Source organism: Collinsella aerofaciens (assembly GCF_028209625.1).
GTDB lineage: Bacteria > Actinomycetota > Coriobacteriia > Coriobacteriales > Coriobacteriaceae > Collinsella > Collinsella aerofaciens_AM.
This window is the reverse complement of sequence record NZ_JAQLDU010000010.1, coordinates 1-57,671: the sequence shown is the minus strand read 5'-3', so window position 1 is coordinate 57,671 and position 57,671 is coordinate 1. Positions and strand designations below refer to the sequence as shown.

The following is a 57,671-nucleotide window of genomic DNA, read 5'->3' as shown; positions in this document are numbered from 1 at the left end:
AAGCCAGGTGCAAGCATTACACGTTCAGAATTCGAGTACATTTCATCCATAGTTCAATGGCTATCCCCGGGCTTTGAACTAGGTTCGAGTGAGTGAAACCCGTTTTCAGGCGGAGCCTTACGGCCCTGCCTGATTTGCATTTAGACGAACTCGCGGCTCATTGCGTTGATGTGGTGACGGATGAGCGCCCGGATTCGCCGATGACGAGTATGGACAGCTTATCGAAGCGGACTGTGCAATCGGAGCCATCGGGATTGGTCGCCAGGTATGCCAGAGTCATACGTTCAAGGAAGTCGCGGTCTATATCTTCATCGGAAAACGTGTTTCCGTCATGGTTCTTAATGTCGCAGCCTACGAAGGCAAGGTCACCGTCGTCGGATTTTGCGATGAAGTAGATCGAATCTAGCCGCTTCCATTAACAACCTCCACGCCGCTCCTAGGCGGCCTTCGTCCTCCGGTCTCAATTGTCTTCCTCGAACTCAGTGGGGCTCATGCAACGCAGCGTCGAATGGACCATCGTGCGGTCGTACACCACCTTGATATGCTCAAAGAGCTCACGTCGAAATTGTTGCGACTCCCCAACGTTCATGACTAACCCTCTGAAGCAGCGACCGCTCGGATGGGCTGAGCTGCGCCCCAAATCCTAAGCCAACAATTTGATATCCTCATCCGGTATAACGTTTCTTTTACATCAGAGGCACGTGCACATACACATAAGCACATTGAAAGGCCCGCTGTCCAAGAACTATCCACCCATAGCTTAAGAAGGGTTCAAATTGATAAAAGTACTGTTTATCTGCCACGGCAATATCTGCCGCTCGACGATGGCTGAATCGGTGTTTACCGAGTTGGTGCGCCGCGCCGGACGCGAGGGTGAGTTTGCCATCGACTCCGCCGCGACGTCGACCGAGGAGATCGGCAACCCGCCGCATCATGGCACCGTTGCCAAGCTGCGCGAGGTCGGGATTCCCGTCGTCGCGCATCGCGCTCGTCAGGTGCGCCGCGCGGAGTATGGCGACTGGGACCACATGGTCTATATGGATAACGAGAACACCCGCGGCTTGCAGCGCATCTTTAGCAAGGACCCCGAGGGCAAGATCTCTCGCCTGCTCGATTGGACCGATCGCCCCGGCGACGTGGCCGACCCTTGGTACACCGGCAATTTCGATGCCACCTACCGCGATGTGCTCGCCGGCTGCACCGCCATGCTCGAGCAGCTGTAGGTTCGCGAGTGCACGGGCCGCGCCATCGGTATACACCCAGCGTGGATCATCTCCCACTTTGAGCGTTTAAGCGCGCTTAAAACGGGAGAAAATCCACGCTCGGCGGGAGGGACTGTCCCTTTGTCGCATTCGGGACTGACCCTAGACAGGTTTGACCTCCAGTTTTATCCCCTCGGCACGGAAGTCGCCCAAAACATCCGGAAGGGTCCAAGTCGCATACAGAGGCAGATAGAGAACGCCCCCGTCACGCTCAACGTTGCCTCTCGAGAAAACAATCCCGCGCTTTACGCCATACTCGGCCGTTTCAAGCACATGGTTCAACGCGGCGTGCGCATGGTAATACGTCCCCGATTTAACCTCGATGGGCACAGCCGTCCCATCTGGGCCGTCAATCACGAAATCGACCTCGCCCCGTTTCTTGGTCTGGTAGTAATACAGCCCTCTTCCCTGGGCAGCCAGCTGCTGAGCCACCACGTTTTCGTACACGCCGCCGAGGTTGGGCTCCTTGCTGTCGAGGTACGCCGCCTGAGCGACCCCGATGGGATAACGGGCCATCAGCATCCCGGTATCGGACTGGTACAGTTTGAACTGGGACGGTCGCGCTGTCTTAAGCAGCGGGGACTTTGGCTCGGTTACGATATCGGCCTTGAGAGCAACGCCGGCATCGACGAGCCAGACAAAATCTCGCTGGTACTTGTCGTAATGCGCCTTGGGGTCAATGGAATTGAGCACGAAGCGTTTGTTTTCACCCTCGAGCATAATAGGGAGCTGATCGTAAATGCTCCGCACCTGAAGGGCTCGCCCGCTTGCATACTTGGAGATATCCCGCCGGTACTGTTCGTTGAGTTCTGACTGTAGCTGACGAACAGAGGCAAGGTCGCCCCGCGTGTCAAGGAAACGCTGCACGACCTCTGGCATTCCGCCGACAACGGTATAGGTCCTGAAGTTTGCCATCATCGCGTCATGAATGTAGTCAGGAATGGGCTTCTCGCTGATACACGCGTCGCGTATCGTTTGGCGAGCTCCCTCGCTCACCCCGATCGCCCAGCAAAACTCCTCAAAATCGAGCGGGAACATCCTAAGCTCGTGAACATATCCCACGGGATAGGACCTAACGCCCTTGAACTGGGTCCCGAGCATTGACCCCGAAAACGCCCAGCGACACCTCCCGTCCTCAACAAGGAACTTTGCCATCGTCATGATGTCGGGGGCCTCTTGGACCTCATCGATAAACACGAGCGTTTTGCCTGGCACTATCGGCTTTCCCGAAAGAAGCGTCACCCTGCTGATGAAATCATCGGCATCTCGCGCCTCGAGAAGAGCATCTTTTGCCTGGCGGTTTTCCATGAGGTTGAGTTCGATGTAGGTTGCATGGCTGGCTTTGCCAAATGCGCGAATCGAATAACTTTTGCCGATCTGGCGAGAACCCGTAATGAATAAGGCCTTTTGCTCGGCAGACTTCAGCCAACGCTCCAGCTCTGCCGCTATTTTCCTACGCAGCATAGGCTCTCCCCTCAGTGTCATCAAATGAAATGCAAAGTTTATATGCTTGATTATCGATGAAATGCAGAGTTTTTAGAACCTAATATCGGATGAAATGCAGAGATTTAGGATTATAGGCAAAAAAGAAGGAGCACCACCGGCGGATGCGACAAAGGGACCGCCCCTTTGTCGCATCCGGCTATTCGTCGACGATCTCGGCGAGCCAGACGTTTAACGTATCGACCTCGGGGCAGCAGAACTTTGCCGTACCAGGCTCGTTGCCAGGTACGGCTCCGCCATAGCGCAGGATATCGATATAGGGAAAGCCCACATGGCAGGCCATGGCGCACATCTTGCCGCGGTCTCGGTCAAAGTCAAAGACGTCGCCCGGCTTGTGACCATGGTGGCAGCGGCACGTCCCCAGCTGGTCCACGCAGCTCACGCGGATACGCGGCCGCTTGCCACGCGGCGCGCCGAGCGGCCTGTTCTCGCCCGCAGGCTTGACGCCGCCCTCGCCAGCGTTACTCATGGTCAATCACATCCAGGCAGGCCTCGATGGGAAGGCCGGCCGACTTGTCCTCTTGGTCGGCATTGCGCTCGATAAGCTCAGCCACCACACGCATGGCATCGGACGTCGCGCGCTGCAGACTCCAACCTGCCATAACGCGGCCCATGAGCACCGCCGAGAACGTGTCGCCCGTGCCCGGGAAATAGACCGGAATGAGCTCAAAGGGAATCGTGAAGTACTCCCCCGCCACATGGTCGTAACCGATAACCGCGTTCGTGCCATTTACCACGGCGCTCGTAATGACCACCGACTTGGCACCCAGCTCGCGCACGGCGTCCACAAGGGCGCGGGCCTCATCGGGCGTGATCTGCTCTGCAATAGGCGTATCGGCGAGCAGACAGGCCTCGGTGTAGTTGGGCACCGCGTAGTCTGCGCACTCCAGCAGGTGCCGCATAAGGCCAATCGTGGACTCGGGCACACCGGCATAGAGCTTGCCGTTGTCACCCATGATGGGATCGACGAACACCTTGGTGCCCTTTTGCGCACGGCGGTGGCAAAAGTCCGAGATGATACGCGTCTCTTCCTCGGTCACGATAAAGCCGGTCGAGATGGCGTCGAACTCAAAGCCGAGCTCCTCCCAGATGGCGAGGCTCTGGCGCACGTACTCGGTGGTGTCGTGGATGTAGAACTTGGGATAGTTGAGCGTATCGGACACAAGTGCCGTCGGCAGGTTATGGATACGGTAGCCCATGTGCGACAGCACCGGCAGCATGGCGGAAAGCGCGACCTTGCCGTAGCCGCACATATCGTTAATCAGCAGCAGCTGAGTATTCTTCATGAGGGTCTCCCTTGGTTCGGGCACGGCGCAGCAGCGCCACAGTGCGACTAAGTGTAGCGCAGGAGGCGTTGTGGGCGGGCGGTGGCGCCGTGGAGGTCAAATTGTTGCGGAAAGGTTTCGGAAATGGGGGCTGTTTGCTCCATAGCGGCCTAGTTGATGCTACTCATATAGCTCCATTTCAAAACTATGCCTATTTACTACGTTTAACCGCCCGCCTCCAACCACAGCGAATTTCTCTCCAACAAAACCGCAGGTAGATAGCTTGCGTTTTTTCAGAAACAGCTGTTGTGGTCAGCGATGCTGGATTCATCGTAGTAATTAGGCATAGTTTTTGGCAAGGCCGCTTCGAAAGGCATCATCGCAGCCCAAAACGATACCTTTTCCTTCGTCCCCAAGGGATCAGATTGCCGCTTAGGAGCGTTTGCAGCGTCGAGCGGTTACGGCGTTTGGTAAAACGCCGTAACTTAATAAGTTTGGTACCTTGACATTTATTTCTTGCACTCCTAAATTAGTTAGGCACAAAACAATTGCACTACCTAACTAAAGAAAGGAGCGACACCATGTGCGATGACCACATCGGCCTCTGCCCCCACACGCCGGGCGGCGACCCCCATGAACCCGCAGATGCGCCCGCGGCACAGTCCCAATCAGACGCGCTCGCCAAGCACATCCTAAACGGGCTGGGCTTCTGCGGCCACTTTCTGCACTTTCACGGCGGCGGCGCCTCGGGAAAGGCCCCCATCGTCTGCTTGCTCGCCAAGCAGCCAAACGGCGAGATGTCACAGCAGGAACTAGGCCTGCACTTTGATCTTAAGCCCGGTTCGCTTTCCGAGATTCTCTCCAAGATCGAATGCGCCGGCCTTATCGAGCGCAGCCGCAATCCCAAAGACCGGCGGCAGCTCACCATTCGCCTGACCGAAGCGGGATGGGAAAAGGCCCACGTAGAGCAGGCGGCCCGCATTCGCTTTAGAGAGCAGGCCTTTAGCGCGCTCACCCATGACGAGCGCGAGGACCTCGCCGAAATGCTCGATAAAATCCGCGTAACCTGGGAGGAACTGGATGATTAAAACCCTCATGGGAAGCATCCGCGACTATATGAAAGTCACCGTTGCCACGCCGTTGCTCGTGCTTGGCGAGGTGCTCTGCGAGATGCTGATTCCATTTATCACCGCCAACCTGATCGACGCCATCAAAGACGGCGCCGCCGTAGCCGAGATGCTTCCTACCGCGGGCCTTTTGGTGCTCATCGCGCTGACATCGCTTGCTTTTGGCGCCGCGGCCGGCGTCACCTGCAGCCATGCGAGCTGCGGGTTCGCCAAGAACCTGCGTCACGACCTGTTCTACAAGATCCAGACGTTCAGCTTTGCCAACATCGATGAGTTCTCGAGCTCCTCACTCGTCACGCGCCTGACCACCGATATCAACAACGTGCAGCAGGCCTTTATGATGATCATCCGTATTGCCGTGCGCGCGCCGCTGGTATTGATCTTCGCCTTTACCATGGCGTTTATCATGGGCGGCAGCGTCGCCATGGTCTACCTGGTCATCATTCCGCTGCTGGGCTTTGGACTGTTCTTTATCATCTTTAAGGTGCGCCCCATCTTCTCGCGCGTGTTCCACAAGTACGACGCCCTTAACGAGTCCGTTGAGGAAAACGTCACCGGCATGCGCGTGGTCAAGAGCTATGTGCGCGAAGACTTTGAGAAGGAGAAGTTCGCGACCGCCGCGCGCGACGTCCAGATGGACTTCACCCGCGCCGAGAAGCTGCTCGCCTTTAACAACCCCATGATGAACATCTGCGTCAACGGCGCGTTTGTCGTCATCATCTACCTGGGCTCCAAGCTCATCATCACGAGCCAGGGCACGCTGTTCGACGTGGGCCAGCTCTCCTCGACCTTTACCTATGGTTTCCAGATTCTCATGAGCCTGATGCAGCTGTCGATGATCTTTGTCATGGTGACCATGGCCGACGAATCGGCACACCGCATTGCCGAGGTGCTGGCCGCCGAGCCCACGATCGCCGGTCCCGCCGAGCCCGTGCTCGAGGTTGCCGACGGTTCCATCGACTTTGACCACGTGAGCTTTAAGTATTCCAAGCATGCGAAGCGCCAGGCGCTCGACGATATCGACCTGCACATTACGAGCGGCGAGACCATCGGCATCATCGGCGGCACCGGCTCGGCCAAGTCCACGCTCGTTAACCTCATCGCCCGCCTGTACGACACCACCGAAGGCGCTGTGCGCGTGGGCGGCGTGGACGTGCGCGACTACGACCTGGACGCGCTGCGTCACCAGGTCGCCATGGTGCTGCAGAAAAACGTGCTGTTTAGCGGCACCATCGCCGAGAACCTGCGTTGGGGCGACCCGAACGCCACCGACGAGGAAGTCCGCGAGGCAGCGCATCTGGCCTGCGCCGACGAGTTTGTCGACGGTTTCCCCAAGGGCTACGACACCTGGATCGAACAGGGCGGCTCCAACGTTTCCGGCGGTCAGAAGCAGCGCCTGTGCATTGCACGCGCCCTGCTGCGTCGCCCCAAGATCTTGATCCTGGACGACTCCACCAGCGCCGTCGACACCAAGACCGACGCCAAGATCCGCGCAGGGCTGGCAAGCTATCTGCCCAACACGACCAAGCTCATCATCGCCCAGCGCATCAGCTCCGTACAGGACGCAGACCGCATCATCGTCATGGAGGGCGGCCGTATCGCGCAGATCGGCAACCATGACGAGCTACTCAAGACGAGCGAGATCTACCGCGAGACCTTTACCTCGCAAAACAAGATGTCTGCCGAGGGCGAAGGGGCCGTCGAGGCCGACACCGAGGCATCCGCAACGCAAGCTCAGACCCAGGAAGGAGGCGAGGCACATGAGTAAGGCAACGACCGCCGAGCGCGCGCTCAACCGTAAGGGCGGCACCATGTCGCGCCTCATCAAGACGCTCTTTGGCTTCTATCCTGTGCTTTTGCCCCTCGTCGTCGCCGGCGTGGTGCTCTGTGCCATCATCAACTCCATCGGCGCGACCTTCCTGCAGAGCGCCCTGCAAATTATTAGCGAATCGTGGCAGTCGGGCGATTGGGAAGCCGCACAGCCCAAGATCGCACAGCTCGTGACCACCCTCGCCTGCATCTACGGCGTCGGCGTCCTGTCCTCGCTCTTCTGGAACCGCGCCATGGCTATTGTCACGCAGGGCTCGCTCGAGAAGCTGCGCGAGATGATGTTCAACCGCATGCAGGACCTGCCGATTCGCTACTTCGACACGCACCAGCGCGGCGACATCATGAGCCACTACACCAACGACATCGACACGCTGCGCCAGATGATCAGCCAGTCGCTGCCCAACCTGCTCATGACGATCATCATCATCGTCACGGTGTTCTTTATCATGCTGTACTACAGCGCGTGGATGTGCCTGGTCATCATCGCCGGCGTCGCCTTTATGACCTTTATGACCAAGCTGCTCGGATCCAACTCCGCGCGCTTCTTCATTGCGCAGCAGACCGAGCTTGGCGTGGTCGAGGGCCATATCGAGGAGGTCATGAACGGCCAGAAGGTCGTCAAGGCGTTCTGCCACGAGTCTGCCGCCGAGGCCGATTTTGACGAGCGCAACGAAAAGCTCTTCGAGGTCTCCCAGAAGGCCAACATGTACGCCAACATCCTCATGCCCATCCTTATGAACCTGGGCAACCTGCTCTACGTGCTGGTCGCACTGGCGGGCGGCATTTTCCTGGCGCTGGGCGTGCCCAACCTGAGTATCTCGGGCATGGCGCTGTCCATCGCCGTCGTGGTGCCGTTCCTCAACATGACCAAGCAGTTCTGCGGACAGATCGGCCAGATCTCGCAGCAGATCAACGCCGTGGTCATGGGCCTCGCCGGCGCCGACCGCATCTTTGAGCTCATCGACGAGAAGCCCGAGGCCGACGAAGGCTACGTGACGCTCGTCAACGCACAGGTGAACCCCGAGACTTGGGAGTTCGAGGAGGCTGACCACCACACCGGCATGTGGGCATGGAAACATCCGCACCGCGCAACCGGCGAGATCGAGTACGTGCCGCTGCGCGGCGATCTGGTTATGAACAACGTGGACTTTGGTTACACGCCCGACCACGAGGTGCTGCACGGCGTGTCTGTGTTTGCCAAGCCGGGCCAGAAGGTCGCGTTTGTCGGCGCAACCGGTGCCGGCAAGACGACCATCACCAACCTCATCAACCGCTTCTACGACATCGCCGACGGCAAGATCCGCTACGACGGCATCAACGTCAACAAGATCCGCAAGGCCGACCTGCGCCGAAGCCTGGGCGTCGTGCTGCAGGACGTGAACCTGTTCACCGGCACCGTGATGGATAACATCCGCTACGGCAACCTAGACGCCACCGACGAGGAGTGCATCGCGGCGGCAAAGCTCGCGGGCGCGGACGACTTTATCACCCGCCTACCCGACGGCTATGACACCATGCTCACCGGCAACGGCGCCCAGCTGTCGCAGGGCCAGCGCCAGCTGATTTCAATCGCGCGCGCCGCCGTCGCCGATCCGCCGGCAATGATTCTGGACGAAGCAACGAGTTCCATCGACACCCGCACCGAGGCCATCGTGCAGGCGGGCATGGACAAGCTCATGGAGGGCCGCACGACGTTTGTCATCGCGCACCGCTTGTCCACCGTGCGCAACTCCGACGCGATCATCTGTCTGGATCACGGCCGCATCATCGAGCGCGGCAACCACGACGAGCTGATCGCCAAGCGCGGGTATTACTACCAGCTGTACACGGGTGCGTTTGAGCTCGAGTAGGACCAGTTACTGACGGAGGGTGCCCCGGGGTCGGCGGGGTAATTCCTCCGTGCTCAAACATTCTCGCTGCACTGCGAAACTGCGCGCGGAGGAAATACCCCGCCGACCCCGGGGCACCCTCCTGCGCGCAATCAGTCCGTCGTTTGGAGCGGAATGAAAGTTAGTGAGGCCCTGGCCGTTTGGCCAGGGCCTCGTTTTGTGGGCTCAGCGGTCCTCGCGTTGCGGCCCAGCTGCCTCGGCTTTCTTTACGCGGTTCTTGTCGATGTACATGTTTTTGTCGGCCTGGGAAAAGAGCTCGCGCATCGTAGGCGGTTCATCATAATCACTAGAAAGCGCATAACCCACTGCATAGCTGATAGGCATGTCAGGGTGAGCCTCAGAATGCTCGTTCACATTCACGCGAATCCAAGCGAGACAGGACTCCACGGCGGCTCGATCGGCATCCCACAGCACCGCGATAAACTCATCGCCGCCGTCGCGGCCCACAAAGCAGGTCTCGGACGCCACGCGCCCCAGCTGATGGGCAAAAGAACGGATGTATTCGTCACCCTTCTCGTGGCCAAAGCGGTTATTGACCGTATGCAGATTGTTAAGATCGAAGACGCACAGCGCGACGGGCGCTTCGGCGGAAACGGGATGTCCCTGCCCCAAGATTTCCTCGCACTTGTTCTTGTTGGGCAGTCCCGTGGCTTCATCGAGATAGACTTTGTTCTGCAGCTCGCGATTGAGCGCGGCGGTGCGCACCGCGCGAGCAAGTTCGACCGCAAAGGTCGCCACCAAGCCAACGATGTCGATGATCACCAGGCCCTCAAGACGATTGAGCGCCGTCGCCTTCTCCTGGGAGCAGTCCTCCGCGAGCCTCGTAGCATCGTCACAAATGCCAAAGAATTCCTCGCTCATGGCGATGATGTCGGTGTTCTCGTAGCCGACTTCGCGCACACGGGCAACCTCGGTGCGAAGCTTGTCAAAATAGCTCGCGAGTTCGGTCATCTTTGCCTGATACTCATCGTCATCCAGGCGGACGAGATTGAGGTCGTCGCTTCCGTAGCGCAAACCATTAATGTATGAATCCACAGCCTTGAGCAGGTCATCTTGTGGCTGGCCCGCGTCCTCGAGCTTAACGATTCGCTGCGTGGTGCCGCGCACCAGACCGGCGTAGTTGACCACTCGTGCCGTGCCCTGGATGTCGGAGACGAGCAGCATAACGTTGATGAAGAAGAAGATGAGAACTGCCGTGAGCACCATCATGAGCAGTCGCACCGCCCGGCTGGCCTTCTTGGCGACAATAGTATTCACAAGCTCACTCCTCCAAACGGTAAAAGCGCAGATAGCGCGCAGTGTGCCGAAATTCACGTGAGGTCAACTCTACCAGATGATTTTTCTAGGACGGGGATTAAAGAATCATCGACACGGTAGCTATTTGAGAAGTTGGGCCATGGCGTTGACGAATTTTTGGACTTGGAGGGTGGGTTCGAGCGGGTAGTGCAAGTAGACCGGCACCTCACGACCGCACAAGAACGGCACGCCCATAAAAGCCGGGTGCACGCCCGACCACGCTCCGCAGGTGAGCACCGCGTCGCCCTTTTCCTCGGCATCGTTGAACAGCGCAAAGTCAAAGCTATCCACATCGATCACGTCCACGCCGCCGTCGGCCAAAAGATCGATGCGCAGGCTGTCCATGGCGTCGTTGCCGTGACGGAGCACGCGCAGGCGCATGCCCTCCAGGTCGGCAACCGTGATGCGCGTCTTGCGCGCGAGCCGGCTCGTGCGCGGCACGTCGATATAAAACGGCACGTTGACGATGAGGAGCTTTTGGCAGGCGTCGCCCCAGCGCGGGGTCGAAAAACTCGACTGCACCACATCCACCTCGCGCCCCAGGCTGCGCATAACGGATTCGCGCTCGTCATAGAGATCGCTCACCGGCACAATCTCAAAGCGCAACGACGGCTCCAGCTCGTGCACGTCCGTCCACATCGACAGCGTCTGGCGCCCCGGGCACATCATCGACACGCCCAAGCGCACCGCACCGCCATCGCCCGCCGCGCGCCGGGCACGACGCAGTGCGTCCTCGGACTGGCGCATGATCGAGCGCGCGTCGTCCACCAGTAGCGCACCAGCCGGCGTCACCTTAACGCCCGAGTGCGACCGCTCGAACAGCGTGATGCCGAACTCGGCCTCGAAGCCCGAAACCTGCTTGACGAGTGCCGGCGTCGACACGCGCAGCTTTGCCGCGGCACGCGAGAAGCTTCCCAGCTCCGCGGCGGCCGATATGGCCTCAAGTCGTCGATCGTACACGTCAATCTCCCGTTTCCAGACGTATGCCCATGCGCGGCCGCAGGGGGTTGTTTTGGCAGGTCACACACTCAATTACGGACAAATCGTCTTGTGAGCTATAAACCAGAGGTTTACGCCATTCTAACAAATATGCAATTCACCTGCGCAAATGCAAAGCATACGATAACCAGCGAAAACCACGTGGGTCGGTTAATGGGAGCGACCCACCGGGAGGCATAAGAAGGGAAGTTCCTATGAGCAATTGGCTTAAGCTCGAGGGCGATGTTTGCGCTGTGACTGGAGCGCTCGGCGGCATGGGCGTCGAGATTTGCCGCGAGTTCGCCCGCAATGGCGCTAACGTCGTCCTGCTCGACCTGGACGAGGAGAAGGTCAAGGCCGCTGCCGCCGACCTCGCTGCCGAGTTTGGCATCCACGCCGAGGGCTACAAGATGAACGCCACCGACGAGGCCGAGGTTCAGGCCGCCGTCGACGCCACCATCGCCAACTTCGGCCGCGTCGACGTTCTCGTCAACACCGCCGGCATCCTGCGCTTCGCAGCCATGGAGGACCTGCCGCTCTCCGACTGGAACGAGGTCATCAACGTCAACCTCACCGGCTACTTCATCACCTCGCAGCGCTTTGGTCGCGAGATGATCAAGGCCGGCCAGGGCCGCCTGGTTCACATCTCCACCGTCGCCAGTCACTCCCCCGAAACGTTCTCGGGCGTGTACAGCTCCACCAAGGCGGGCGTCAACATGATGTCCAAGATGCTGGCTGCCGAGTGGGGTCCCTACGGCGTGCGCTCCAACTGCGTCGAGCCCTGCTTCGTCAAGACCCCCATGTCGGCAAGCTTTTACGCCGATCCCGAGGTCGAGAAGAGCCGCAGCCGCCTCATCGCCACGCGTCGCATCGGCGAGGTCAGCGATATCGCCAACGCCGTCATGTTCCTGGCGTCCACGCGCTCAGACTTTACCACCGGCGACGCCATCAAGGTCGACGGCGGCTTCTCCAATATGATGGGCGACCTCACCGCCAAGCCCGGCGGCCGCCGCGCCTTTGCCGACAACTACCTCAAGAACAAGGGTGTCGAGCTTTGGTCCGACGAGTCCGGCGTCGCAAAGCCGACTGACCAGTAAACCAACCTGACAGGGAGGCACCGCGGACACGCCCGCTCCTCCCCCGTATCGATTAGAAAGAGTCCCATGGCTTCCACCAACTCCAACAAGGGTCGCGCCGTCGTGCTTTCCGCCGCGTGCGTCACCATGTTCTTCATCAGCTCCATCGCGCTGTACTCCGTCGTGTCCAAGAACCTGCTCGCCGTCTACCCCGAGTGGTCCAGCGCACTTACCTGGGCTTTCCCGGTCTTCCAGACCATCATGGCCGTGACGGGCATCTTCGCCGGCCGCATCTCCGATAAGATCGGCCCGCGCAACGTCGTGATCGCTGCCGCCGTGTGCTACGGCGTGGGCTGGTTCATGTCCGGCACCGTCACCGAGCCGTGGCAGTTCTACCTGTGGTTCTCGCTCGTCGCCGCCATCGGCAACGGCCTGGGCTACAACCCCGCGCTCACCACCGGCCAAAAGTGGTTCATCGACAAAAAGGGCCTCGCCTCCGGCATCACCCTGGCCGCTTCGACCGCCGGCCCCGCTGTGCTGTCCCCGGTGCTCGCCTCGCTGCTCATCCCGAGTCTGGGCATCTTTGGCGCCCTCAAGGCACTCGGCGTCATCTTCTTTGTGACGATCGCCGCCTCCGCCCTGTTCCTGAAGGCCCCCGAGGCCGGTTGGCTGCCCGAGGGCTTCGAGGCCCCCAAGGGCGGCGCGCACGCCGGTACCTTCGGCGACCTCACCCCGGGCGAGATGGTCAAAACCCCGCGCTTCTGGGTCCTCATCGCCACCTTCGCCTTCGCCGCCACCGCGGGCACCCTGCTTGTGGGCAAGGTTGCCTCCATCGCCGCCGTCCAGCTCTTCGCCGACCCCACGAGTGCCGCAGCCGTCGCCCTCGGCGGCGTGGTCGTCTCCGTCAACACCTGCGCCAACCTGGTCGGTCGCCTTTCCTTTGGCCAGATCATCGACAAGATCGGTGCCTACAAGTCGCTGCTCATCAGCCTTGTCGTGACCATCGTCGCGCTCGTCATCATGTCGATGAGCTTTACGCAGAGCATGTTCTTTGTGGCGCTCGCCCTGCTCGGCTTTAGCTTTGGTGCTCTGCTTGTCATCTACCCGCCGCTCACCGGTGGCGCCTTTGGCACCAGCAACATCGGTGTCAACTACGGCATCATGTTCTTGGGCTACGCCGCCTCTACCTGGATCAGCCAGCCCATCACCGCCGTGCTGTATCACGCCGAAGCCGGCAGCGCCGCCTACCAGCAGTCCTTCTATGGCGCCATTGTGATTGCCGCCATCGCCGTCGTGCTCACCGTCTACATGATGGTCTCCGACAGCAAGAAGAAGTCCGCCTAGTTTTGCTTGACGCGGCAAGGGCCGTCCTCTTGCCGCATTCCACCGGTCACCAGTATTAAGGAGTCGAAATGTCTGAGCTCAACCCCGTCCGCATTGCCGTTATCGGCGCCGGCGCCATGGGCCGCAACCACATCCGCTTTGTCACCGAGGAGCCCGAGGCCGAGCTCGTCGCCATCGCCGACGCCTTTGAGGGCGCCCGCGCCACGGCCGAGGCCGCCGGCGTGCCGTTCTTCACCGATCCCGCCCAGATGATGGACGAGGTCAAGCCCGAGGCCGTCATCATCGCCACCCCCAACGACCTGCACCTGGGCGTTGCCCGCGAGGCCATCAAGCGCAACATCGTGCCGCTGGTCGAAAAGCCGATCTCCAACGATCTCGAGGATGCCCAGGCCTTCGCCGCCGAGGCCGAGACCGCCGGTGTGCCCGTGCTCGTGGGTCAGCACCGTCGCCACAACCCGTTTGTGAACAAGGCCAAGGAGATCATCGAGTCCGGCGAGCTGGGCAAGCTCACCGTGTCGAGCTTCCACTACATGATCTATAAGAATGACGAGTACTTCGATGTCGAGTGGCGCCGCAAGAAGGGTGCCGGCCCGATCCTGGTCAACCTGGTGCACGACGTCGACCTGCTCCGCTACCTGCTGGGCGAGCCCGTCGCCGTCCAGGGCATGCAGTCCAGCGCCGCCCGCGGTTTTGAAACCGAGGATTCCGCCGTGGTCAACGTTCGCTTTGCCGATGGCGCGCTTGCGAGCATGACCATCTCCGACGCCACCGCCAGCCCCTGGAACTGGGAGGCAACCGCTCGCGAGGACCCGCAGTACCGCCCCTTCGACGCCGACGCTTACTTTATCGGCGGCACTAAGGGTGCCCTGTCGCTGCCCCGCCTGCACCAGTTCTCCTACGACGGCGCCTCCAACTGGCACAAGCCGCTGCAGATGGAGATCCCGGCCGTCGACCCGGCACTTCCGCACAAGATGCAGCTCAAGCACTTTGTGAAGGTTGTCCGCCGCGAGGTCGAGCCCGTCGTGACGCCGGCCGACAACGTCAAGACGCTCACACTTCTCAACGCCGTCAAGGAGGCCGCCGAGACCGGCCAGCTCGTCGAGCTGTAATGCCTTAAGAGCGGCCGCGGCAGAAACCCCATGCCGAGTCCCTCGGTCCGTCACAAATAAGCCCCTCTTCTTTGCCCCGCGAGCAGCCTCCTGCCCGCGGGGCTTTCTTTGCAGCCGCGGCGCGGGCGGGTGGTAGACTGGGTGGCTCATGCACCTGTAACGTACTCACAGACAGGAAGTTCCATGGATCTTATCGCCCAGCTCGCCCGCGAGCTCAACCTTAAGGCCGCCAACGTCGAGGCAGCCGTCAAGCTCATCGACGAGGGCAACACCATCCCCTTTATCTCGCGCTACCGCAAGGAAGCAACGGGCGGCATGGACGACGTTGCCCTGCGCGCGCTCGACGAGCGCCTGTCCTACCTGCGCAATCTTGAACAGCGTAAAGAGGACGTCATCCTGCTCATCGACGCCCAGGGCAAACTCACGCCCGAGCTCGAGCAGCAGATTCGCGAGGCCACACAGCTCCAGCGCGTCGAAGACCTCTACAAGCCCTACCGTAAAAAGCGCATGACCCGCGCGCAGAAGGCCCGCGAGGCAGGTCTGGAGCCGCTTGCCAACATGGTCATCATGCAGGCCTCGGCCAAGGGCAGCGCGCTCGACGCCGCCGCGGCATACGTCAACGAGGAGGCCGGCTTCGACACGCCCGAGAAGGCGCTCGCTGGCGCCGCTGACATCGTGGCCGAGACGGTAGCCGAGGACCCCGAGAACGTCGCCGAACTGCGCGCCTTTACGCAAAACACCGCCGACATCGTCGTCGAGGCAACCGACCCCGCCGAGAAGACCCCCTACGAGCCCTACTACAACTTTGACGAGCCGCTGCGCCGTATTCCCAACCACCGCGTGCTGGCTATCGACCGCGGTGAGCGCGAGGGCAAACTCCGCGTGCGCGTGAACGTCGACGGCGCTGCCGCCACGGCGCGCCTCGGCAGCCGCTGGCCCCGTCGCCAGGGCGTGTTCGCGCCCGTCTTTGACGCCGCTATCGCCGACGGTTACAAGCGTCTCATGGCCCCCTCGCTGGAGCGCGAGGCCCGCGCCAAACTCACCGTCCGCGCTCAGACCGAGGCCATCAACGTCTTTGCCAAGAATCTCGAGGGCCTGCTCTCGGCACGCCCCGTGCACGGTGCCCGCGTGCTCGCGCTCGACCCGGGCTACCGCACCGGCTGCAAGGTCGCCGTCATGGACGAGACCGGCAAGCTGCTCGACCACGGCGTGGTCTACCCCACCAAGCCGCGCCACGACGTCGCTGGCACCAAGCGCGAGCTCGCCCGCCTCGTCAAAAAGGACGGCGTCAACACTATCGTCATCGGCAACGGCACCGCCAGCCGCGAGACCGAGGAAGTCGTCTCGGAGTTTATTGCCGAGCAGGCGCCCAGCCTTCGCTACACCATCGTTAACGAGGCCGGCGCGTCGGTGTACTCCGCCTCCGAGCTCGCGAGCCAGGAGTATCCCGATCTGGACGTCACCGTGCGTGGTGCCATGAGCCTGGGTCGCCGCCTGCAGGACCCGCTGGCAGAGCTCGTTAAGATTCCGCCCCAATCCATCGGTGTGGGCCAGTACCAGCACGACCTTGACCAGGCCGAGCTTTCGCGCACCCTGGGCCACGTGGTGGAGGACGTCGTCAACCGCGTGGGCGTCGACGTAAACACCGCGAGCGCGAGCCTTCTGGGATACGTATCGGGCATCACGCCGAGCGTGGCCAAGAACATCGTGGCGTACCGCGAGGAAAACGGCGCCTTTACCGATCGCCGCCAGCTCAAGAAGGTCCCCAAGCTGGGACCCAAGGCATATCTCAACGCCGCGGGCTTCCTGCGCATCAGCGGCGGCAAGAACCCGCTCGACGCGACAAGCGTCCACCCCGAGAGCTACGAGGTGGCCACGTCCGTCCTGGAGCGCGCCGGCGTTAAAGCAAGCGAGCTCAGCCGCGGCGGCGTGCCCGACATCGAGCGCCGTCTGGGCAGCATCTCGACGCTGGCAAGCGACCTGGACTGTGGCACCCTCACGCTCATCGACATCGTCAACGAGCTCAAGAAGCCCGGTCGCGACCCGCGCGACGACGCGCCCGAGGTGGTCTTTAGCCGCTCAGCGCTTTCCATCGACGACCTGGAACCCGGCATGGAGCTCAAGGGCACGGTGCGCAACGTCGTCGACTTTGGCGCCTTCGTCGACGTGGGCGTGCACCAAGACGGCCTCGTGCACATCTCCAAGCTGGCCGACCGCTTCGTCAAGCACCCGAGCGACGTGGTGCGTGTCGGCGACACGGTCAAGGTGTGGGTCGAGAAGGTCGATCGCGACCGCAAGAAGATTTCGCTCACCATGGTGCCGGGCAAATAACCGCCAAAGCAAAGGTACCCCCTCCGGCGACGTGCAAAAAGGCGAGTTTTCAGCATCTCCCGGCGGCTCCGAGACGTCTCTGAGAGGCATAAAAGCAAAAACGGCCCCCGTTTTGGCGTTTTCAGAGCCAAAACGGGGGCCGTTCCGTGCCAAAGGGGCGATCACGCCCAATGACAGACCCCCTTCTTTGCTGAAAAGTCGCGATTTTGCACGTCGCCGGAGGGGGTACCTTTGCTTACGGCAGGATATGGAAGCCCAGAGCGGCGATATCCCCAGGGGCGTCGGCGCTGTCAACGACCAAGGCAACGCACGTCATCGACTCGAACGGAATAATCCGAAAAGAACCCTTGTGCCCGCCTACAATCAAAGAAAGGGCACGCCACGTCGCGGAGGGTCTATGTACGCCAGCAAACTCGTCACCATCACATCGGGCAAAAAAGAATACGTGCTCGATGCCACGCGCATCCTGTACGTCCAGATGAAGCGCAACGATGCGTTTATCCATATGTCCGACGGGGAGCTCTACGACATACGCGTCACGCTACGGGAGCTGCGCGAAATCTTAGGCAGCGGCTTTTTGCTCGCGCATCGCAGCTGCCTGGTTTCGGCGCGCGCCATCCATGGCATCACCGATACCATCAACCTCATCAACGGCGAGAAACTTGAATATACCGTGCGACGCAAGCGCCAACTCCGCGAAGAGCTACAAGTCTGGCGCGCGTCGTTCATAAAAGATCACGAGCAGCGAAATGCCCCCGCCACACCCGAGGGCTATCGCGCCCACTACGCAAGCTTCGATAACATGCCCTTTGCCTTTACCGATATCGAAATGGTTCTCGACGGGCAACGCCAGGCGGTAGACTGGGTGTTTCGATACGGCAACGACGCCCTTGCGCGACTCGAGAAGGTGCCACTCGACCAGCTTATCGGTCACTCATTTGGCAGCATCTTTCCCAACATGGACGGCAAGTGGCTCCGTTGCTACGAACGAGCGGCGTTTTTGGGCGAGACGCTCGAGCTCATCGATTACAGCCCCGAGATCGACACATACCTTAAGGTCGTCTGTTTTCCGACGTTTACAGGCCATTGCGGCTGCATCCTGTTTGACATCAAAAACATCAACTACGCACGCAGCAGCCCCGACGCCGACCGCGCCCTTGCGCTGTATTTTGGATACGAGGAAGCGACCGACCGCTCGTCATTGCCCCACGTTAATTAAATAGAAATACTCTCCTGACTATTTGGGACGAAACGACATAAGACGGGACGAACTTTTCTTTTCGCAGACACAAAATCACTGATAATAAAACAATCTATGGTTTTGTACTTGATGATGGATGACGTGCAAAAAGCACCAGCACCATCAAGCGCTGCCCCGGTTGACCGCACAAACGGCGCCGGGGCAATTTGTGATAAAGGAGCTGTTCTATGAAACGCTTACCGGTCACCCAAAGGCATCGAAGATCACGGGCGATGCTGTCCCTTACGCTCTGCTCCGTCGCGGCGCTCTCGGCAACGCTCTTTGCGGGCACGCCGTCAACAAATGCCTATGCGGGCGAAACGGTGTCCCACGACCTTTACGCCAAAACGCAGCTCACACTCTCGCTCGACGTCGACAACAAGTACTACGACGGCGAAGAGCTTAAACCCAAATACGAAGCAATCGACCCCACGACGAAAAAGACCGTGACGGTCGAGGACGCAAGCCTGTCCTATGTTAAGGTTGCCGACGCCGACGGCAAGAGCGTCGAGCCCGAAAAACCGCTCGATGGAGCGCCTAAGGACGCTGGCACGTACCGCGTGACGTACACTGTGACCGACACCGACAACTACCTGGGCGGAAGCGTCTCGCAGGACGTGCGTATCTACCGTGCTCTCCCCAACCCTGAATCGCCCGCGCTTGAGCCCATCAAGTTCCGCGAGGGCCTCAAGGCTTCCGAGGAGCCCTTCCCGGCACAGCCCGAGGATGGAACGTGGTCATGGACAAGGCGCGTCGCAAACCAGGAGATCAAAGACCCCGACGACAGCTCTAGTGACAACTCCAGTGACAACTCCAGTGACGACTCCAAGGACAGCCCCGATGTCGTCACCGCACTCGCCATGTTCACGCCCAAGGACACGAACAATTATGCCGTCGTGTACCGCTACCTCAAATTTGAAGTCTATAAGGATAAGCCCGCCGGACGCAAGCGGCTCAAGCTGAGCATCACGGCTGCGAACAAGACCTACGATGGCCAGCCCTATAGCGACTCCCTTGTCACAACGACGGCAGTCGATGCCGAGACCGGCGAGCCCGTCGAGGTTAAAGGCAGTTTCAAGTATTACCCGGTCAAGAAAAACAACGACAGGGATGACCCTTGGTGGAGCATCCCCAGCTCTGCCGGCGGCCACGAGGTGGTATGGAAAGTCGAGAGCACCGATGAATACCTAGGTGGCGAGGTCTCCACGCGCTTCCTGATCGAACAGGCCCCGGCGCCCACCATCAGCGTGAACGACGCCACCGGCACCTGGCGCGGCAGCGAGCCCAAATACACCTACACCGTCTCCGGTCTGGTTCCTGCCGACGAGGGCAAGGACGTCCTCGCCGAGGGCACCAAGGCCGAGCTCGACTGGGGCGTCACGGGCGACAAGGGCTACAAGGACCTCGATGCCGGCGTCTACGTGTCCGCCATCACCGTCAAGAACCCGCAGCTCATTAAGAACGCAAGCGGCTACTGCTCCAACTATAAGGACGGCATCTTCGTCAAAGCGGGCACGCTCACCGTTGCCCCGGTGACGCCCACGACCACCGTGACCGCCAAGAACAAGACCTATGACGGGGCGCCCGCCGAGGTCACCTGCTCGGTCACAGACCCGACCTCCGGGGAGAAGCTCGACAGCGCCTACAGCCTCACCTATTACCGCAAGAAGGACGGTAAGCTCGCACAGCTCGACGGGGCGCCCGTCGATGCCGGCAGCTACACGGTCGTCATGAACGTGCCCGCCCGGACCAACTACAGCGCATGCGAGGCCCGCCGCGAATTCACCATCGCCAAGGCCGCGGCGCCCACCATCACCGTGAAGGACGCCAGCGGCACCTGGCGCGGCAGCGAGCCCAAATACGCCTATACCGTCTCCGGCCTGGTCGACGCCGATAAGGACAAGGACGTCCTCGCCGAGGGCACCAAGGCAGAGCTCGACCAGCACATCACCGACGACAAGGGCTACAAGGATCTCGATGCCGGCGTCTACACGTCCGCCATCACCGTCAAGAACCCGCAGCTCAACAAGGATGCAGGTAGCAACTACGAGAACGGCATCACCGTCAAGGCGGGCACGCTCACCATCGCGCCCGTGACGCCCACGGCCACCGTGACCGCCAAGAACAAGACCTATGACGGGGCGCCCGCCGAGGTAACCTGCTCGGTCACCGACCCGATCACCGGGGAGAAGCTCGACAGCGCCTACAGCCTCACCTATTACCGCAAGAAGGACGGTAAGCTCGCACAGCTCGACGGGGCGCCCGTCGATGCCGGCAGCTACACGGTCGTCATGAACGTGCCCGCCCGGACCAACTACAGCGCCTGCGAGGCCCGCCGCGACTTCACCATCGCCAAGGCCGCGGCGCCCACCATCACCGTAAAGGACGCGAGCGTTGTCTTCGGCGAGCCCGAGCCCGCCTACTCGTTTAAGGTGAACGGCCTTGTCGGCGGGGACAAAGCCGAGGACGTTATCGCGCAGGGCACGACCGCCGCGCTCGATTCCAAGCTCGACTACGGCGCGCTCGACGCTGGTGAGCACAAGGATGCCATCACCGTCGCAAACCCGCAGCTGAGCGAGAAGGGCGCCGTCAACTACAAGTCCAACATCAAGGTGGTGCCCGGCACGCTGACCATCGAGCCCGCCAACGTCACGGGTGCCATCGCGGTCGAGGACAAGACCTACGACGGCAAGCCCGTTGAGCCCGCGGTGGAGATCGCCAACGCCGCCGGCAAGAAGGTCGACGCCAGCCACGAGGTCAACTACTACCTGCTCGACGGCAAGGAGCGCACCGAGGACCTGGGCGCCGCCGCGCCCAAGAACGCGGGCAGCTATGAGGCCGTGCTCCGCGTGACCGACACGGTCAACTACCGCGCCGACGAGGCCTCGTGCACGTTCACCATCTCCAAGGCCCCGGCACCGACCATCACCGCAAATGACGCCACCGGCACCTGGCGCGACGCCGAGCCCGCCTACACCTATACCGTCTCCGGCCTGGTTCCTGCCGATAAGGACAAGGACGTCCTCGCCAAGGGCACCAAGGCAGAGCTCGACCAGCACATCACCGACGACAAGGGCTACCAGGGTCTCGATACCGGCGTCTACGCGTCCGCCATCACCGTCAAGGACCCGCAGCTCAACAAGGACGCGGGCGCCAACTATGAGAACGCCATCACCGTAATCGCGGGCACGCTCACCGTCTCCCCGCTGACGCCCAAGGCCGCCGTGGACGCCGCGGGCAAGACCTATGACGGGACGCCCGTCGAGGTCACCTGCTCGGTCATCGACCCGACCTCCGGGGAGAAGCTCGACAGCTCCTACAGCCTCACCTACTACCGCAACAGCGACGGCGAGCCCGAGGCGCTCGACGGGGCGCCCGTCGACGCCGGCAGCTACACGGTCGTCATGAGCGTGCCCGCCCGGACCAACTACAGCGCCTGCGAGGCCCGCCGCGAATTCACCATCGCCAAGGCCGCGGCGCCCACCATCACCGTAAAGGACGCGAGCGTTGTCTTCGGCGAGCCCGAGCCCGCCTACTCGTTTAAGGTGAACGGCCTTGTCGGCGGGGACAAAGCCGAGGACGTTATCGCGCAGGGCACGACCGCCGCGCTCGATTCCAAGCTCGACTACGGCGCGCTCGACGCTGGTGAGCACAAGGATGCCATCACCGTCGCAAACCCGCAGCTGAGCGAGAAGGGCGCCGTCAACTACAAGTCCAACATCAAGGTGGTGCCCGGCACGCTGACCATCGAGCCCGCCAACGTCACGGGTGCCATCGCGGTCGAGGACAAGACCTACGACGGCAAGCCCGTTGAGCCCGCGGTGGAGATCGCCAACGCCGCCGGCAAGAAGGTCGACGCCAGCCACGAGGTCAACTACTACCTGCTCGACGGCAAGGAGCGCACCGAGGACCTGGGCGCCGCCGCGCCCAAGAACGCGGGCAGCTATGAGGCCGTGCTCCGCGTGACCGACACGGTCAACTACCGCGCCGACGAGGCCTCGTGCACGTTCACCATCTCCAAGGCCCCGGCACCGACCATCACCGCAAATGACGCCACCGGCACCTGGCGCGGCAGCGAGCCCAAATACGTCGTTACGGTCGAGGGACTCGCCGACGGCGAGACCGCCGATAGCGTCATCCAGTCGACTGCCGCCGCGCTCGACTTCCAGAAGATTTCCCAGGACACGGGAAGCGACGTGACGTCCTACGCTGACCTTGCTGTAGGCACATACGCAGACGCCATCACCGTCGCAAACGCGCAGCTAACGGATGCCGGCAAGGTCAATTACCAGAGCGGTATCACTGTGATCCCCGGCACGCTCACGGTCGAGATGACCCAGCTTACGCTCAAGCTCGACGTGGCATCCAAGACCTACGACGGCGCGCCCGTCACGGCCACTTGGTCGGTCGTTGACCCCGTAACGGGCAACGCGCTCAATGACCTCGGCACGCTCACCTACTACGAAATCGTCAACGGCGTACCCACCAAGCTCAAGGAGGCTCCCACCAACGCAGGCACCTACCTGGCCGAGCTTTCCGCCAATGTCCCGGCCAGCTACACCGCCGAACCCATCACGGCATCGTTCAGCATCTACCGGGCGACTCCCAACCCCGATACGCCCCAGCTCAACGACCTCGAGCTGCGCGACGGCCTGGCCTTTGCGGACGTGACCATTCCCAACGACCCCAATGGATCTTGGAGTTGGGCCGACGGCACGTGCGCCATCACGGAAGCCGGCACCGAGAGCGGCCTTGCCGTCTACACGCCTGTCGACACGCAGAACTTCTCCCGCACGACATGCGTGCTCAGCTTCAACGTTGTCGACGGCACCGAGCCTAGCCCTGAGCCCACGCCCGGAAAGCCCAAGCCCACGCTGACCATCGAGGTAACGTCCAAGGTCTACGACGGCGCGCCGGCGAGCATCACGACCGAAGTCCACGATAGCGCCACGAGCACGACCGAGGTCCGCAATAGCGTCACGCGCGCGGCCCTGACCGCAGACGGTACCCTTACCTATTTCGAGGTCACGGACGACAACTTCACCAAGCTGGACGCGGCCCCCGTCAACGCCGGCCACTACGCCGTGCTCTTCGAGGTCGCCGAGACTGACGAGTACGCCGCCAGCAGCGTCACCACCATCTTTGACATCTACCGCGCCGTCCCCGAGCCCCAGGCGACACCGCACCCCGACCCGACGCACCCCGACCCGGCACTCCCCGACCTGCCGCTCACCAGCGCCCTCAAGCTCGGTGACCTGCAGCTCCCGGCAGACGATGAGGGCACCTGGGCATGGGTTGCCCCCGAAACCGCACTCACGGCAACGGGTACTTGCCGCTTCTTGGCGTGCTACACGCCCAACGACGCGCGCAACTACGCAAGCGTTTTTGGATGGTGGACATTCAACGTCGTTGATGCCGCAGAACCGGACCCCGAGCCCACTCCGAGCCCGACGCCGAATCCTACAGATCCCGGCAACACTAAGACCACCAAGACCGTTACGACCACGACGAGCACCACATCCAAGATCCCCAACACGGGTGACCGCACGCTCGCCATCGTCGCGAGCTTGGGAATCGCCGGGGGCATCATCGTTGCAGCCGCGTTGATGTTCATCAAGCGTCGCGCATAGCGCAGCGCAAACACCCTAGAGGGCGCCACGGCCACACAGCCGTGGCGCCCTCTTTTTTGCGCGCAACGCAAAACGGCCCCGCCAAAAACGCACGGCGGGGCCGCGAAGCAAAGGTACCCCCTCCGGCGACGTGCAAAAAGGCGAGTTTTCAGCATTTCCCAGTGGCTCCGAGGCGTCTCAGGGGCTCCTCAGAGAGCCATAAAGCAAAAACGGCCCCCGTTTTGGCGTTTTCAGAGCCAAAACGGGGGCCGTTCCGTGCCGCAGGGGCGATAACGAGGCCCCTCTTTGCTGAAAAGTCGCATTTTTGCACGTCGCCGGAGGGGGTACCTTTGCTTACGGCAGGATATGGAAGCCCAGGGCGGCGATATCCTTGGCAAAACCGCGCACGGTATCGAGCGAGACCTCGTACGGATCGCGACCGATGTTCTTGCGCTTGGCCAGGATGCTGTTGGGCACCGTGATGATCTGACAGCCGCAGGCCTGCGCCTGGTAAATGTTGATAAGCTCGCGCGTGGACGCCCACAGGACCTCGCAGTTGGGCTTGGCGGCGGCCTTCTTGACCGACTCCGTCATAAACGGAATGGGATCGACACCCGTGTCGGCGATACGGCCGGCAAAGAGCGAGATGATGGACGGCGTCTCGGCGTCGACAGCGTCGACCATCTCGTCGACCTGCGCAGGCGTAAAGATGGTGGTGACGTTGACCTTAATGCCGTCGGCGGAAAGCTTGCGCACCAACTCGGCCGTGGACTCGCCCTTGGTGGTCACGCACGGAATCTTGACATAGACGTTCTCGGCCCAGGTAGCGATCTCGCGGGCCTCGATCTCCATGGTCTCGACGTCGTCGGCAAAGACCTCAAACGACACGGACACATCGGTGATGTGGGCCAGAACCTCCTTGGCAAACGCACGGTAATCCGTCACGCCGCCCTTCTTCATAAGGGACGGGTTGGTCGTGAAACCCTGAACGTTGCCGTTCTCGTACATGTCGAGCATGCCCTCGAGGTTTGCACCGTCAGCGAACACCTTGATTGCCATCTGCCTGATTCCTTCCGTTTGCACAAGGCCGGTAAACTGCTAAACACTTTACCTATGTTTATCAAGGCGTGAGCTGCGGGTTTTTATCTTCTCGGCGAACGGTATAAACACCTCAGTGTTTGGATTGATAAATCGGTTGAGCATGCAAAAGTAGAAAGTCTCAGTTTGAGCAAACGTCAGCGAGCGTGTTCCAAGTGCCGCAGGTCGCCGTGAAAGAGGAGCGATGCGTACTTTGGTACGCGAGCGACGGCTTGAACGGCGAGATGCGGTGGCTGGGACGCGCGCAGCGCTAGATCAACCCAAAGTGGCGCATGGCCGTGACGGTGCCGTCGTGTGCGACATCGTCGGTCACGTAGTCGGCGACCGCCTTGACCTCGGGCATGGCGTTGCCCATGGCGACAGCCGTCTCGACGGCGGCAAGCATGCCCAGGTCGTTGCCCGAATCGCCAAAGCCAAAGGTGCGCTCGTTGCCCGTGCGGCCCAGATACTCCAGCGCACGTGCCACGCCCACGCCCTTGTCGATACCCTTGGGGCTCAGCTCGCGATTCTGGCCGCCGGTATTGCACAGCTCAAAGTTGCGATCGATAAAGCCGTCGTCGTTGGCCACGCGAGCCAAGCCGGGCGCGTTGAGGCACACCTTGCCCACACGCAGATGACCGTCGATGCGCATTTCTTCGGCGCTATGCACCACAGCGGTGCCGATCAAAGACGATTGTTCAACGCCCGCAGGCTCCAGCGCAAAGGTTGCCTCGTTGGCCTCGAAAAAGGCCTCGAACCCTGCCGCAACAATGCGACGCGCAAGCTCCTCGACAATGCCCCCGTCAATGCAATCCTCGTGCACCACACGCCCCTCGACCTCGAGCGTGGCGCCCGCCATGGCCACGACACCCGCAGGGTCGAGCGCGCGCAGGCTGTCCGCAATCAGCCACAAGGGACGACCCGTGCAGATAAACGCCTTGTGCCCCGCATCGCGCAGGCGATGAAACGCCTCGATGACCGCCTGCGAGGGACGCACCGCCGAGAAGTCCTTATCGGTCATGCTGTCGGGATCGAACGACGTCAGCGTGCCGTCCACGTCAAAAAAGAGCACGGCGGAATCGGGGCACGCATCAATCATATGGGTTCCTTTCGAGGGCGATGGCAAACGAAGCATCCATCATATAATGGAGCGACGCAACCAGAGAGGTCACCCATGGAATTTTATGCAAGCTGCCCCGAGGGCTTTGAGCCCGCACTCGCCGACGAGCTTAAACGGCTCGGGCTTTCGCATGTACGCCGCCTTAAGGGCCGCGCCACGTTTGAGGGCGAGCTTGAGCAAGGCCTTCGCGCGTGCCTGTGGTCGCGCCTGGCCAGCCGCGTGTTTGTGGTACTCGGGCGCTTTGAGGCGCAAGACGCCGACGAGCTGTACGACGGCGTTTACGACATTGCCTGGGAAAACATCGTCCGCCCCGGCGCCACGATTGCCATCACCGCCCGCGGCGTGACCGAGCAGCTGCGCAACACGCGCTTCTCGGCCCTGCGCGCCAAGGATGCACTGTGCGACCGCCTGGCCGAGACCACGGGCCGTCGCGCCGATGTCGATGCCGCCGATCCCGATGTCCACCTGCTGCTCTCGCTGCGCCAGCGCCGGGCGAGCATAAGCCTGGACCTTTCGGGCGACCCGCTGTTCAAGCGCCTGCCGCCCGCCGCAACCCGCGCCGGCGAGGGCTCACACGTGCTGCGCCCCGACTACGCCGCCTTGGTGCTGGCGCAGGTCGGCTGGACTGCACTGTGCGAGCGCGAGCTAACGGCCGACGATTACGAGAACGAAGCCCTGCCCACGCTGGTCGACGCCTCGTGCGCCGGCGGCGGCCTGCTGCTAGAGGCCGTGAATATCCTAACCGACCGCGCTCCGGGCGCCGCCCGCGAGCACTGGGGCTTTGAGGGCTGGCAGCTGCACGACGCCGCCCTGTGGGAGCAGCTGCTCGCCGAGGCACGCGAGCGCGAGGCGGCAGCGCGCGAGCGCCAGGTGCGCATCGTGGCCGTGGACATCGACCCCGCCGCCCGCAAGACCGCTGAGCGCATGGTTAAGTGTGCCGGCTACAAGCGCTTTGTCGATTTTTGCGCCGCCAAGTCCGCCACCGTGCTGGACCATGCGGGTGCTGTCGCCGGCGTTGCCGTGGTCGCAGACACCACCGAGACGCCGCTTTCGCTTATGCATGACGCCATGACGCTGGTCGGCGAGCTGCGCCGCGCGCCCGAGCTTGCTTCGGCACCGGTCGCCGCGCTCACCCGCGACGGCCTGCTGGCCCGCGCGCTCCATGCCGAGCCCGCGCGCTCCATTGCCGTCATGCCCAACAACGAAGAGGCGACTATCGAGGTTTGGCCCTCGCTCGACCACGCCGCCGCAGCGTTTGAAGCTGCGACCAGCGCGGATGCCGAGGAGCAGACCGCGGTCGCCGACGACGTCATCGGCGACGAAGCCCCCGCCATGCCCGAGCCCGCTGCCACGCTCGACCTGGGCGACGGCAAGCCGCTGCCCGTGCTCATCCCCGAGTCCGAGCAGTTCGCCAACCGCCTGCGCAAGAACGCACGCCTGCGCCGCAAGTGGGCCAAGCGCGAGGGCGTGAGCTGCTACCGCGTCTACGATGCCGACCTGCCCGATTACTCCGCCGCCATCGACCTGTACGAGGGCTGCCCGCAGACACCGGGCCGTTGGCTCGTCATCGCCGAATACGCCGCACCCAAGACCATCGACCCGGCGCTGGCCCAGGCCCGCATGCTCGATATCTTGGCCATCGCGCCGCGCATCCTGGATGTTCCGGCCGAGCACGTGCACGCCAAGGCACGCATGCGTTCGCGCGGCGGCTCGCAGTACGGCAAGCAGGGCGCCGGCAAGGGCGGCTCGGGCGAGCGCGCCAACATCGCGCGCCGTCGCCTGCCGCTCATCGAGGAAGGCGGTCTTACCTTTGCCGTCAACTTTGACGACTACCTGGACGTGGGCATCTTCTTGGACCACCGCGTCACGCGCGATCTGGTGCGCGAGCACGGCAAGCAGGCACGCCGCTTCCTCAACCTGTTCGCCTACACCGGCACCGCTACCTGCTATGCGGCCGACGGCGGCGTCGAGGAAACCGTGACGGTCGACCTCTCCAACACCTACCTGGACTGGGCCGAGCGCAACATGCGCCAGAACGGCTTTGTGGGTCCGCAGCATCACTTTGTGCGCGACGACGTGCTCGCCTGGATTCGCGACCAGCGCCAGACGCGCAACCGCTGGGACCTGATTTTTGTCGATCCGCCCACGTTCTCGAACTCGTCCAAGATGGGCCGCCGCACCTGGGATGTCCAGCGCGACCATGTTGAGCTGTTGGCCGGCGTATCGCGCCTGCTCGCACAGGGCGGCCATGCCATCTTTAGCTGCAACCTGCGAGGCTTCCGCCCCGAGACACGCAAGCTCGCACGCGCGGGCGTGGTGCTGGAGGACATTACGGCGCAGACCATCCCCGAGGACTTCGCACGCAACCAGAAGGTGCACCATTGCTATATCGTGCGCCGCCTGCCCATCGAGGACGCCATGGCCGAGGTCGGCTTTAGCGCCGAGGAAATTGCCGAGCGAACCGAGGAGCTGCGCAACCCCGAGGCCCGCAAGCCCCGTGCGGCAGTACCCGCGCACGCGCAGGCCGGCAACGGCAAGTCCAACTTTGCCGGCAAACCCTCCCCCGCCGGCAAGCCCAAAAAGAAGAAGTTCTACGCCAGCAAGCCTAAGGGCAGATAACAAAGTTGCGGTGGAATACGGACTGTTTTGCCTGGAATTAGGCAAATTTAGACCGTATTTCACCGCAACTCATATTGGGATGGTGGTTGGCGATCTAGCCTTGGGTGACCAGGCGGTAGCCAATGCCTACATGGGTTTGGATGTAACGCGGATGCGCGGGGTCGGACTCGATCTTCTTACGCAACGTGCCCATAAAGACACGCAGGCTCGCCAGGTCGCTCTTGGTCGCCGTGCCCCAAATCTCGTGCAAGATAAACTGGTGCGTCAGCACCTTGTCGGCGTTGTGCGCCAGCAAGCACAAAAGCTTGTACTCAATCGGCGTCAGATGCAGCTCCTCGCCATCCATCGTGGCGATGCCGGCATCAAAATTGATATGCAGCTCACCGGTATCGAACGAGCCCTCGGAGGCAACGCCGCCCGTTTGCGCATACGAAAGGCGCCTGAGCGTCGTGCGAATGCGCGCGAGCAGCTCCTCGACCGAAAACGGCTTGGTCAGGTAGTCGTCGGCGCCGGCATCGAGCGCGCGGATCTTGTCCGCGTCCTCGCTGCGTGCCGAGACCACGATGATCGGCATGCCCGACCACGCGCGCACCGACTCCACCACCTTGACGCCGTCCATATCGGGCAGGCCCAGATCGAGCAGCACAATGCTCGGCGCCTGCGACGAGGCGGCGGCAATGGCGGCGTGGGCGGTCTCCACCGCCATATGGCGCAAGCCGTGTGCCTCGAGCGCGGCAACGATAAGGTTGCGGACGGCGGGATCGTCCTCAACGACCAAGATGAGCGGTTTTGCGGCAGAGTTCGGCACGGCGCTACTCCTTATCAAACGAAACATCGGCGGCGGGAAGCTCAATCGTAAAGACCGAACCGTGTGGATCCGCCGCGGCAACCTCTATGCTACCGCCATGTGCCAACATAATGGAGCGGCACAGGGATAGTCCCAAGCCCACACTGCGGCAGCTGTCGGCCAGGCCATGGTTGGCGGTGTAGAACGACTCAAAGATGCGCTCGCGGTCCTCGGGCGCAATGCCCGGGCCGTCGTCGGCGACCGAACACCTCACGCACCCGCCGTCGACGCTAATCGAAATCACGATATGCGAGCCCGCGGGCGTGTAGGTAATGGCGTTGTTCACCAGGTTTACCACCAGCTGCACCATCAGGCGCGCGTCGACGTTGACGAGCGCCGGCTCATCGCACGCCACCACCTTAAGGTCGTGCTCGCGCACGGCCGGGTTCACGTGGCGCAGCGCCTCCTCGACGATATCGTCCATGAGCTCGAGCGTGGTCGACAGGCGCATACCGCCACCCTCGAGCTTGGTGATGGCGAGCAGATTCTCGACAGTGGCGTTGAGCCATTGCGCGTCCGAGCGAATGGATAGGAGCATGCCGCGGCGCGTCTGGTCGTCGAGCACAGCCGTGCCGGTCGAGCCCTGGTCGAGCAACACGTCGGCATTACCCGAAATACTGGTAAGCGGCGTGCGCAGATCGTGCGAGATGGAGCGCAGCAAGTTGGCGCGCAGCTGCTCGTTTTTAGCAAGCACCGCCGCTTCCTCGCGGGCCTCCATGGCGCGGGCGCGATCGAGCGCCAGCTCGCCTTCGCTCACGATGGCATCGGCAAGCGTCCGCTCCTCGGGCGTCAGCGCATCGGGCTCGGCGACAATGGCGAACACCCCCACCACCGAGGCGGGATCACCCGCGCGCACCATGGTGTCGCCCGAGCGCACGGTCAGGTATATGCCGTAGAACGCCGAGGCGCCATAGGTGGCATCGAGCGGCGTTCCCACATAGGCGGACGCCGAGAGCCGCGGCGGCATCTGGGGCGCCAGCTGGTGTACCGGCGCGGCATCGCCCACGGCCGTGTACGTCGTGCGCGGCAGCAGGTCATCGTTATCGGCATCGGCGCTATACCACACGACCGGACAGTCCGAAAGACGCGCCAGCTGCGTTGCCATAGCGTGCACAATCTGTTGCTGATCGCCACACCGCTGCAGCATGCGGTTGGTCTCGAGCACCATCTGCGTGCGACGGTCGCTGGCGGCAGCCTGCGCCAAGGCGCGGCGCAGGGCCAGCGCGATCGAGCTCGATACGAGCGAGACCGCAAACATGATAAAGAACATGCCGGGATAGACGCGGTCGATAAACGACAGCGCGTAGCGCGGGTCGACAAACAAGAAGTTGTAGAGCGCCACGGCGGCAGCCGAGCTCAGCAGGCAGTACAGGCGGCTCCAGGTAAAGAAAGCGCACAGCTGCACGGCGAGCACATAGACGATCATGATGCTCGGCGCGAGCCCCGGATGGTCGAGCAGCGCGCCCACAATCGTCGCCGCGGCTAGCAGCCCCGCCGATACGCAGGCGTCATACAGAGGACTGCGACGCGTCAGCGTTGTACGCCGCCACCAAAAGTTCTCGGCAATATCGCCGTCCGCACGGACGTCCATCAGCGCCCCGCCCCTCTCTCAAAAACAAAAACCACCACAAAGGGGACAGGCACCTTTGTGGTGGTTTCCCCTTGTGGTGGTTCCAAGTGTATAGCCTTGCAGTCTACGGGCGCTCGTCGGGAGCCAGGCGCTGCATCTTGCTCACGGCCTTAAACTTGGTGAACAGCGGCACGTACTCAAAGCTCACGTTGGAGTTCTCCAGGCCGTACCAGCGCGCGGGGGTGCCGGCAGCGCGGCGGATGATGTACTTGAGCGTGATGGCCGTACGCTCGCTGGGCTCCACGTCGCTTTCGGGCGCCAGCAGCTTGCGGATCATGACGAACTTAAACGTACCGATGTTGCCCGGATCCTTGTAGACCGAGTAATCGTGCGTCTGCGCCGGCAGCTCGCCGCTGGCAGCCAGGTCCTGAACAACCTGGCGCAGGTAAGCATTGACGCGCTGGTTGATCTTATAGCCCAGGTACAGATGCACGCGGAATACGTAGTCGGTGCCGAACGTCTCGACCGAGTAGGCAAAGGTATGCGGCTCGTCCATGGTCTCGACGTTCACGAACCACCAGGCACGAGCGCGCTTGGGGTGCTTGTCCAAAATCGAGTAGACGATATCGCGGTCGATATAGTCGGTGTTGGTGTCCTTGGTCAGGTACACGATGTTGTCGCTCACGAGCTCGTAGCGATCGTCGTCGCGCAGGCGCTTGAGCTGCGGCAGATAGCTGCGCAGCGGCAGCAGCGTAAACTGGCGCTGCTCAACCGCCGTGCCGTTGTACCAGCACACCATGATGCCCATGATGAGCGCGGCCATAAGGATGGTGAAATAGCCGCCGTGGAAGAACTTGGTGAGCGAGCTCACAAAGAAGAAGCCCTCGAGCATAAGGAAGAAGGCGGCAAAGATCCACGGCGCGACCTTGAGATTGCGCTCCACGTGCAGATAGAAGAAGAGCAGCATTGTCGTGCACATCATGGTCAGGGTAATGGCCAGGCCGTACGCGGCCTCCATGTGCGCCGAGTTCTGGAACAGCAGCACCACGACGACGCAGCCCACGAGCATGACGTTGTTGACCATGGGGATGTAGAGCTGGCCCTTGGTCTCGGCAGGATAGAAGACCTGCATATGCGGCATGAGGTCCAGGCGGCTGGCCTCGGACACCAGCGAGAATGCGCCGGTGATGAGCGCCTGCGAGGCGATGATGGCCGCGACGGTGGAAAGGCCGACGGCAAAGGGGCGCAGACCCGGGGCGAGCATCTGGTAGAAGGGGTTGAGGTCGGCGATACCCATGAGCTCCGGGTTGCCGGCGTTGTTGATAAGCCACGCGCCCTGGCCCATGTAGGACAGCAGCAGGCAGCACTTAACGAACGGCCAGGTGGCATAGATGTTGCCGCGGCCCACATGGCCCATGTCGGAATAGAGCGCCTCGGCACCGGTGGTAGCGAGGAAGCAGCTGCCCAAAATCATGATGCCCGCATGGTTGTTGGGGCTCAGCAGAAAAGCGATGCCACGCAACGGGTTGAGGCACAGCAGCACCGCGGGATACTGGCAGACAAAGAACAGGCCCGTGCCGCCCAGGAACAAAAACCACAGCGTCATGATGGGGCCGAAGGCGTGACCGATCTTGGCCGTGCCGATGCGCTGCACCAAGAAGAGCGCGATGATGATGGCAAGCGTGATGGCGACGACACGACCCTGGTCGTCACCGAGCACGGCATGGACCGCCGGGATGGTGCGCAGGCCCTCGATGGCCGTGGTGACGGTAACGGCAGGCGTCAGGATGCCGTCGGCGAGGAGCGCCGCGCCGCCCAGCATGGCGGGGATGATGAGCCACTTGCCGCAGCGCTTGACCAGGCTGTACAGGGCAAAGATGCCGCCCTCGCCGTGGTTGTCGGCGCGCAGCGAGATCAGCACGTACTTGACGGTCGTCAGCAGCGTGACCGTCCACACGACAAGGGAGAGCGCGCCGAGCACGAACTCCTGCGTGACGCTTCCGATGCCGCCGTTGCCGGCAACGAGCGCCTTGGTTACATACATGGGGCTGGTGCCGATATCGCCATACACCACGCCCAGCGTGACGAGCATCGCCGAGATGCTCACAGGAATCGCAGCGTGCGAGGCTACTTCCTTTGCCTTTTGTTCCATAAGCCGGTTTCCTCCCAATTTTAACGTTCGACGGGATTATATGTAATCAGCCCATATTTTAATGGCACCGTTTTCCCAGCTAGATAAACATTTATGCGGCCTTTAGGCCACCGCGGCGATATGGAATGTGACAAAGGGATGCCCCCTTTGTCACATTCGTCATTTTCCGAGCCAGTTTTTGAACCACCACTCCATAGAGCGGCTCATCTCGGCCATAAAGGGACTCGTGTGCTTACGGGTGTAGATATCGACGACGCGCTCGCCCACCTCGCGGGCGTGCGGGCGAAACATCGCGTCCATCTCGGCCACCTGCGCATCCAAGGTCGCGGCGTCGGCGCGACAATAACGCTCCTCATGCACCAGGTTCACCACGGGATGCGCGATCGCCGGGCGCTCCTTGCGGGGCGTGCCGATGATGAGCATCGACAGCGGCATGGTATAGGGAGGCAAGTCCAGCAGCGCGGCGACTTCCTCGGCGTTCTCGACGACATCGCCGATATAGCAGCTCCCCAGCCCCAGGGCCTCGGCGGCAACCACGGCGTTTTGAGCGGCGATCATGGCATCCTGTGCCGCGATGGCAAAGTCGCCCAGGCCCGGCGCACGACGTGGCGACTTGCCCGTGCGCTCGACAAACTCGGGCTCAAAGCAACCCACGTGCTCAAACAGATCGATCCACTTGGCATAGTCGACTACAAATATGAGTGCCCAGGGCGCCTTGGCGATCATGGGCTGATGATCGCACAGGTCGGCCAGGCGGTCCAATGTGGCCTGCTCACGAATGCTCACGATGGAATACATCATCATGGCGCCTGCCGACGGCGCACGGCTCGCCGCATGCAGAATCGCCGCCCGCTGTTCGTCGGTCACCGCCACGGGACGGTCATCGTCATCACGCGCGAAGGCACGCGTAGACGAGCGATGCTCCAAGATGTCCAGTACCGCGTTGCCCGTAGTCTCGACCGGATAGCCGTATGTATCCACGACCGCAGCTCCGTCGCTGCCCATGTCCGCCTTGCAAACCTGCTCGCTCATCGCCCTACCCTCGCCATTTCTTTAAGAAGCCTTTACGTTTCCGTGTAATTCCCGTCCATTATCGCGCAGGTCGCCGCTACATTGCGCAACACCACCACGCACGCGCGTTATTATGGCTGGTTGTTGTGCGCAGTCACCAAATGCAGCGCATATCTTGGTAACAATCGGGTAAACCCCCGCTTTCGTAGGTTTTAGTTTGTGAGGAGTCTCAGCATGTTCGCTGCCGCCATCTCGCTCGTCGGTCTTGCGGCGACCGTCTACCTTGTCTTGCGCGAGGCCAAGGCCATTCGCGCTCAGTCGGGCACCGTTGCCAAAAGCGCTCTTGGGTGGAGCGTCGCCTTCGGCCTGTTCCAGCTCTTTTTGACCATTTGGGGCGCCATTGGCCTCGTCGCCCAAAACGAGCCGCTCGCCTTTGTGATGCTCATCCTGACCAATGCCATCCTCACCGGCTGCGCTTGGGCCAGCATCGCCCGCGACCGTATCGCCCCGCGCGTCTTTGCGTTTGCCGCGCCCGACGCCCCCGCTCCCACCGGCAAGCTCGCCCGTCTGCGCGGCGCCTTTGTGGGCAAACCGCTCGTCGCCGCCGTCCTGTGCCTGCTGCTCGCCGGCGTCTTTGCGCTGCTGGGCATGGAGGTCTCGTCCAACCACGACTTTACCTGGGTCTACCCCCTGTGCATCCTGCTCGAGTGGGCTATCATCACCACGCTCATGGTCGGCCTGTTCTTCCTGTTCCAGCGCCACGGCGCGGCTCCCGCGGTCCTGGCCTTTGCCCTCTTTGTCCTGGGCATTGCCGAGTTCTTTGTCATCACGTTTAAATCCATGCCCATCCAGCCGGGCGACCTTTCGGCCATCTCCACCGCCGCCGCAGTCGCCGGCAACGGCTACACCTTCTCCATCTCGCTGTTCTGCGTGCTGTCCATGGGCTTTACCGCCATCGCCATGCTGCTATGCGAGTACGCCGGCCTGGTGGCACCGCACCGTCAAAAGGGTGCCGCCAACGCCAAGCGCATGCTGCTCATCAACCTGCTCGTGGCGGTGCTGTGCCTGGGCGGCGTGACCGCGCATGTCACGCTTATCGACTACTACAACACCCTCGGCATCACCGTCTACACCTGGCGTCCGCTCGAGAGCTACTGGCGCGAGGGCTACCTGCCTGCCTTTATTAGTGCGGCGCAGTCCATCAAGCCGCCCAAACCCGCCGACTACTCCGTCGACGATGCCAAGACCACGCTCAAAAAGTACGCCAAGGCCTACGACAAGTCCGACGCGGCCAAGAGTGACGAGCGCGCCGCCGCAAAGGAGCAGTTCGACAGCGAGAAGCCCACGGTCATCGCCATCATGAACGAGACGTTCTCGGATCTGTCGGTCTACCAGAACATGCGCGCCGGCTACGAGGGTCCGCAGTACTTTAAGAGCCTGTCCAACTGCCTCAGTCGCGGCAAGCTCTATGTGAGCGCCTACGGCGGCGGTACCGCCAATACCGAGTTTGAGTTTATGACCGGCAACTCCATGGCCAACCTGGGCTCGGGCGTGTATCCCTACACCATCTACAACATGGAAACGACTGGGAACCTGGCAGAGCAGTTCAAGTCGCTCGGATATTCCACCACGGCCATGCACCCCAACCACGCGACCAACTGGAACCGCGAGAACGTCTACAAGGACTTTGGCTTTGACCAGTTCCTGTCCATCAACGACTTCCAGGGAGCCGATACCCTGCGCGGCATGGTGACCGACCAGGCTACCTACGACAAGATTCTTGAGCTGCTCGACCAGAACGCCGATCCGCAGTTTATCTTCGACGTGACCATGCAGAACCACTCGGGCTACGACACGGGCCTGCTGCCGGTCGACAAGCAGATGCACCTGAACATCGACACGACCGACCTGGACGCCAAGACCGTCGAGGACGGCACGCTCTCCGATGTCGACGAGTATGTCTCGTGCATCGAGCAGTCCGACCAGGCGCTGCGCTACTTCCTTAACGCCTTAAGCAAGCTCGACCGCAAGGTGGTCGTGGTGTTCTGGGGCGACCATCAGCCGTTCTTCCCGTCCAAGTTCAATGACAAGTGGTTTACCAACGAGGACGACGCCACGCACCAGGAGCGTCTGTGGCAGACCGACTACATCATCTGGGCCAACTACGACGTTGCCGGCTGCGACCAGACAAGCGAGGTCGACGACTTGTCCACCAACTACCTGTCCACGCAGCTTATGCAGTTGATCGGCGCACCGCTGTCCGACTACCAGAAGGCGCACATGACGCTGCGCAAGTCGCTGCCCGCCATCAACTCGGTCGGCTACGAGGACGCCAGCCTGCGCTGGGCGCTCTCCTCCAACGTCACCGGTGACGACGCCGCTGCCGCAGCCGCCACCAAGGCGCGCGAGGATTACGCCAAGATGCAGTATTACGAGATGTTCCGCGACGGCAAGAACGTGTATACCGAGCACTTCCAGACCGAGGCCAACGAGACCGACCCCAACCTGGCACCGGGCACGACGAAGATCAAGTAGCGGGTCGCTCATAACTGAAACGTCTGTCCGGGCGGAGGCATATAAGGTTCCCTGCTCGGACAGTCCTGCGCAAGACGGAGGCCACATTAAGTGGCCTCCTTTGCGTGCGGAACTCGCGATGAACCTTATATGCCTCCGCCCGGACAGACGCCTTGTTGTTGGAGCACGGCTTGTCATGGGGGTATCCGCTGAACATATATAAGTTGAAGGCCACATTAAGTGACCTTCTTTGTATTCGGAAAGTGTGTCCCGGAATCTGCCTTCGGAATGGGACGCAGTTTCCGCTTGAGGGCCTGTTGGGAAAGCGCATCCCACTTCAAGAGTAAATTCCGGGTCGCACTTTCCGCTAAGGCTCTCAACCGGAAAGTGCATCCCATTCCAAGCCTTAATTCCGGGACATAGTTTCCGGACAAGACATCAACCGGAAAGTGGGGACCACTCTGAGCGCCGATTCTGGGACACACTTTCCGAAACACCGCCCATCCGGAAAGCCCGTCCCGCTCTGAATACATCCGGGCATGGAATATCCGCTTATTAGGCCTTCCGTCAATAAAGGGGCGCCCTCCCGAGCGGCGGGCTCGAAGTTCATCGCGAGTTCCGCACGCAAAGAAGGCCACTTAATGTGGCCTTCGTCTTGCGCAGGACTGTAGAGCAGGGAACTTCGTGCCCGCCGCCCGGGAGGGCGTTGCGTTTAGAAGATGAACCTAGCGCTTATCCCTCCGGGACAAAAGAAGTGCGGCTATAAATGCGATGATTGCAAGTGTCAGCAACACCAAAAGCAACGTGAGCGTGTTGTCGCCCGTTGCCGCCAGACCAAGCAAGCCGGGCTTCTTGCTGTCAGCAGACTGCACGGGAATCTTCTCGCCATCGTCCTCGGCGGTAATCTCCCAGCGAATGGTCTTGTTTGCGTCGGCAACCTCGTTGCCCACCGATGTCGGAACGTTTAGCTGCAAATTAAGCACCGTGCTGCCATCGCTCGTAAACGTGGCGATTTGCGTGGGATAAGCGAACGCGCTGCCCGGTGTTCCTGTCTGGAGCCAACCTGCAGAGCCATCGCCCGCCGACGCCGTTAGGGTAATGGGCGACAGCAGGCGTGCCGTCTCGTGATCGACAACGGCACGCACAAACACGCGCACCTGGGACTTTACGCCCGTGGCACGAATCTCTATCTGCTGATCACGCACATCGCCAGGCATCAGATCTTTAAAGGCCAAAAACAGATCGGGCTCCCCCGAGGAGTCCGTCGCCCCCGAGACCGTCAGCTGACGCGCATTTCCGTCATAGGCAATCGCGGGAGTATCGGCAAACGCACGGGCGGGAACAGCGAGCGCGACCACGCAGAAAATGGCCGCGACCATGCAACGCAAGGAGCGCGCAACACCTTTACGAATCGGGAACGCCATACTTACGCACCTCCATGCGGCGGCACCAGCACGTCATTCTCGACCGAGCAACCCCATGCGTCGTGCACGGCCTCATCGGGCGTCGCCTGGACCGCCTGAGTGGAGATATCCACGACAAGATTGCGACCTTCGGTTGCCTTGAGCTCGGTAACCCTATTAATGAGCACGCCGGTTTCCGCGCCAGGAGCGACGGGCGACGTCCAGTAATAGAACCCGTCGCTCGCCTTAACCCAGTTATAAGCCGAGTTCGCGCCCGAGGCATCAGCCACGCTCCACGCAATCTCGTAATCCGCCTCACCCTTCGGCTCCTCCTTCGGCTCATCCCACAGGCGTGCGCCATCCTGGTCCTGCCAGTAGATATCCACTGCAGCACGAATATAGGCGGGCGCGGTACCCGTGTTCTTCGCCTTGACATCGCTTTTCACTTTGCCGTTGAGCGTTTCCTGAACCGATGGCGTCACCGACCCGATGCCGAACTGGTTGACCAGCACGCCCGTAACCGAAAGCCAGGCCAACGTGCCTGCCGTACCGGCCAGGAGGATAACCCCCACCAGCAAGGCGATGATGCGCTTGCGCTTGGACATGCTAATCCTCCTTCTTTGCTACGTTGCCGTTGCTCCAAACGTTATGGGCACGCTTGCTGCCGTCGATCCATTTGTCGTTCACACGCGTGTTCGTGCAGGTGAACGTGGCATCGTTCGCGCTCGATGCAGCGGAGATAGTCGCCTGCGCCTTATCGCCCGGCTGCTTGCCAGGGACGCCGATTTTGTTGCTGTAGCGCCATGCCCACGCTGAGTCCTCCTCGACGGTGTAGATACCCGCCGGGACCGCAAGCTCGATAGCGCCGGAGTACCAGGCGGAACCGTCCTTCAGCTGCGCATCCGATGACACCGTTACCTCAACCGTGCGCTCCTCCAAGGCGTTGCCGTCCATGCCGGCCCGGGAAACCTTGAAGCGGAACGTCTTGCCCTTCGCCCAGCTATCCTGGGTTTGCTTGACGATCTTGAGCGTATGCGTAGCGGCGAAATCGAACACCGCATTGCCATCGCTCTGAGTGCCGTCGCCCGTGAGCTTGTAGTCCAAACGATTCGTCAGCTCAAACGAGCCCTCGCCTGAACCCGAACTGTAAAGCGAGACATACTTCCCGTTGACAGGCGCAGGAGTCTGGCCAGGAAGACCATAGCCCACGCGGTCAACGTGCACCGTCAGTTGCGTGCCCATGAAGGGCTTTGCAAAGCAAGCCTTGAACGGCGCCTTATCGCTCTTGTCATCTATCGTGTTCGCGGCATTGGGATCAAGCAACCACTTGAGCTGCCCGGTCACATTCTTAGGGCTCGCATCGTCCGATGTGTCGTTAGCGACGACCCTATACGTCACCGGATACAAATCCATGTTGGCTGTAACCGGTTTACCCTTGAAGTCGCTCCACGCCACAGCTTTGTCGCCATTAACCCACTGCCACTCCAAGAACAACTCCTTCAAGCTGCTATCCGCTCGCTCGCCCAGGAATGCGACGATTGCGGAGTAGGCTTCGGGATCGTAGGCCACTTCCTTTGGCTCCATGACGGGTTCACCCTTGTCGTCATAGACCGGGTTGCCGTTCTCGTACATCTTGGGCACCTTAACTGTCTGAACAAAGCCGGCATTGCCATCCTGGCCACGCAGAACACTCGTATCGTTCGGGTCTACCGTAGCGGTGTAGATGACGTTGCCTTCGGTGTCGTGATAGCGCACTTTAAGCGGCGTCTTCTTGTACACCGCAGTGTAGGTCACGCTCTCAAAGGGCTCGCTGCCCTCGAGGGGATACTTCTCATCGTCAGTCATCAGGGTGTACTGCCCGTCATTGACATAATCGCGCGACCAGCCGACAAAGTCGTACTTGGTGCCGTCAATGCCCACAACCTCCTTGACAGCCTTGACCTCAAGAGAGATCTGGTCGCCGGAATCAGTACGGCCGAGACCGCGGACAAGAGCAGGATTCGCGAGATTTAAGTCGATGTTCGATTGAACGGTAACCAGGCTGGGACGGTAGACCGGGTACAGCTCCATGGGGGCCCTGACCACGGTAGAAGCACTCACCATGCGGATACCCTCCGACCAAGCGACATAGCCCTTGACAGGTGCCGGCTTGGCTTCCGTCCAGCCCACGAAGGCGTTGAACGCACCTCCTGTATCCCTATCGATAGCGCTGACGTCATAAGTGGGCTTCGGGATGCCGCCATCAAGGTTGCCGAGCATATCGCCTTGCTGAGCAACTTTGCCGTCAACATCTTTGGCATTGAGATGGTACACGACCGCCAATGGCGAATAGTACGCCACAAATGTATAGGCCCCGCCGGGTTCCACCTGATGGGAATACGAGTTATCGCCGTTAGGTTCGATCTCTTCAACTTCGCCATTCGGAAGCTCGATCTCAACCTTCTGCAACTTATACAGCTCACCGCCTGCTTTATAAACCGGAGTCGTGACGTCAGGGGTCACCGTTGCCGTAGCAGGGTCGGTGCCCGCGTTGATAACGGGATCGATGTCGTACCTAGGCACATTGACCTTGTCCGTGCCCTTAAAACCGGCGCGATACAGGTTGGTGGTGTACCTAACATCGTACTTCGCGTACACCGGATAGGCATCCTGCCACTGGGTGACCTTAAAATCTGGTTTCACCAGATACGGTTCGGCCTTATCCGGGTCAGAAGTGGTGAAGGAATCGCCGGCGACGTCGTAGATATAGTTCCAGACGGCAGAATCCTTCTGGACCTCGGCAGTCGAAATCCAGCCCAAGAACTTATAACCCGGCACCGCCATCTCCGCATCGGTCGGAGAAGACTCAAGGGTCAAGGGGCTTTCATAAGAACCAGTTAGCCCGTCCTGCGGCTTTCCTTTTGCCTCAACCGAGGTGTTCACATGCGGGTAGTAATACGTGAACGTCGGATCCGCCCCGTTCACCTTGGCCTGCAGCAAGTTACTCTCATAGCGCCGCGTGGCAGTCCTCACGACATTATCGCCCTTGTTGTAGAAATTAACGTCCGTGGTAATCATCGCGCGAACGTAGTACTTCTTATCTGTACGCACCATGCTCTCGATGGGATTTTTCACATATGTCCAATATTCACCATCGCGCTCAAGCGTCCAGAAATTCAGGCGATAGCGATCATTCACCGGTTTGACCGTTACGTTCAGCGAAGCCGAAGTCCAAGTATCGCTTAGCGTTGCAGCGCCTGGAAAATCGGTATCGGCATAGAGGTTTTTTAGAGTATCGGCTCCCGTATCGTTTTTAACGTTGTGCGAGTACGCGTTAAGGGGACTCACGACAAGTGTTTCCTTCGTGAAGCGTGTGCCACACGTTTCATAACTATCCTTTATACCGTGGTCAACATGCTCCGGGCCCCAGTGGACGACGTTTTCACGCACGAAGGTACTACCGACGTTTTCCTCAAAGGGCGTTTGATAGCGATTCCAAACGGAACAAAGTAGCTTGCTGTCCGTAAACTCATGGTTGGTATAAGCCCGAACGTAATAATCCACTCGGTACTCAAAGCGGGCGATGTAGGTATGCGGCGCGGTTAAATCGACATCGGCGGGGAGCGTATAGCTGGGATCGCGGCTTACGCGCACCTCGAGCGGGGCATCCTCGGTTCCCTTGTTTTCATACCAACCCAAGAAGCGATAGCCGTCGGGCAGGGTGCCGTCCTTGGATATAGCATTGCCGGATACATCGAGCACCTGCACGGTATACGCGCTTGTGCCATCTTCTGCAGTCCCAACCTTAACGTAAGTTTTGCCCACGCCTTCGCGCTTAGTTTTATCATCCGGGTCGTGGCCTTCAAACTCCGTCAGGATGTTCGACACGTAGTCGCTGTACACGGGATAGAAATCGGTAGGCCCGACCACGGTGATCTCGCTACCCGCAGGATAGAATGCTCCCTTGTTTTTCAGATCAGCCAGCTGAGTAGAGGTGATGGCGGCATAGGCACCGTTCTTCCCGGCCTCGTTGCTAGGCTGCGAGGTCCAGCCGATAAACGTTGCGCTGTCGGAAAGCCCCTCGCGGTCTGCAGGAGCCGTAGGCGTCACATCCACACCGTAGCGATACCAATCAACTGACTTGTCGTGCGCATCACCGGTTTTCCAATCAAGCGTCTCACCCTTAACGTTATAGAACAGCACCTGCGCCTCGTATGAAGCGATAAAGAGGTCGTTACCCTTGAAGCCGAATTTTTCATCGACGCCGCTTCCGTTGTCGGCGGTGTAGGTCGAAGCCTTATCGTGGGCCGTGTTCTCCTCGACGCGCTTGTCAGCAGCGACAGCAGCAGCATCGGTCTTGCCGTCAAACCAGCTGTTGTCTTGTCCAATTCGGTTCACACGCACGTCGGGCTCGCGGAACCAGCCCATAAAGCGGTAGCCGTCGTTCGCCTTACTCAGCCCCTCAGGCTTTGCGGAGGTATCCTGCCTAAACGTCACCGATGTATCGCCCTGGGCCAAGCCCTGAGCCGTTCCCGCCAGCACGGCGCTCACGGCAAAGGCGTACGGATCCGAGGTCTTCTGTTCAATTCCAAGTTTGGTCGCCTCGATGGTCGCGGTGCCCGCGCCGGGAAAATCAATCGTCGCCTTAACGCTCTGGCCATGCACGGGAATATTCAGCGTGTAATCCATCGCCCACTCATTGGGGTGCTGGCCACCCAGGGCATCGTCGTTGTCGGTCGAGCGCATGGTGCCGGCACAGAAATCGTAGTCGTGCTCTTCCCACAGCTCGCGCGTGGTGTAGCGCTCGTCATCCCATGGACCATAGCCATCACCCTTGGTGGTGCCGTCGCCGCCAAACGAGGGGATTTTCTTTTTGGCAGGGTTGCCCTGGCTGCTGCCTTTTAGGCTCACACTCGGCTTAAAGTAGCATTCGGTAACCGTGGCGTCACCCTTGTTGGCGCGCGCAGCAATACCGCCCAGGTTCACATCGTTTTGAATGATGGGGATCACGGCGATGGGATTGTACTGACGCGAGCTCAAGTCACCCGCAAAATGGCTTCGAACGAGCTCGTTGCCCTTTTCGGTTAGAATACGACCCGCCAAGCCACCCGTCCACGCACGCGTCACGGCGACGACGCCCACGTACGACGCGGCATAGCTGTAGCACTGCGCCGTCGAGAAGCAGTCGATAATCTTGGCGTTACCCGCCATGCAGCCCACAAAACCCGAGGCGTACACGTTGTTGCCGCCCAGAGCGCCAACAGCCACGTCGTACTTATTGGTAACGTCGGTCATGCCGTTCTTGGCAACCGAGCCGTCTCCGTTGCGCGTAGGCGTAACGCGGCAGTACTCAATCGTCGAATTTGTAACGTAACCGGCAAACGCCGCCATATACAGACCCTCACCGCCGAGCGCCTGCACGCCCGAGGTCGTATTGTTGACGGCACGGCCGCCACGGACCTCGCAGTTGTAGAGGGTGCAGCCGTCGAGCTCGCCGGCGATAAGACCGCCCTCAAAGCCTGCGTTGGTAATGAGGTTGAGAGCATTGTTGGCGCAGGTCACGTGCAGCGTGCTCTCCATGACCATAACGTTTTCGAAGCGCGTATTGACGGCCTTGCCCACGATAATGCCACCGCGGAAGTCCGCCCACACGTTGGCGTCCTTGACCAGGAAGTTTTTGATGGTGGCACCGTTGGTCTCGGCAAAAAATCCCGTATCGCGCTCGGGGTCAAAAGCGTCTTTATCGTAGTTCAGGCCCTCAACGGTGTGGTTTTGACCATCGAACACGCCCTTAAACGGATGCTCCTTGTTGCCAAACGACAGATGCTTAACGGTGTTTGCAACGATGGCTTTCATGTCGTCGCTGTCGAGCTCAATGTCGTTATCGAGATAAACGTACCAGCCGGACGTATCGCGCTCGCGCGACAGCGCCACACACGACAAAAAGTCAGCCTCGTTTTTGATGTGGAATTCGTTTTTGTTCTCGGGCACGTCCTCGGCATGCACCACCGTTGGCAGCGCCATAACGCAGCAAAGGGCAATCGCTGCGACGGCAACCAGCCTGCTAAGCATGCCCCGGTTTATGTTCTTGATCTTCATAGGCTAGTTCGCCTCCGGCCAACCCTCGACGTCAAGTACGTCGAGGGCGGTGTCGCTTGCCTGCTGGTTTTTGGCCTGCACGGCCTGAACATCGATATCGAGCTTGAATGAGCCGCCGCGCGCGGCATCGTGGTAGTCGCCCACAAAGCGCAGCGAGTCCATGAGGCTTTCCGTCATGGCGCCGGGGTCGAGCGTGCCGCCACGCCCGGCCAATCCGCGGTAGTAGTACCACCCATCGCCGCCATCGATCCACGGGGACCCCTCGCCCGCGTTCACATGAAACGCAACGCTGCCCGAAGCATCCGCGCTCGAACCGTCGGGCGCCACCGACGTCATGTGCAGACGCGCGCGAACGTACTCAGGCTGCGTGCCGACGTTCTCCACGCGCACAATGCGGCTGATGTCAGAACCCCCGGCCTTGGTGTCGGGATAGTCCCCGTGCTCGTTGGGCTCAAACGGAATCTCCTCGCCCTGCTCGTTGAGGGTGTATTCGCAGACTCGTACCTTCACGCTGCCAAACGATAGAACGTTGTTCGCCGGAACCATATCAACGGTAAAAGCCAGCGTGCCGCACAGGCACGCCAGGGCCAACAGCGCCATCGCGGCAAGCGCCAAGGTGCGTTTCTGATTGTCGGAAAGATTGTTGAGCATTACGTTCGCCAATCGTCGATTAAAGGGGAGCCGAGATCCCGGCCCGAAAATGGGGATGGGGAGCGGGCCGGGATCTCGGTGGGGAGGGATTAAGCCTGAGCCTGAGTCTTAGCCCATTCCTTGGCCTGCTCAAGGGCGTTGGTGGCCGCATCGGCCTTGTCGCCCTTCTGATCAGCGCCGAAGATGTAGCAGGAGACTGTCATAGCGGGCTTTTTATCTTTAACGACATCCGCGTTGTTCATGCCAGCCGGGATATGCACGGTGCTGAACAGCTCACCGGTGTAAGCAGCCTTGCCATCAGCGGGAGTAAGCTCTGCAGGAGTGCTGGTGCCATCAGCGGTATACATGAACAGACCGCTCACGTACTGGCCTTCGCTACCGTTGGTCTTCACCTGGTCAGTAGCAACCGGTTTCCAGTTGGAATTAAGGGTGAAGTACGGGGTCTTGGCAAGGGCGTTTTCGGCGTCTGTCTTCACAATTGCGTTCTTCACATAGATGAACACATAGGAGCTATCGGAATCCTTGCCGATGCCGACGTTGGGGTTCTTATTGATGGTGGTGCCGGGAATCATCTTGGATTTATCGGTCCATTTGGTCTCGAACAGATAACCATCCACTGAGGGGTCCGTGGGCTTGTCGCCGGGCTTGTTCGGCTGGTCAGGGTTGGGCTTCACTTCAGGCTTGTCGATGCTGCCAACCGTGAACTCATTCACCTTGGTTTGGGTCGCCGTCAGCCATGCATAGGTGCCAACGCCGGCGGCCAGCACCAACAGCAGCAGGGCGGCAATGATGCCGTAGCGCTTTTTCTTCTTGTTTTCCATCGTTCTCTTCCTTTCGAGAATCGTTTTCCCCGGCAACGGCCCCTACCGCCGCCGACGCTTTTCCCTGCCGCTATGAACGCCGCTCCCTCGCATGCACGCGGGTATGCTTGCCCGCAGGCTCGTCGGGAACCATCCGATCGAGCACAATCGACGCCGCGGCCAGCAGCGCCAGAACGGCCACCACAACAAGCAAACCGGGCATCGTCGTGCAATATGCGTTAACGAAGCCCAGGTAAGGGACACAAAAAGAAACAGTGCCGATAACACTCGAAAAAGGCGTCTGCTCGGCATCGTGCATGATGCTTCCGTCTGCATTTTTGTTCGCAATTCCCTGCGTGCCGATCATCTGCGCGGCAGGGTCGATCTCGTACACCTGGTGCGTCACCACGGCGCCGTCCGATCGGTAAAAGGTTGCATTGTCGCCCACGGTAATATCCGTTGGCTCAACCTGGCGGACAAACACCATGGAGCCAACGGGAAGATCGGGTTCCATAGAGCCCGAGAGCACAGCAAAGGGCATGTATCCAAATGCACGAGGAACAAAAGAAACAACGGCAAGGGCTATGACAAGCGCGAACGCCAAGCTACTCAAAAGTGCAATAAATCGTTTGAGTCTACGCGCCGTCAAAGTGATAATTCATCCCCCTTGAGGACCTATTCGACCCATCCAAAGGTCAGCAAGTTTCAACAGGAACCGCAAGGCGCTTGAAAAGTGAGTCCGAAATAAGCCAATTTGGAATCTTTTCGTAATAAAAACATAGCGATGTGCTACACATTTTTCAATGTTTTGTCGCTAAATGCTACTAATTTTGGCGTAAGTGGTCATTTATCCCCAAATTGGTCTGCTTTATCCAATATCTGTGACTAACCCCCTACGCAACTTCCCCATAGAGGGATTATTTTTTTGCGAAACTAAAATAATGGTACCCCCCCCCCACATTAAAACAAATTGCTGGAAGTGCCCTTTATTTCCGACCCCTTTTACTGGAGTTTTATGACAGCCCCATCTAGTTCGCAGCCCATAACCCTCTGAAAACCGTGTCCCAGAATTCCCGTCCGGAGTGGGATGCGGCTTCCGCTTGTGGCCCCGTTGGGAAGCCGTATCCCGCTTCGATCACAAATTCCGGGTCGCACTTTCCGCCAAGACCCTCAACCGGAAACTACATCCCATTTCTCGGCCGAAAACTGGGATGCGGTTTCCACAGAGCCCCTCAACGGGAAACCGCATCCCATTCCAAAGGCAAATTCCGGGACGCAGCTTCCGCAACCCCACCCATCCGGAAATCCCATCCCACTCCGCACACATCCGGGCATAGAACAATCAGCTTATTAGGCCTTCCATCAATAAAGGGGCGCCCTCGTGTCACGAAAAAAGCCTCGAGAACTTCGAGGCTTTCACATTTGTATTGTTTTGCACGAAGGACCACGAACGGCGAAGCTACTCTCCCAGCACGGCCTTCTTGGCGGCTGCAGCCATGTTGTCCAGGTCTTCCTTGGTGGGATGGTCCTTCGCGGCAACCCAGTTGTCGAGCAGCATCTTAAATCGGGCGTTTTCGGGATCTTGCTCGAGCATGGCCTCGTAGCGCTGCTTGACCGCGGGGCCCATCTTGCCCTGGCACATCGCCCAGCCCGCAAGCTCGGCATCCCCAGCCAAATTGGAAGTTACGCGATCAATAATCTGCTGGTAATAGCTCTGGTCGGCCCCAAAGCCGCAGGTGCCAAACAGGAAGACGCGCTTGCCGTGCAAGGCGGAGAGCAACGCCGCGACCGACGGCGTGCACGCGCCCTTGTCGCACCAAAAACCGACGAGCACCGTGTCGGCCGCGCAGGCGCCCTGCGCCTCGAGCGCAACCTGATCTGCGTCCGCATCGTCGCTCAACGCCGCGGCGTGGACAAACTCAACGCCCGCAGTCTGCAGAGTGCGCTTGATCGCACCCGAAACCATCCTGGTATTACCGCTCTTGCTGTTAACCACCAAAGAGCACGTCATAGTCACGTTGCCTCGTTTCCCCCAAAACTAAAGCCACTAATGCAATTTATTAGATGAATATCTTAGTACTAACGTGACAGATGTAAACCACCGTCTGTCGATTGGCGACGCAGACGACATCTTTGGACAGATTTCGAACAGTATGTACTTCGGATTGAAACCGCCGCAGAACGTTTCACGAATGGCCGAAAAACTGTTTCACAAAACGCCGTCAAATTGTGTCACGGAGTATCGTCAAAATGTTTCACGCGCTGGTAGAACGCTATATAACAAGATCGCTCTATGGGACAAACAAACCTGATTAATTTGCCCCACGGGCTTGCTCACTGGGCGAACTGGCTGCGGTAGAGTTCGGCGTAGAAGCCGTCTGCCGCCAGCAGCTCGTCGTGTGTGCCCCGCTCGATAACCTGGCCGTCGCGCATCACCAGAATGCAATCGGCGTTGCGGATGGTGCTCAGGCGGTGCGCCACGACAAAGCTTGTGCGACCTGCCATAAGCTTGTCGAATGCCGCCTGAACCTGCAGCTCGGTACGCGTATCGATGCTCGAGGTCGCCTCGTCCAGCAGCAAGATAGCTGGGTCGGTGAGCATGACGCGCGCGATGCACAGCAGCTGTTTTTGACCTTGGCTAAACGTGCCGCCGTCCTCGCCGATCACCGTATCGTAGCCGCCTGGCAGCTGCGCGATAAACTTGTGCGCGTGCGCGCGCTTGGCGGCCTCGACAATCTGCTCGCGCGTGGCATCGGGGCAACCGTAGGCAATGTTTTCGGCCACCGTGCCCTCGAACAGCCAGGTGTCCTGCAGCACCATGCCAAAGGCGCGGCGCAGGCTCGCGCGCGTGTAGTCACGCGAGGAGCGACCATCGACCGCGATGCGCCCAGCATCGATATCGTAAAAGCGCAGCAGCAGATTGATGAGCGTCGTCTTGCCACAGCCCGTGGGACCGACGAGGGCAAAGCGCGTACCGGGTTTGGCCTCGATGCAGATATCCTGCAGCAGTTTGCGGTCGGGCACATAGCTAAAGTCCACGTGTTCAAAGGTCACCTCGCCCTGCGGGGCGACAAGCTCCACGGCATCCGCCGCGTCGGGCTCCTGCTCGCGCGCATCAAGCAACGCAAACATGCGGCGCGCCGAGGCGTACGCGGTCTGGATCTGCGTGATGACGTTCGTGACCTCGTTGAACGGCTTAGTGTACTGGTTGGCGTAGGACAGGAAGATCTGCACGCCGCCCACCGTGAGCGCCGCCGGCACGCCCGTGATCACGCCCACGCAGCCGATCACGGCGACCACAGCGTAGATGATGTTGTTGATAAAGCGCGTACCGGGGTTGGAAAGCGAACCCATAAACTGCGCGCGCTCACCTGCCGTATACAGCTCGGCGTTAAGGGCATCGAAGCGCTGCTGAGCGCTCGGGCCGTAGGCAAACGCGTCCACGAGCTTTTGCTCGCCCACATACTCCTCGATATGGCCGCCGAGCCGGCCTTGAATGCGTTGCTGGGCCGTAAAGCTCTTGTTGGAGAGCTTTGCGATGGCGCCGGCCGCAAAGATGGAAAGCGGCGTGACGAGTACCACCACGAGCGTCATGGTCAGGTTGATGGAGAGCATAAACGCGAGCGTGCCCACAATGGTGATAACGCCGGTAAAGAGCTGTGTGAAGCCCTGCAGCAGACCATCGCCCACCTGGTCGACGTCGTTGACTACGCGGCTCATAAGGTCACCATGGGCATGGCTGTCGATAAAGCTGAGCGGCATGCGGCTGAGCTTGTCGCTCGCCTCCACGCGCATGTCGCGCACTGTCTCGTAGGACAGGCGGTTGACGCAGTAGCCCTGCAGCCACTGGAAGGCCGCCGCGCCCACCACGACAATCGCAAGCTTGGTGACGAGCGGCAGCAGCGCGTCAAAGTCCACCTGCCCGGCGGCAACGATGAGGTCGATGCCCTCGCCGATGAGGATGGGCGTATAGAGTTGTAAGATCACCGAGATGGCAGCGCTCACAAACGACGCCGTAAACGAAATGCGATGCGGACGGACGTAGCCCAGCAGGCGGCGAGCTACCGCGCCCACGGGGTAGCGCTCGGGGTCGCCGGGCTGACGCGGGCCGTCACCCAAGTCGTTGAGGTTATCGTTGCCGGACACGTTGGCCGTCATCGTGGCGACCGAACCGGAGGAAGTATACGGATTCATCTAGCAGCCCTCCTTTGCGCAAGTGGATGCCAGGGCGCACGCGGCGCCTGGGGTGGACGTGGACGTCGCGCTCCCCTGCTGACCCTCGAGCTCCTCACGACGAAGCTGCGACTGGCAAATCTCGCGATAGAGCTGGCAGGTCGTATACAGCTCATCGTGCGTGCCCAGGCCCGCGACCGAGCCGTGATCGAGCACGCAGATCATGTCGGCGTCGCGCACGGTCGAGACGCGCTGGCTCACAATCACCGTGGTCAGCGGCAGCCCACCCTCGGCGGCACCGCGCATGCTTCGTTCGCGAATGGCATGGCGAAGCGCCGCATCGGTCTTAAAGTCGAGCGCCGAGGCGGAGTCATCCATAATCAGGATCTGCGGCGAGCCCACCAGAGCGCGCGCAATGGTCAGGCGCTGGCGTTGGCCACCGCTGAAGTTCTTACCGCCCGCCTCGACCGGAGCATCTAAGCCCTGCTGCTTGTTACGCACGAACTCGCTGGCCTGCGCCATATCGAGCGCCGCCCAGAGCTCCTCGTCGGTCGCCGACTCGTCACGCCAGGTCAGGTTGCTGCGGATCGTGCCGCTCACCAGCGACGCGCGTTGCGGGACGGTCGCGACCACATGGCGCAGCTGATCGAGCGGCCAGGCACGCACGTCGGAGCCCATCACGCTCACGCTGCCGGTGCCCGCATCGTACAGGCGCGAGATAAGCGAGACGAGTGTGGACTTGCCGCTGCCCGTGCCGCCGATAACGCCGAGAGTCTTGCCCAGTGGGAGTTCCAGGGTCACATCGTTGACGGCATTTGCCGCGCCCGCGCCAAAGGAGAAGCTCGCATGGTCAAAGCTCAGCGCGGGAACTGGGGCGGCATTGCCCGGCTTGGGCAGCGCGACCGGCTGGTTGCCCTCGTCGGTGATGCTCGGCACGCAATTGAGCACCTCGTTGATACGCGACGCACTGGCGCTCGCCTTGGTAAAGACCACAACCAGGTTGGCGACGTACACGATGGAGGTCAGGGTCTGCGTCATGTAGTTCACAAACGCCATGACCTGACCCTGCGTGAGCTCACCCACGTTGACCTGGATGCCGCCCACCCACAGGATGGCGCACACGCCCAGGTTCATCACCAAAAACGTGACGGGATTAAGGATCGACGAGAGCTTGCCCACCGCGATGGCGGTATGGGCCTGGTCATCGGCGGCTTGGGCAAAGCGCTCGCGCTCATGGTCCTCGCGCACAAAGGCGCGAACCACGCGGGCGCCCGAAAGGCCCTCGCGGCAGATAAGCGCGATGCGGTCGAGCTTTGCCTGCAGCTGCTTGTAGTACGGGATACAGCGCGCCATGACAAACCAAAACACCAAGCCGATGGCGGGCGTGCAAATCAAAAAGATCATGCCGAGCTTAAGGTCAATGGCAAGGGCCGCGACCATGGAGCCCACGGCCAAGAAGGGCCAGCGGATGAGCATGCGTACGCCCAGCGCCACAGCGAGCTGCACCTGGTTAACGTCGTTGGTGATGCGGGTGATGAGCGACGGCGTGCCAAAGCGATCGAGCTCGGCATAGCTCAGTTTGTTGATGTGCTGGTAGAGCGCACCACGGATATCGGTGCCCATGCCCTGCGAGGTGAGCGCCGCCATCTTTTGGCAGACGAGCGTAAACGAGATGCCGATCACAGCCATGGCGCCAAGTACCATGCCGTAGTGGATAACGGCGTTCACATCGTGCGCGCCAATGCCCTTATCGATCATCTGGGCAATCACCAGCGGCGTAAGCAGGTCAAAGATCACTTCGATCAGCTTGCACGCAGGGCCGATCACCATATACCGGCGAAACTTACCGCCAAAACGCCTGAGCAGCTCAATCATGTATAGGCGCTCCCTATCATCATCCACATTCAATTCGAACCATGATAGTACGGTGAGCCCAAAAGAAGCGTAAACAACTCGTCATTTCTAATGGGATTCGGTTTCCAGAGAAGCGGAGAGGTGCACATGCCCGGTCAGCGGCGCGCCAATCGCTTGGTATACTTACAGTAGTGCTACCAGCCGAGCCGCCGACCCTTGAAATGAGGTGCCGAGATGAACGACATTCTCGCAAGAAGAGCAAGACGAGCAACTGTGGGCATCGCCCTTTCCGCGGCACTTGTCGCGGGAATCGCCCCCGCAACGGCGATCGCGGCAGAAACCAGCTCCCCCACCGGTGCAGTTGCCTTGCAGACGGAAGATGCGGCCACCGCAAAAGAAAGAGCGTATGCAGCCATGCAGGAAGCGCTCAAAAACCTCGAGGCCGCAAAAGACGCCGCAAGTCTTGAGAAACTTGCGGTAATCGATGATGACATTGCCGCTTTTCAAGAGATCTACGACATGGTGGTGACGGAAGCCGCCAAACGGAGGGAGCGCCTTCCCGCCATGCAAGCGAACGTCGATGCAGCCCAAGCCAAATACAATGAGGCCCACAACCGGACAAGCGGCCTTCAGGCAGAATTAAATAAGGCAATCGACGACGGAGCTTCTAACGAAACTATTAAGCAGTTGCGAAGTGAGATCATGTCGGCAGAAAGGCGAGAAAAATCTTGTGAAGATGATCTTCACCACTGCCAACGCCGGCTCGAAAGCCAGAAAAAACAGGTTCAGTATTTCGAAAGTGAGGCAGAGGAAGCCAAAGCCCACATCGATGAGGACATAGCCAAGCGAAATGCACTCCTCGGCGATTTGGAAAAGGCGCAAGCGGCCTATGACGATGCCTGCAAGGCATACGAAGAGGCGAAAGCCGCGGCAGATAAGGCCACCTCGCCCGAGATAACGAAACCCGCCGAGACGACAAAACCCTCCAGCTCAGCGCAACCGGCCGAGACGGCGCAGCCCGCCAGCTCGCCCGCGACCGGCAAAGACGCTCCATCGAGCTCCACCAAGCAAGCAGATACGACCACCGGCAAGCTCGCAAACACAGGCGACACAGCGCCGAGCGCAATCACACTCGCAGGAATCGCCGCCGCAGGACTCGGAATAACCGCCACAGCCACACGCCGCATCAAGAACTCAAAATAGCCGCCAGCGGTTATTGTCTTCGCCAATCCATAAGCCCATAGACAAAGAGGCCCGTTTCCCCAACCAAAACCAGGGAAACGGGCCTCTTTACTTGTAAAAACAAATGGTAATGCCACCATCTCTTGAAGCACATCGCCACCGCGCTCCAAACAACGCCAACGAGCAGCATTCCTTAAGGGATAGATTTAATTTAGGCTAACGCGCCTTTACGGGTGATTTTTGGACGAAGTGGTCCCGGTGCCGGCGGGCTGTTTGGTAGTCGAGCGATCCCGCAGGCAAAGCCGAGGACCAGCGAGACACCAAACAGCCCGCCGGCACCGGGACCGCATCGCGGCACCAAAAAAGCGCCCGTGCGCTCGATGGATTCGGATGCCCGACAGAGGCTCCTTATGGCTGCTTCCTTCCGGACCTGACCAGATTCGGAACATGTCGTCATCCGAACCCATCGAACGCGCTAGGCGCTCGGTATATCTTACCCGCTCCCGCCCGATGGGGCAAGACAGCTAATTTGGGACGGGGCTTTTTTGACTACTTTTTGACTGGTGGGGCATCAGGGTGGCGAAAGTAGTCAAGGAGGCCCCGTCCTAAATAGACTGATCTGGTGCTGTGCCACGAAAAGGGCCCATCTACTACGTTTAGGTCGCAGGGGTCGACCATAGCCGACTTTTTCGAAAATCGGCAAGCTTTCTACCTGCGGTTTTGTTTTTGCAAATTCCGGGATGGTCGAGGGTGGCCGGCTTAACGTAGTAGATGGTCGCATTTCGTGGCAAACGGTCCGACCCAAGACCCAAGGCAGCCAACCTCGAATGGCCATTCTCAAAGTTGCGGTGGAATACGGACTGAATTGGCCCCTTAAAGGCAAAAACACTCCGTATTCCACCGCAACTTATAGGGAGATAGGCCTTAGAGGCGAGCGAGGTCATAGGCTTGTGCGGCTGACTCGCCGGCGCAGATAAGGTTGGCTGTGGCTTCTTGCGGATCGAGTGCCCGCTCCAGGTCCATGGGCTTGCGACAGATCGGCAGTACAAGGTCGATGCCCTGCTCGTACACCGCATCCAGGTTGTCGGCGCGACCGCCCACGACAGCGGCCACCGGCTTGCCATATCGCTTGGCACGGCGGGCCACGCCCACCGGCGCCTTACCGGCGGCGGACTGCTCGTCCATATTGCCCTCGCCCGTTATGACCAGGTCGACATCGCGCACATGTTCGTCAAACCCCACGAGATCGAGCACCGTCTCCACACCCGAGTGTAGCTCCGCACCGAGTGCCAGCAACGCCGCGCCCAAGCCACCGGCAGCGCCCGCGCCGGGCACGCCGAGCACCGAGCCAAATGTCCGTGCGCCCTCGGGTGTGCGCAACAACCCCTGGGCCCGAGCCTCGACAATTGCCGTATCGAGTAGACGACCGTAGCCGACCATCCAGCTGTCGCACCTGCTCAGCGCCTCGGCGTCACCCGTCGGCAAGCCTTTCTGCCCGCCAAACACCGCTAATGCGCCCCGACGCCCCACGAGCGGATTCTCGACATCCGAAAGCACAACGATACGAGCGCCATCCAAAGCCTGCAGCGCTGGCGCCAAATCAACGCTCGCCACCCGCTCAAGGCCGGCAAGACCGGGGGCGATATCGCAGCCCCGATCATCGACCACACGCGCGCCCAGCGCCTGCAGCATGCCGGCGCCGCCGTCGTTGGTGGCACTACCGCCCAAGCCAATATAGATAGTCTTTGCACCCGCGCGAACCGCACGAAGCATCAGTTCGCCCACGCCATAGGTTGTGGCCGCCAACGCTGCCGATTCCGTGCAAGGCGAATACCCAATACCCGCCGTCTCGGCCATCTCAATGACCGCGGACTCGCGCTCGCCGTCCACCAGCATCCGGGCAGACACGCTCTTGCCCAAGGGACCCGCTACCTCGCAGGTCACAACCTCACCGCCGCACGCGGCAATGGCGTCGAGCGTTCCCTCGCCGCCGTCTGCCAGCAGCAATGTGCACACCTCGGCATCGGGCCACACGCGGCGCACACCTTCGGCGACCGCCGCCTCCGCCTGCGCACTCGACACACTGCCCTTAAAGGAGTCGATCGCCAGCAGCACACGGCGGGGCCGGCGGCACGCAGGACCAAAGTCAACCGCCGTGCCAGCATCCTCACCGGCACCTGCAAGCGCTGCGGCGTGAGCGGCGTGTGCTTCAAGCTCGGCCCCACAACCGCAGCCAGCATCATCGGCGCCACGCAGCCCACTAAAATAGCTACTCAGCAGCTCGCGGCATTCATCCGCCAGGACCCCAGCCGCCACGTTAAACCGATGATTCAGGCGCGAGTCGGCATTCAAATCGTATAGGGATCCCAACGCGCCCGCCTTGGCGTCACTCGCGCCATACACGCAGCGTCCCACGCGCGCGTTAACCATAAGCCCTGCGCACATGCAGCAGGGCTCAAGCGTCACGTAGACCGTGCAATCGGAAAGGCGCCAGCGGCCGAGCGACTGCGCGGCGGCGCACACGGCCGCAAACTCGGCATGAGCCGAAGGGTCCTGGTCGAGCTCGCGGCGATTGTGCGCCCGCGCGACGATCTCGCCGTCGCGCACCACTACGGCTCCGATGGGCACCTCGCCCACCGCCGCGGCGGCTCGCGCCTCCGCCAGCGCCTCGCGCATGAACTTCTCGTCGATTTCGGTGATCGTCATCGTTCGCCTTCCCTGTTGCAAATTCAAAACGATGCTATCATTACGACTCACGGAGAGATGGCAGAGCGGTTGAATGCGGCGGTCTTGAAAACCGTTGAGCGCGAGAGCGTTCCGGGGGTTCGAATCCCCCTCTCTCCGCCACTTTTAGTGATACACCGGCGTCATGGTCCGCTCGAACAGCGCATCGACCACGTCGGCCATCTCAGGTCGACGCTCAAGATCGTGGCCCGATTCCCACCATATCGTGAAAAGTCGAATAATACCGCCGGCGACAAACTCAGACGTCGTCTCGAGTGACACGGGGGCCAGGGCATCCTCGGCAAGCACGTTCATCACACGCTCGCGGATGGAGCGGGCAATGCGGTCGCAAATAACGTTTGTCAGCATGCCCGACATGCTGCTTGCCAAAATGTTATCCATGAGCTGCTCGTGCGCCAGAATCAAATCCATGGCATCGTCCAAAATCGCGTGCCGAAGCGCGCGCACGTCCTCGGCAGACACTGCGCCGGCCTCATCGGGCTGTTTTTGCGGCAAGCCCGACATGAGCTCATCGATATAAAAGGCAAAGTAATCGTTCTTGTCGCGAAAGTGCTTGTAGAACGTCGTGCGGCGAATCATGGCGCGGTCGCACAGCATGGCAACCGTCAGGTCCTCAAAACGATGCTCCTCGAGAAGCTCGGTGAAGGCATCGAACAGGGCGCGGTAGGTTTTCTTAATGCGAAGGTCCACTGGCATCGCCGTCCTCAGGGTAAAGACAACACTCGTCAATCTGTCGCATATCTTACACCTGTACCTCGCGCGCTTTGCCCCGGTGCCAACCCCACCGAAAACATAACGCTTACCGGAAAGTTCGGCACGGCAAAACGTTGCGGGTATACTAGTAGCGTTATACCAACGGCAGCTGGCGCATGCCGCCGCGGCCATTCGAAACGGAGACATCATGATTACCGTCATCATCGGCATCGTTGTTGTCATTGTGATTGTCTGCGCCATCGCCGGCATCTACAACAACATGGTCACCAAGCGTAACCGCATCGATAACGCCTGGCAGAACATCGATACGCAGCTGCAGCGCCGCAACGACCTGATCCCCAACCTGGTCGAGACCGTCAAGGGCTACGCCAAGCACGAGCAGGAGACGCTCTCCGCCGTGATCAGCGCGCGTAACACCGCCGTCAAGGCCACCACGCCCGAGGCCAAGATGGAAGCCGACAACGTGCTGACCGGTGCGCTGCGCCAGCTCTTCGCCGTAGCCGAGGCCTATCCCGATCTTAAGGCAAACACTAACTTTACGCAGCTGCAGGCATCGCTCGAGGATACCGAGAACAAGATTAGCTATGCACGCCAGAGCTACAACGATTGCGTGCTCAGCTACAACAACGCCATTCAGACGTTCCCGGCTGTCATCTTTGCCGGCATCTTCCAGTTTAAGGAGCGCCAGGGCTTCGAAGCAGCTGAGGCCGCCCACCAGGCACCGACCGTCAAGTTCTAGTAGTTTGGCAGCGCATCCTTAATCGGACAAATGTATAAACCGCCCCGTCGAATGCATACTTCGACGGGGCGGTTTCCTTTTTCGCGAAGGTCCCCCTCAAGGCGCCGTGCATTTTTGGGAGTATTCAGCACAGCCAAGAGCTTTGGGCTCCGCAGCAGAGGCGTTAGATAGCGAATGCCCCTGCAGCCTGAGACCCAGCAGCCCATAACACCGCCTATTATTCGCGAAAAGCATCGACAAGCACGGATTTTTGCCCGAACGACGATATGCAGGAGCCTTCGATTGCAGAATACTCGCAAAAATGCACGTCGCCATCACCCCCACATGGCGCGAACCAAAACAAAAGCGCGGCCTAAAAGGCCGCGCGCCATCTTTAATTCAGATCTATATTGCCCGTAACGGCAGCGCCGAGGTAACGCAGGCCCGAGGGCAACCTTCCTTTCCGGCGCACTCCGCAGGACGAAAGAACCTCCGCCGCACGAAGTGTGAACTGCCTCCCATTTCTTGGACACAAGAAATGGGAGGCCTTTTTATGGCTGGAAACGCTTTGTACGACGTCGGGA

Annotated in this window: 39 protein-coding genes, 1 tRNA gene and 1 other RNA gene (1 of these 41 running past the window's edge); 17 read left to right on the top strand and 24 right to left on the bottom strand. The window is 60.6% G+C overall.

Annotated features, from left to right (window positions below):
- Positions 1–96, top strand: the 3' portion of a protein-coding gene (locus PMW70_RS06155) for a DGQHR domain-containing protein (protein WP_271744219.1). The gene continues 2,226 nt to the left of window position 1, outside the view; only the last 96 of its 2,322 coding nucleotides appear in the window; the start codon falls outside the window, past its left edge; it ends in the stop codon at positions 94–96.
- 364 nt (positions 97–460) lie between these two features.
- Here PMW70_RS06155 and PMW70_RS06150 read toward each other — a convergent pair whose 3' ends face one another.
- The gene (locus PMW70_RS06150) at positions 461–589 is read right to left on the bottom strand and encodes a hypothetical protein (RefSeq protein ID WP_271744217.1); all 129 of its coding nucleotides are present in this window, start codon (positions 587–589) and stop codon (positions 461–463) included.
- A 187-nt stretch (positions 590–776) separates the two neighbouring features.
- Between PMW70_RS06150 and PMW70_RS06145 the strand changes: the two genes are divergently transcribed.
- Complete coding sequence (locus PMW70_RS06145; RefSeq protein WP_271744215.1) at positions 777–1,223, top strand: low molecular weight protein-tyrosine-phosphatase; 447 nt, start codon at positions 777–779, stop codon at positions 1,221–1,223.
- A 141-nt stretch (positions 1,224–1,364) separates the two neighbouring features.
- Here the strand turns inward: PMW70_RS06145 and PMW70_RS06140 are convergent, their stop codons facing one another.
- The 3 genes from PMW70_RS06140 to PMW70_RS06130 form a co-directional block, all read right to left on the bottom strand.
- The gene (locus PMW70_RS06140; RefSeq protein WP_271744214.1) at positions 1,365–2,726 is read right to left on the bottom strand and encodes an ATP-binding protein; all 1,362 of its coding nucleotides are present in this window, start codon (positions 2,724–2,726) and stop codon (positions 1,365–1,367) included.
- A gap of 178 nt (positions 2,727–2,904) precedes the next feature.
- Positions 2,905–3,234: a TIGR04076 family protein gene (locus PMW70_RS06135; protein WP_271744213.1), complete on the bottom strand. Its 330-nt coding sequence runs from the start codon at positions 3,232–3,234 to the stop codon at positions 2,905–2,907.
- Complete coding sequence (locus PMW70_RS06130; protein ID WP_117773877.1) at positions 3,227–4,051, bottom strand: PfkB family carbohydrate kinase; 825 nt, start codon at positions 4,049–4,051, stop codon at positions 3,227–3,229. Before PMW70_RS06130 ends, PMW70_RS06135 begins: the two co-directional genes overlap by 8 nt.
- A 560-nt stretch (positions 4,052–4,611) precedes the next feature.
- Here PMW70_RS06130 and PMW70_RS06125 point away from each other — a divergent pair.
- Genes PMW70_RS06125 through PMW70_RS06115 form a run of 3 tightly spaced genes read left to right on the top strand, consistent with a single transcriptional unit; the run spans position 4,612 to position 8,837 of the window.
- Positions 4,612–5,118, top strand: coding sequence for a MarR family winged helix-turn-helix transcriptional regulator (locus tag PMW70_RS06125; protein ID WP_117655367.1), 507 nt, complete (start codon positions 4,612–4,614; stop codon positions 5,116–5,118).
- Positions 5,111–6,925, top strand: a complete 1,815-nt coding sequence (locus PMW70_RS06120) for an ABC transporter ATP-binding protein (RefSeq protein WP_271744211.1) — start codon at positions 5,111–5,113, stop codon at positions 6,923–6,925. The genes PMW70_RS06125 and PMW70_RS06120 overlap by 8 nt, the downstream gene beginning before the upstream one ends.
- On the top strand, positions 6,918–8,837 hold the full coding sequence (locus tag PMW70_RS06115) for an ABC transporter ATP-binding protein (protein ID WP_271744209.1): 1,920 nt from the start codon (positions 6,918–6,920) through the stop codon (positions 8,835–8,837). The genes PMW70_RS06120 and PMW70_RS06115 overlap by 8 nt, the downstream gene beginning before the upstream one ends.
- Before the next feature lie 204 nt (positions 8,838–9,041).
- Here the strand turns inward: PMW70_RS06115 and PMW70_RS06110 are convergent, their stop codons facing one another.
- Positions 9,042–10,133: a GGDEF domain-containing protein gene (locus PMW70_RS06110; RefSeq protein WP_271744207.1), complete on the bottom strand. Its 1,092-nt coding sequence runs from the start codon at positions 10,131–10,133 to the stop codon at positions 9,042–9,044.
- A gap of 120 nt (positions 10,134–10,253) precedes the next feature.
- Positions 10,254–11,132, bottom strand: coding sequence for a LysR family transcriptional regulator (locus PMW70_RS06105; protein ID WP_271744205.1), 879 nt, complete (start codon positions 11,130–11,132; stop codon positions 10,254–10,256).
- A gap of 233 nt (positions 11,133–11,365) precedes the next feature.
- Here PMW70_RS06105 and PMW70_RS06100 point away from each other — a divergent pair, with 233 nt between their 5' ends.
- The 6 genes from PMW70_RS06100 (at position 11,366) to PMW70_RS06075 (ending at position 23,880) form a co-directional block, all read left to right on the top strand.
- Positions 11,366–12,247 (top strand): SDR family NAD(P)-dependent oxidoreductase, encoded by an 882-nt coding sequence (locus tag PMW70_RS06100; protein WP_117564356.1) that lies wholly within the window; start codon positions 11,366–11,368, stop codon positions 12,245–12,247.
- 66 nt (positions 12,248–12,313) lie between these two features.
- Entirely contained in the window at positions 12,314–13,570 is a 1,257-nt protein-coding gene (locus PMW70_RS06095; RefSeq protein WP_271744204.1) for an MFS transporter, read from the top strand.
- 68 nt (positions 13,571–13,638) lie between these two features.
- Positions 13,639–14,679 (top strand): Gfo/Idh/MocA family protein, encoded by a 1,041-nt coding sequence (locus tag PMW70_RS06090; protein ID WP_117637693.1) that lies wholly within the window; start codon positions 13,639–13,641, stop codon positions 14,677–14,679.
- Positions 14,680–14,862: 183 nt separating this feature from the next.
- Positions 14,863–17,010, top strand: a complete 2,148-nt coding sequence (locus PMW70_RS06085) for a Tex family protein (protein WP_271744201.1) — start codon at positions 14,863–14,865, stop codon at positions 17,008–17,010.
- A 397-nt stretch (positions 17,011–17,407) separates the two neighbouring features.
- Entirely contained in the window at positions 17,408–18,229 is an 822-nt protein-coding gene (locus PMW70_RS06080; RefSeq protein WP_271744199.1) for a LytTR family transcriptional regulator DNA-binding domain-containing protein, read from the top strand.
- A 254-nt stretch (positions 18,230–18,483) separates the two neighbouring features.
- Positions 18,484–23,880, top strand: coding sequence for an MBG domain-containing protein (locus PMW70_RS06075; protein ID WP_271744197.1), 5,397 nt, complete (start codon positions 18,484–18,486; stop codon positions 23,878–23,880).
- Positions 23,881–24,213: 333 nt separating this feature from the next.
- Here PMW70_RS06075 and PMW70_RS06070 read toward each other — a convergent pair whose 3' ends face one another.
- Together PMW70_RS06070 and PMW70_RS06065 are read right to left on the bottom strand one after the other, a co-directional pair.
- Positions 24,214–24,918 carry a transaldolase gene (locus tag PMW70_RS06070; protein WP_271744195.1) on the bottom strand — a complete coding sequence of 235 codons (705 nt, stop codon included), beginning with the start codon at positions 24,916–24,918 and terminating at the stop codon, positions 24,214–24,216.
- Between the two features lie 289 nt (positions 24,919–25,207).
- Complete coding sequence (locus PMW70_RS06065; RefSeq protein WP_158566127.1) at positions 25,208–26,035, bottom strand: HAD-IIB family hydrolase; 828 nt, start codon at positions 26,033–26,035, stop codon at positions 25,208–25,210.
- A gap of 75 nt (positions 26,036–26,110) precedes the next feature.
- Between PMW70_RS06065 and rlmKL the strand changes: the two genes are divergently transcribed.
- Positions 26,111–28,675 carry a bifunctional 23S rRNA (guanine(2069)-N(7))-methyltransferase RlmK/23S rRNA (guanine(2445)-N(2))-methyltransferase RlmL gene (gene rlmKL, locus PMW70_RS06060; RefSeq protein WP_271744193.1) on the top strand — a complete coding sequence of 855 codons (2,565 nt, stop codon included), beginning with the start codon at positions 26,111–26,113 and terminating at the stop codon, positions 28,673–28,675.
- A 94-nt stretch (positions 28,676–28,769) separates the two neighbouring features.
- Here the strand turns inward: rlmKL and PMW70_RS06055 are convergent, their stop codons facing one another.
- From PMW70_RS06055 to PMW70_RS06040, 4 genes are all read right to left on the bottom strand, one after another.
- Complete coding sequence (locus PMW70_RS06055) at positions 28,770–29,483, bottom strand: response regulator (RefSeq protein ID WP_233541304.1); 714 nt, start codon at positions 29,481–29,483, stop codon at positions 28,770–28,772.
- Between the two features lie 4 nt (positions 29,484–29,487).
- Positions 29,488–31,113: a sensor histidine kinase gene (locus tag PMW70_RS06050; protein WP_271744191.1), complete on the bottom strand. Its 1,626-nt coding sequence runs from the start codon at positions 31,111–31,113 to the stop codon at positions 29,488–29,490.
- A gap of 103 nt (positions 31,114–31,216) precedes the next feature.
- Complete coding sequence (locus PMW70_RS06045) at positions 31,217–33,244, bottom strand: KUP/HAK/KT family potassium transporter (RefSeq protein WP_089573158.1); 2,028 nt, start codon at positions 33,242–33,244, stop codon at positions 31,217–31,219.
- 159 nt (positions 33,245–33,403) lie between these two features.
- Entirely contained in the window at positions 33,404–34,276 is an 873-nt protein-coding gene (locus tag PMW70_RS06040; protein WP_117629824.1) for a nitroreductase family protein, read from the bottom strand.
- A gap of 213 nt (positions 34,277–34,489) precedes the next feature.
- Between PMW70_RS06040 and PMW70_RS06035 the strand changes: the two genes are divergently transcribed.
- Entirely contained in the window at positions 34,490–36,790 is a 2,301-nt protein-coding gene (locus PMW70_RS06035) for an LTA synthase family protein (protein ID WP_271744188.1), read from the top strand.
- A 704-nt stretch (positions 36,791–37,494) separates the two neighbouring features.
- Here PMW70_RS06035 and PMW70_RS06030 read toward each other — a convergent pair.
- The 9 genes from PMW70_RS06030 to PMW70_RS05990 form a co-directional block, all read right to left on the bottom strand.
- A complete protein-coding gene (locus PMW70_RS06030; RefSeq protein WP_117564342.1) occupies positions 37,495–38,193 on the bottom strand; it encodes a hypothetical protein in 699 nt (232 codons plus the stop codon).
- Between the two features lie 2 nt (positions 38,194–38,195).
- On the bottom strand, positions 38,196–38,777 hold the full coding sequence (locus PMW70_RS06025) for a hypothetical protein (RefSeq protein ID WP_117640426.1): 582 nt from the start codon (positions 38,775–38,777) through the stop codon (positions 38,196–38,198).
- 1 nt (position 38,778) lies between these two features.
- Complete coding sequence (locus PMW70_RS06020; protein WP_271744185.1) at positions 38,779–44,250, bottom strand: RHS repeat domain-containing protein; 5,472 nt, start codon at positions 44,248–44,250, stop codon at positions 38,779–38,781.
- A 3-nt stretch (positions 44,251–44,253) separates the two neighbouring features.
- Complete coding sequence (locus PMW70_RS06015) at positions 44,254–44,901, bottom strand: hypothetical protein (RefSeq protein ID WP_271744183.1); 648 nt, start codon at positions 44,899–44,901, stop codon at positions 44,254–44,256.
- A gap of 89 nt (positions 44,902–44,990) precedes the next feature.
- Positions 44,991–45,722, bottom strand: coding sequence for a SipW-dependent-type signal peptide-containing protein (locus PMW70_RS06010; RefSeq protein ID WP_271744181.1), 732 nt, complete (start codon positions 45,720–45,722; stop codon positions 44,991–44,993).
- 70 nt (positions 45,723–45,792) lie between these two features.
- A complete protein-coding gene (locus tag PMW70_RS06005; protein WP_255413454.1) occupies positions 45,793–46,314 on the bottom strand; it encodes a signal peptidase I in 522 nt (173 codons plus the stop codon).
- Between the two features lie 846 nt (positions 46,315–47,160).
- Positions 47,161–47,712: a flavodoxin family protein BilS gene (gene bilS / locus PMW70_RS06000; RefSeq protein WP_271744180.1), complete on the bottom strand. Its 552-nt coding sequence runs from the start codon at positions 47,710–47,712 to the stop codon at positions 47,161–47,163.
- Between the two features lie 323 nt (positions 47,713–48,035).
- The gene (locus PMW70_RS05995; protein ID WP_271744179.1) at positions 48,036–49,895 is read right to left on the bottom strand and encodes an ABC transporter ATP-binding protein; all 1,860 of its coding nucleotides are present in this window, start codon (positions 49,893–49,895) and stop codon (positions 48,036–48,038) included.
- Positions 49,896–51,749, bottom strand: a complete 1,854-nt coding sequence (locus PMW70_RS05990) for an ABC transporter ATP-binding protein (RefSeq protein WP_271744177.1) — start codon at positions 51,747–51,749, stop codon at positions 49,896–49,898.
- Between the two features lie 213 nt (positions 51,750–51,962).
- Here PMW70_RS05990 and PMW70_RS05985 point away from each other — a divergent pair, with 213 nt between their 5' ends.
- On the top strand, positions 51,963–52,931 hold the full coding sequence (locus PMW70_RS05985) for an LPXTG cell wall anchor domain-containing protein (protein WP_271744175.1): 969 nt from the start codon (positions 51,963–51,965) through the stop codon (positions 52,929–52,931).
- A 353-nt stretch (positions 52,932–53,284) separates the two neighbouring features.
- Here the strand turns inward: PMW70_RS05985 and ffs are convergent.
- An RNA gene (gene ffs, locus PMW70_RS05980) (signal recognition particle sRNA small type) lies at positions 53,285–53,380 on the bottom strand.
- 454 nt (positions 53,381–53,834) lie between these two features.
- Complete coding sequence (gene tadA, locus PMW70_RS05975; RefSeq protein WP_271744173.1) at positions 53,835–55,616, bottom strand: tRNA adenosine(34) deaminase TadA; 1,782 nt, start codon at positions 55,614–55,616, stop codon at positions 53,835–53,837.
- A 51-nt stretch (positions 55,617–55,667) separates the two neighbouring features.
- Between tadA and PMW70_RS05970 the strand changes: the two genes are divergently transcribed.
- A tRNA-Ser gene (locus tag PMW70_RS05970) sits at positions 55,668–55,757 on the top strand.
- A gap of 3 nt (positions 55,758–55,760) precedes the next feature.
- Here PMW70_RS05970 and PMW70_RS05965 read toward each other — a convergent pair.
- Positions 55,761–56,345: a TetR/AcrR family transcriptional regulator gene (locus PMW70_RS05965; RefSeq protein WP_271744171.1), complete on the bottom strand. Its 585-nt coding sequence runs from the start codon at positions 56,343–56,345 to the stop codon at positions 55,761–55,763.
- A 211-nt stretch (positions 56,346–56,556) separates the two neighbouring features.
- Here PMW70_RS05965 and PMW70_RS05960 point away from each other — a divergent pair, with 211 nt between their 5' ends.
- Both PMW70_RS05960 and PMW70_RS05955 read left to right on the top strand, forming a co-directional pair.
- Positions 56,557–57,108 (top strand): LemA family protein, encoded by a 552-nt coding sequence (locus PMW70_RS05960; protein ID WP_199585352.1) that lies wholly within the window; start codon positions 56,557–56,559, stop codon positions 57,106–57,108.
- Between the two features lie 301 nt (positions 57,109–57,409).
- Positions 57,410–57,671: hypothetical protein (locus PMW70_RS05955; protein ID WP_271744170.1), on the top strand; the 262-nt coding region annotated here is incomplete at its 3' end.

Coding starts and splice junctions, on each gene's coding strand:
- PMW70_RS06150 (WP_271744217.1), bottom strand. CDS start 589: ATGAACGTTGGGGAGTCGCAACAATTTCGACGTGAGCTCTTTGAGCAT.
- PMW70_RS06140 (WP_271744214.1), bottom strand. CDS start 2,726: ATGCTGCGTAGGAAAATAGCGGCAGAGCTGGAGCGTTGGCTGAAGTCT.
- PMW70_RS06135 (WP_271744213.1), bottom strand. CDS start 3,234: ATGAGTAACGCTGGCGAGGGCGGCGTCAAGCCTGCGGGCGAGAACAGG.
- PMW70_RS06130 (WP_117773877.1), bottom strand. CDS start 4,051: ATGAAGAATACTCAGCTGCTGCTGATTAACGATATGTGCGGCTACGGC.
- PMW70_RS06125 (WP_117655367.1), top strand. CDS start 4,612: ATGTGCGATGACCACATCGGCCTCTGCCCCCACACGCCGGGCGGCGAC.
- PMW70_RS06120 (WP_271744211.1), top strand. CDS start 5,111: ATGATTAAAACCCTCATGGGAAGCATCCGCGACTATATGAAAGTCACC.
- PMW70_RS06115 (WP_271744209.1), top strand. CDS start 6,918: ATGAGTAAGGCAACGACCGCCGAGCGCGCGCTCAACCGTAAGGGCGGC.
- PMW70_RS06100 (WP_117564356.1), top strand. CDS start 11,366: ATGAGCAATTGGCTTAAGCTCGAGGGCGATGTTTGCGCTGTGACTGGA.
- PMW70_RS06095 (WP_271744204.1), top strand. CDS start 12,314: ATGGCTTCCACCAACTCCAACAAGGGTCGCGCCGTCGTGCTTTCCGCC.
- PMW70_RS06090 (WP_117637693.1), top strand. CDS start 13,639: ATGTCTGAGCTCAACCCCGTCCGCATTGCCGTTATCGGCGCCGGCGCC.
- PMW70_RS06085 (WP_271744201.1), top strand. CDS start 14,863: ATGGATCTTATCGCCCAGCTCGCCCGCGAGCTCAACCTTAAGGCCGCC.
- PMW70_RS06080 (WP_271744199.1), top strand. CDS start 17,408: ATGTACGCCAGCAAACTCGTCACCATCACATCGGGCAAAAAAGAATAC.
- PMW70_RS06075 (WP_271744197.1), top strand. CDS start 18,484: ATGCTGTCCCTTACGCTCTGCTCCGTCGCGGCGCTCTCGGCAACGCTC.
- PMW70_RS06070 (WP_271744195.1), bottom strand. CDS start 24,918: ATGGCAATCAAGGTGTTCGCTGACGGTGCAAACCTCGAGGGCATGCTC.
- PMW70_RS06065 (WP_158566127.1), bottom strand. CDS start 26,035: ATGATTGATGCGTGCCCCGATTCCGCCGTGCTCTTTTTTGACGTGGAC.
- rlmKL (WP_271744193.1), top strand. CDS start 26,111: ATGGAATTTTATGCAAGCTGCCCCGAGGGCTTTGAGCCCGCACTCGCC.
- PMW70_RS06050 (WP_271744191.1), bottom strand. CDS start 31,113: ATGGACGTCCGTGCGGACGGCGATATTGCCGAGAACTTTTGGTGGCGG.
- PMW70_RS06045 (WP_089573158.1), bottom strand. CDS start 33,244: ATGGAACAAAAGGCAAAGGAAGTAGCCTCGCACGCTGCGATTCCTGTG.
- PMW70_RS06040 (WP_117629824.1), bottom strand. CDS start 34,276: ATGAGCGAGCAGGTTTGCAAGGCGGACATGGGCAGCGACGGAGCTGCG.
- PMW70_RS06035 (WP_271744188.1), top strand. CDS start 34,490: ATGTTCGCTGCCGCCATCTCGCTCGTCGGTCTTGCGGCGACCGTCTAC.
- PMW70_RS06030 (WP_117564342.1), bottom strand. CDS start 38,193: ATGGCGTTCCCGATTCGTAAAGGTGTTGCGCGCTCCTTGCGTTGCATG.
- PMW70_RS06025 (WP_117640426.1), bottom strand. CDS start 38,777: ATGTCCAAGCGCAAGCGCATCATCGCCTTGCTGGTGGGGGTTATCCTC.
- PMW70_RS06020 (WP_271744185.1), bottom strand. CDS start 44,250: ATGAAGATCAAGAACATAAACCGGGGCATGCTTAGCAGGCTGGTTGCC.
- PMW70_RS06015 (WP_271744183.1), bottom strand. CDS start 44,901: ATGCTCAACAATCTTTCCGACAATCAGAAACGCACCTTGGCGCTTGCC.
- PMW70_RS06010 (WP_271744181.1), bottom strand. CDS start 45,722: ATGGAAAACAAGAAGAAAAAGCGCTACGGCATCATTGCCGCCCTGCTG.
- bilS (WP_271744180.1), bottom strand. CDS start 47,712: ATGACGTGCTCTTTGGTGGTTAACAGCAAGAGCGGTAATACCAGGATG.
- PMW70_RS05995 (WP_271744179.1), bottom strand. CDS start 49,895: ATGAATCCGTATACTTCCTCCGGTTCGGTCGCCACGATGACGGCCAAC.
- PMW70_RS05990 (WP_271744177.1), bottom strand. CDS start 51,749: ATGATTGAGCTGCTCAGGCGTTTTGGCGGTAAGTTTCGCCGGTATATG.
- PMW70_RS05985 (WP_271744175.1), top strand. CDS start 51,963: ATGAACGACATTCTCGCAAGAAGAGCAAGACGAGCAACTGTGGGCATC.
- tadA (WP_271744173.1), bottom strand. CDS start 55,616: ATGACGATCACCGAAATCGACGAGAAGTTCATGCGCGAGGCGCTGGCG.
- PMW70_RS05960 (WP_199585352.1), top strand. CDS start 56,557: ATGATTACCGTCATCATCGGCATCGTTGTTGTCATTGTGATTGTCTGC.